The organism is Sphingomonas sp., assembly GCF_031361285.1.
Classification (GTDB): Bacteria; Pseudomonadota; Alphaproteobacteria; order Sphingomonadales; family Sphingomonadaceae; genus Sphingomicrobium.
Map to the genome: position 1 here is coordinate 1 of NZ_JANMCO010000036.1, position 56,132 is coordinate 56,132.

57 protein-coding genes, 1 tRNA gene and 1 pseudogene (1 of these 59 running past the window's edge) are annotated in these 56,132 nt (G+C 63.8%); 37 read left to right on the top strand and 22 right to left on the bottom strand.

The genetic code is table 11. The features are described from left to right. The 12 genes from RMO25_RS03390 to RMO25_RS03445 form a co-directional block, all read left to right on the top strand. A partial coding sequence (locus tag RMO25_RS03390) for an acyl-CoA dehydrogenase family protein (protein ID WP_309661200.1) occupies window positions 1-453 on the top strand: 453 nt, incomplete at its 5' end. Window positions 454-507: 54 nt separating this feature from the next. Then, a complete protein-coding gene (locus tag RMO25_RS03395) occupies window positions 508-1,335 on the top strand; it encodes a c-type cytochrome (protein ID WP_309661201.1) in 828 nt (275 codons plus the stop codon). Between the two features lie 62 nt (window positions 1,336-1,397). Beyond that, window positions 1,398-1,862 (top strand): DUF3237 domain-containing protein, encoded by a 465-nt coding sequence (locus RMO25_RS03400; RefSeq protein WP_309661202.1) that lies wholly within the window; start codon window positions 1,398-1,400, stop codon window positions 1,860-1,862. Next, on the top strand, window positions 1,859-3,460 hold the full coding sequence (locus RMO25_RS03405) for a carboxyl transferase domain-containing protein (protein ID WP_309661203.1): 1,602 nt from the start codon (window positions 1,859-1,861) through the stop codon (window positions 3,458-3,460). The genes RMO25_RS03400 and RMO25_RS03405 overlap by 4 nt, the downstream gene beginning before the upstream one ends. An 8-nt stretch (window positions 3,461-3,468) precedes the next feature. Beyond that, on the top strand, window positions 3,469-3,936 hold the full coding sequence (locus tag RMO25_RS03410) for a nuclear transport factor 2 family protein (RefSeq protein ID WP_309661204.1): 468 nt from the start codon (window positions 3,469-3,471) through the stop codon (window positions 3,934-3,936). Then, a complete protein-coding gene (gene bioB / locus RMO25_RS03415; RefSeq protein ID WP_309661205.1) occupies window positions 3,933-4,922 on the top strand; it encodes a biotin synthase BioB in 990 nt (329 codons plus the stop codon). Before RMO25_RS03410 ends, bioB begins: the two co-directional genes overlap by 4 nt. Window positions 4,923-4,941: 19 nt before the next feature. Next, window positions 4,942-5,679, top strand: a complete 738-nt coding sequence (locus tag RMO25_RS03420) for a TlyA family RNA methyltransferase (protein ID WP_309661206.1) — start codon at window positions 4,942-4,944, stop codon at window positions 5,677-5,679. Next, window positions 5,672-6,190 carry a TspO/MBR family protein gene (locus RMO25_RS03425; RefSeq protein WP_309661207.1) on the top strand — a complete coding sequence of 173 codons (519 nt, stop codon included), beginning with the start codon at window positions 5,672-5,674 and terminating at the stop codon, window positions 6,188-6,190. Before RMO25_RS03420 ends, RMO25_RS03425 begins: the two co-directional genes overlap by 8 nt. A 14-nt stretch (window positions 6,191-6,204) precedes the next feature. Beyond that, window positions 6,205-6,498 carry an accessory factor UbiK family protein gene (locus RMO25_RS03430; RefSeq protein ID WP_309661208.1) on the top strand — a complete coding sequence of 98 codons (294 nt, stop codon included), beginning with the start codon at window positions 6,205-6,207 and terminating at the stop codon, window positions 6,496-6,498. A 56-nt stretch (window positions 6,499-6,554) separates the two neighbouring features. Next, the gene (locus tag RMO25_RS03435; protein WP_309661209.1) at window positions 6,555-7,013 is read left to right on the top strand and encodes a YbjN domain-containing protein; all 459 of its coding nucleotides are present in this window, start codon (window positions 6,555-6,557) and stop codon (window positions 7,011-7,013) included. Beyond that, window positions 7,010-7,855: a pyrroline-5-carboxylate reductase dimerization domain-containing protein gene (locus tag RMO25_RS03440; RefSeq protein ID WP_309661210.1), complete on the top strand. Its 846-nt coding sequence runs from the start codon at window positions 7,010-7,012 to the stop codon at window positions 7,853-7,855. Before RMO25_RS03435 ends, RMO25_RS03440 begins: the two co-directional genes overlap by 4 nt. Window positions 7,856-7,881: 26 nt before the next feature. Beyond that, complete coding sequence (locus tag RMO25_RS03445) at window positions 7,882-8,772, top strand: branched-chain amino acid aminotransferase (protein ID WP_309661211.1); 891 nt, start codon at window positions 7,882-7,884, stop codon at window positions 8,770-8,772. 6 nt (window positions 8,773-8,778) lie between these two features. On the opposite strand, the gene RMO25_RS03450 is transcribed toward RMO25_RS03445, so the two are convergent. Together RMO25_RS03450 and RMO25_RS03455 are read right to left on the bottom strand one after the other, a co-directional pair. Next, window positions 8,779-9,114 carry a DOPA 4,5-dioxygenase family protein gene (locus tag RMO25_RS03450; protein WP_309661212.1) on the bottom strand — a complete coding sequence of 112 codons (336 nt, stop codon included), beginning with the start codon at window positions 9,112-9,114 and terminating at the stop codon, window positions 8,779-8,781. Between the two features lie 9 nt (window positions 9,115-9,123). Continuing rightward, a complete protein-coding gene (locus RMO25_RS03455) occupies window positions 9,124-11,205 on the bottom strand; it encodes a M13 family metallopeptidase (protein WP_309661213.1) in 2,082 nt (693 codons plus the stop codon). A 190-nt stretch (window positions 11,206-11,395) separates the two neighbouring features. Here RMO25_RS03455 and RMO25_RS03460 point away from each other — a divergent pair. Next, window positions 11,396-11,470 (top strand) — tRNA-Gln (locus RMO25_RS03460). A 264-nt stretch (window positions 11,471-11,734) separates the two neighbouring features. On the opposite strand, the gene RMO25_RS03465 is transcribed toward RMO25_RS03460, so the two are convergent. Next, entirely contained in the window at window positions 11,735-13,186 is a 1,452-nt protein-coding gene (locus RMO25_RS03465) for an AMP nucleosidase (RefSeq protein ID WP_309661214.1), read from the bottom strand. A gap of 132 nt (window positions 13,187-13,318) precedes the next feature. Here RMO25_RS03465 and RMO25_RS03470 point away from each other — a divergent pair, with 132 nt between their 5' ends. Further along, on the top strand, window positions 13,319-14,473 hold the full coding sequence (locus RMO25_RS03470) for an aminotransferase (protein ID WP_309661215.1): 1,155 nt from the start codon (window positions 13,319-13,321) through the stop codon (window positions 14,471-14,473). Further along, entirely contained in the window at window positions 14,470-15,936 is a 1,467-nt protein-coding gene (locus RMO25_RS03475; RefSeq protein ID WP_309661216.1) for an aldehyde dehydrogenase family protein, read from the top strand. The genes RMO25_RS03470 and RMO25_RS03475 overlap by 4 nt, the downstream gene beginning before the upstream one ends. On the opposite strand, the gene RMO25_RS03480 is transcribed toward RMO25_RS03475, so the two are convergent. Together RMO25_RS03480 and RMO25_RS03485 are read right to left on the bottom strand one after the other, a co-directional pair. Then, a complete protein-coding gene (locus tag RMO25_RS03480) occupies window positions 15,895-16,746 on the bottom strand; it encodes an EAL domain-containing protein (protein WP_309661217.1) in 852 nt (283 codons plus the stop codon). The genes RMO25_RS03475 and RMO25_RS03480 overlap by 42 nt on opposite strands. A 2-nt stretch (window positions 16,747-16,748) precedes the next feature. Further along, entirely contained in the window at window positions 16,749-17,141 is a 393-nt protein-coding gene (locus RMO25_RS03485) for a response regulator (RefSeq protein WP_309661218.1), read from the bottom strand. A gap of 133 nt (window positions 17,142-17,274) precedes the next feature. Between RMO25_RS03485 and RMO25_RS03490 the strand changes: the two genes are divergently transcribed. Both RMO25_RS03490 and msrA read left to right on the top strand, forming a co-directional pair. Beyond that, window positions 17,275-18,006: a PilZ domain-containing protein gene (locus RMO25_RS03490; protein ID WP_309661219.1), complete on the top strand. Its 732-nt coding sequence runs from the start codon at window positions 17,275-17,277 to the stop codon at window positions 18,004-18,006. Window positions 18,007-18,056: 50 nt separating this feature from the next. Continuing rightward, window positions 18,057-18,608 carry a peptide-methionine (S)-S-oxide reductase MsrA gene (gene msrA, locus RMO25_RS03495; RefSeq protein ID WP_309661220.1) on the top strand — a complete coding sequence of 184 codons (552 nt, stop codon included), beginning with the start codon at window positions 18,057-18,059 and terminating at the stop codon, window positions 18,606-18,608. A gap of 34 nt (window positions 18,609-18,642) precedes the next feature. On the opposite strand, the gene RMO25_RS03500 is transcribed toward msrA, so the two are convergent. The 3 genes from RMO25_RS03500 to RMO25_RS03510 are packed head-to-tail and all read right to left on the bottom strand — an operon-like array spanning window position 18,643 to window position 20,569. Further along, the gene (locus RMO25_RS03500; protein WP_309661221.1) at window positions 18,643-19,545 is read right to left on the bottom strand and encodes an L-threonylcarbamoyladenylate synthase; all 903 of its coding nucleotides are present in this window, start codon (window positions 19,543-19,545) and stop codon (window positions 18,643-18,645) included. Between the two features lie 37 nt (window positions 19,546-19,582). Beyond that, a complete protein-coding gene (locus RMO25_RS03505) occupies window positions 19,583-19,939 on the bottom strand; it encodes a GntR family transcriptional regulator (RefSeq protein ID WP_309661222.1) in 357 nt (118 codons plus the stop codon). 30 nt (window positions 19,940-19,969) lie between these two features. Then, window positions 19,970-20,569, bottom strand: a complete 600-nt coding sequence (locus tag RMO25_RS03510; protein ID WP_309661223.1) for a nitroreductase — start codon at window positions 20,567-20,569, stop codon at window positions 19,970-19,972. A 106-nt stretch (window positions 20,570-20,675) separates the two neighbouring features. Between RMO25_RS03510 and RMO25_RS03515 the strand changes: the two genes are divergently transcribed. The 9 genes from RMO25_RS03515 (at window position 20,676) to folP (ending at window position 31,511) form a co-directional block, all read left to right on the top strand. Beyond that, entirely contained in the window at window positions 20,676-22,490 is a 1,815-nt protein-coding gene (locus tag RMO25_RS03515) for a peptide MFS transporter (RefSeq protein WP_309661224.1), read from the top strand. Then, a complete protein-coding gene (locus RMO25_RS03520) occupies window positions 22,480-23,877 on the top strand; it encodes an amidohydrolase (RefSeq protein ID WP_405051831.1) in 1,398 nt (465 codons plus the stop codon). Before RMO25_RS03515 ends, RMO25_RS03520 begins: the two co-directional genes overlap by 11 nt. An 11-nt stretch (window positions 23,878-23,888) precedes the next feature. Beyond that, complete coding sequence (locus RMO25_RS03525) at window positions 23,889-25,169, top strand: amidohydrolase family protein (protein WP_309661360.1); 1,281 nt, start codon at window positions 23,889-23,891, stop codon at window positions 25,167-25,169. Continuing rightward, window positions 25,166-25,819, top strand: coding sequence for an NnrU family protein (locus tag RMO25_RS03530; protein ID WP_309661225.1), 654 nt, complete (start codon window positions 25,166-25,168; stop codon window positions 25,817-25,819). Before RMO25_RS03525 ends, RMO25_RS03530 begins: the two co-directional genes overlap by 4 nt. A 39-nt stretch (window positions 25,820-25,858) precedes the next feature. Then, window positions 25,859-27,193 (top strand): phosphoglucosamine mutase, encoded by a 1,335-nt coding sequence (gene glmM / locus RMO25_RS03535; RefSeq protein ID WP_309661226.1) that lies wholly within the window; start codon window positions 25,859-25,861, stop codon window positions 27,191-27,193. 33 nt (window positions 27,194-27,226) lie between these two features. After that, a complete protein-coding gene (gene thiD, locus RMO25_RS03540; RefSeq protein WP_309661361.1) occupies window positions 27,227-28,399 on the top strand; it encodes a bifunctional hydroxymethylpyrimidine kinase/phosphomethylpyrimidine kinase in 1,173 nt (390 codons plus the stop codon). A 77-nt stretch (window positions 28,400-28,476) separates the two neighbouring features. After that, entirely contained in the window at window positions 28,477-29,145 is a 669-nt protein-coding gene (locus tag RMO25_RS03545; protein WP_309661227.1) for a ribonuclease HII, read from the top strand. A gap of 150 nt (window positions 29,146-29,295) precedes the next feature. Beyond that, entirely contained in the window at window positions 29,296-30,429 is a 1,134-nt protein-coding gene (locus tag RMO25_RS03550) for a site-specific DNA-methyltransferase (RefSeq protein ID WP_309661228.1), read from the top strand. 11 nt (window positions 30,430-30,440) lie between these two features. Then, complete coding sequence (folP, locus tag RMO25_RS03555) at window positions 30,441-31,511, top strand: dihydropteroate synthase (protein WP_309661229.1); 1,071 nt, start codon at window positions 30,441-30,443, stop codon at window positions 31,509-31,511. On the opposite strand, the gene RMO25_RS03560 is transcribed toward folP, so the two are convergent. After that, the gene (locus tag RMO25_RS03560; RefSeq protein WP_405051837.1) at window positions 31,508-32,944 is read right to left on the bottom strand and encodes a sigma-54-dependent transcriptional regulator; all 1,437 of its coding nucleotides are present in this window, start codon (window positions 32,942-32,944) and stop codon (window positions 31,508-31,510) included. The genes folP and RMO25_RS03560 overlap by 4 nt on opposite strands. Before the next feature lie 141 nt (window positions 32,945-33,085). Between RMO25_RS03560 and RMO25_RS03565 the strand changes: the two genes are divergently transcribed. Together RMO25_RS03565 and RMO25_RS03570 are read left to right on the top strand one after the other, a co-directional pair. Further along, a complete protein-coding gene (locus RMO25_RS03565; protein WP_309661231.1) occupies window positions 33,086-33,226 on the top strand; it encodes a hypothetical protein in 141 nt (46 codons plus the stop codon). Window positions 33,227-33,246: 20 nt separating this feature from the next. After that, a complete protein-coding gene (locus tag RMO25_RS03570; protein WP_309661232.1) occupies window positions 33,247-34,371 on the top strand; it encodes a Re/Si-specific NAD(P)(+) transhydrogenase subunit alpha in 1,125 nt (374 codons plus the stop codon). Between the two features lie 417 nt (window positions 34,372-34,788). Here the strand turns inward: RMO25_RS03570 and RMO25_RS03575 are convergent, their stop codons facing one another. Beyond that, the gene (locus tag RMO25_RS03575) at window positions 34,789-37,092 is read right to left on the bottom strand and encodes an EAL domain-containing protein (RefSeq protein ID WP_309661233.1); all 2,304 of its coding nucleotides are present in this window, start codon (window positions 37,090-37,092) and stop codon (window positions 34,789-34,791) included. Window positions 37,093-37,263: 171 nt separating this feature from the next. Between RMO25_RS03575 and RMO25_RS03580 the strand changes: the two genes are divergently transcribed. From RMO25_RS03580 to RMO25_RS03590, 3 genes are all read left to right on the top strand, one after another. Further along, a complete protein-coding gene (locus RMO25_RS03580) occupies window positions 37,264-37,554 on the top strand; it encodes an NAD(P) transhydrogenase subunit alpha (protein ID WP_309661234.1) in 291 nt (96 codons plus the stop codon). Further along, window positions 37,547-39,106 carry an NAD(P)(+) transhydrogenase (Re/Si-specific) subunit beta gene (locus RMO25_RS03585; RefSeq protein WP_309661235.1) on the top strand — a complete coding sequence of 520 codons (1,560 nt, stop codon included), beginning with the start codon at window positions 37,547-37,549 and terminating at the stop codon, window positions 39,104-39,106. Before RMO25_RS03580 ends, RMO25_RS03585 begins: the two co-directional genes overlap by 8 nt. 82 nt (window positions 39,107-39,188) lie before the next feature. Continuing rightward, a complete protein-coding gene (locus RMO25_RS03590) occupies window positions 39,189-39,905 on the top strand; it encodes an amino acid racemase (protein WP_309661236.1) in 717 nt (238 codons plus the stop codon). Here RMO25_RS03590 and RMO25_RS03595 read toward each other — a convergent pair. Next, complete coding sequence (locus RMO25_RS03595) at window positions 39,902-40,369, bottom strand: GreA/GreB family elongation factor (RefSeq protein WP_309661237.1); 468 nt, start codon at window positions 40,367-40,369, stop codon at window positions 39,902-39,904. The two genes, RMO25_RS03590 and RMO25_RS03595, sit on opposite strands and share 4 nt — an antisense overlap. 150 nt (window positions 40,370-40,519) lie before the next feature. Here RMO25_RS03595 and uvrC point away from each other — a divergent pair, with 150 nt between their 5' ends. From uvrC to apaG, 3 genes are all read left to right on the top strand, one after another. Further along, window positions 40,520-42,460 (top strand): excinuclease ABC subunit UvrC, encoded by a 1,941-nt coding sequence (gene uvrC / locus RMO25_RS03600; RefSeq protein ID WP_309661238.1) that lies wholly within the window; start codon window positions 40,520-40,522, stop codon window positions 42,458-42,460. Then, on the top strand, window positions 42,457-43,194 hold the full coding sequence (recO, locus tag RMO25_RS03605; protein ID WP_309661239.1) for a DNA repair protein RecO: 738 nt from the start codon (window positions 42,457-42,459) through the stop codon (window positions 43,192-43,194). Before uvrC ends, recO begins: the two co-directional genes overlap by 4 nt. Window positions 43,195-43,255: 61 nt before the next feature. Next, complete coding sequence (gene apaG, locus RMO25_RS03610; protein ID WP_309661362.1) at window positions 43,256-43,648, top strand: Co2+/Mg2+ efflux protein ApaG; 393 nt, start codon at window positions 43,256-43,258, stop codon at window positions 43,646-43,648. Here apaG and nrdR read toward each other — a convergent pair. The 5 genes from nrdR to murI all read right to left on the bottom strand — a co-directional run bounded on the left by nrdR (window position 43,645) and on the right by murI (window position 48,132). Beyond that, entirely contained in the window at window positions 43,645-44,130 is a 486-nt protein-coding gene (gene nrdR, locus RMO25_RS03615; RefSeq protein ID WP_309661240.1) for a transcriptional regulator NrdR, read from the bottom strand. The two genes, apaG and nrdR, sit on opposite strands and share 4 nt — an antisense overlap. 121 nt (window positions 44,131-44,251) lie before the next feature. After that, window positions 44,252-45,559, bottom strand: a complete 1,308-nt coding sequence (locus RMO25_RS03620) for a serine hydroxymethyltransferase (protein ID WP_309661241.1) — start codon at window positions 45,557-45,559, stop codon at window positions 44,252-44,254. After that, the gene (rpiB, locus tag RMO25_RS03625) at window positions 45,559-46,005 is read right to left on the bottom strand and encodes a ribose 5-phosphate isomerase B (protein ID WP_309661363.1); all 447 of its coding nucleotides are present in this window, start codon (window positions 46,003-46,005) and stop codon (window positions 45,559-45,561) included. The genes RMO25_RS03620 and rpiB overlap by 1 nt, the downstream gene beginning before the upstream one ends. 38 nt (window positions 46,006-46,043) lie before the next feature. Beyond that, window positions 46,044-47,258, bottom strand: coding sequence for a 5-aminolevulinate synthase (gene hemA, locus RMO25_RS03630; protein ID WP_309661242.1), 1,215 nt, complete (start codon window positions 47,256-47,258; stop codon window positions 46,044-46,046). An 82-nt stretch (window positions 47,259-47,340) separates the two neighbouring features. Then, on the bottom strand, window positions 47,341-48,132 hold the full coding sequence (murI, locus tag RMO25_RS03635; protein WP_309661243.1) for a glutamate racemase: 792 nt from the start codon (window positions 48,130-48,132) through the stop codon (window positions 47,341-47,343). Window positions 48,133-48,214: 82 nt separating this feature from the next. On the opposite strand from murI, the gene plsY reads away from it, so the two are divergent. Both plsY and dprA read left to right on the top strand, forming a co-directional pair. Then, entirely contained in the window at window positions 48,215-48,805 is a 591-nt protein-coding gene (plsY, locus tag RMO25_RS03640) for a glycerol-3-phosphate 1-O-acyltransferase PlsY (RefSeq protein WP_309661244.1), read from the top strand. Beyond that, window positions 48,802-49,881, top strand: coding sequence for a DNA-processing protein DprA (dprA, locus tag RMO25_RS03645; RefSeq protein WP_309661245.1), 1,080 nt, complete (start codon window positions 48,802-48,804; stop codon window positions 49,879-49,881). The genes plsY and dprA overlap by 4 nt, the downstream gene beginning before the upstream one ends. On the opposite strand, the gene RMO25_RS03650 is transcribed toward dprA, so the two are convergent. Continuing rightward, on the bottom strand, window positions 49,868-50,383 hold the full coding sequence (locus RMO25_RS03650; protein WP_309661246.1) for a GNAT family N-acetyltransferase: 516 nt from the start codon (window positions 50,381-50,383) through the stop codon (window positions 49,868-49,870). The genes dprA and RMO25_RS03650 overlap by 14 nt on opposite strands. A gap of 98 nt (window positions 50,384-50,481) precedes the next feature. On the opposite strand from RMO25_RS03650, the gene topA reads away from it, so the two are divergent. Next, a complete protein-coding gene (topA, locus tag RMO25_RS03655; RefSeq protein ID WP_309661247.1) occupies window positions 50,482-52,962 on the top strand; it encodes a type I DNA topoisomerase in 2,481 nt (826 codons plus the stop codon). Window positions 52,963-52,966: 4 nt separating this feature from the next. On the opposite strand, the gene RMO25_RS03660 is transcribed toward topA, so the two are convergent. From RMO25_RS03660 to coaBC, 5 genes and pseudogenes are all read right to left on the bottom strand, one after another. Beyond that, complete coding sequence (locus tag RMO25_RS03660; RefSeq protein WP_309661248.1) at window positions 52,967-53,884, bottom strand: hypothetical protein; 918 nt, start codon at window positions 53,882-53,884, stop codon at window positions 52,967-52,969. Between the two features lie 124 nt (window positions 53,885-54,008). Continuing rightward, window positions 54,009-54,482 carry an Lrp/AsnC family transcriptional regulator gene (locus RMO25_RS03665; RefSeq protein WP_309661249.1) on the bottom strand — a complete coding sequence of 158 codons (474 nt, stop codon included), beginning with the start codon at window positions 54,480-54,482 and terminating at the stop codon, window positions 54,009-54,011. Then, the gene (locus tag RMO25_RS03670; protein ID WP_309661250.1) at window positions 54,466-55,239 is read right to left on the bottom strand and encodes a HesA/MoeB/ThiF family protein; all 774 of its coding nucleotides are present in this window, start codon (window positions 55,237-55,239) and stop codon (window positions 54,466-54,468) included. Before RMO25_RS03670 ends, RMO25_RS03665 begins: the two co-directional genes overlap by 17 nt. Continuing rightward, on the bottom strand, window positions 55,236-55,673 hold the full coding sequence (dut, locus tag RMO25_RS03675) for a dUTP diphosphatase (protein ID WP_309661251.1): 438 nt from the start codon (window positions 55,671-55,673) through the stop codon (window positions 55,236-55,238). The genes RMO25_RS03670 and dut overlap by 4 nt, the downstream gene beginning before the upstream one ends. Next, a pseudogene (coaBC, locus tag RMO25_RS03680) lies at window positions 55,670-56,132 on the bottom strand (bifunctional phosphopantothenoylcysteine decarboxylase/phosphopantothenate--cysteine ligase CoaBC); it runs 712 nt beyond the window's last position. The gene dut and the pseudogene coaBC overlap by 4 nt, the downstream one beginning before the upstream one ends.

Here is a 56,132-nt window from a genome sequence, read left to right on the forward strand (position 1 = left end):
GGCGCCGCGGTGCTGATGAGCGGGCTCGATTATGAGCGCACGGTGCTGGCTGGGATCCAGATCGGCATCATGCAGGCGTGCCTCGACGTCGTCCTGCCCTATGTTCGCGAGCGCAAGCAGTTCGGCAAACCGATCGGCAGCTTCCAGCTGATGCAGGCCAAGGTCGCCGACATGTACGTCGCGCTCAATTCATCGCGGGCGTACGTCTACCAGGTGGCCAAGGCGTGTGACGCGGGGCGGGCGACCCGGTTCGACGCCGCCGGGGCGATCCTGCTGGCGAGCGAGAATGCGGTCAAGGTCGCGGGCGAGGCGATCCAGGCGCTGGGCGGCGCCGGCTACACCAAGGACTGGCCGGTTGAACGCTATTTCCGCGACGCCAAATTGCTCGACATCGGCGCCGGTACCAACGAAATACGCCGGATGCTGATCGGGAGGGAGCTGATCGGGGTTTGAGAGTCGCCAATCCGGTGTGTTCGCACTAGGCTCTCTGGTCGAGGGGAACCGGGCATGCGATGCTGGCTGTTTGGTGTGCTGCTCGCAATGACCGCGTGCGGTTCACCGAAAACCGATCAGCCCGCAGGTGAGGAACCGACGCCGATCGCGTTCGATGGCACGGACGGAACGGATGCGGCGGCCCGCATCACTCATGGGGAGCGACTGACGCGAGTGCTCGGCTGCAGCGGCTGTCATGGCAAGGATCTGACCGGGCGCAACTTTACCGAGGATGATCCCCAATATGGGCCGGTCTACGCGTCCAATCTGACGCTGGTTGTGCCGCATTACAGCGACGCGGCCCTGGAGAAATTGCTGCGCGCTGGCGAGCATCCCGACCGCCATTCCCTGTGGATCATGCCGTCGGAGATTTTCCAGCACCTGAGCGCCCCGGACATGGCGGCACTGATCACTTACTTGCGGACGCTGCCGCCATCGGGAAAACCAACGCCGCCGCCCGCCTTTAGCGCGCAGGACAAAAAGGACATCGCCGCCGGTGTGTACAAGCCCGCCGCCCAATTGGTGCGCGAACTCAAAGTGGTGCTCCCATTCGATGCAGGTTTGCAGCTCGCGCTCGGCCGCTACATGACCTCGGTGACCTGCGCCGAATGCCATGGGCCTAAGCTCGAGGGGAAAAAAGGTGACACGCCGGACCTGGTCATCGCCGGTGCTTATTCGCGCGACGAGTTCGAACGCCTGATCACGCAGGGAATTGCCAAGGGCGGCCGTAAGATCAAACCCCTAATGGTCAAGGTCGCGCAAACCCGCTTCGCGCATTTGACGCCGCACGAGCGTGATGGGCTGTATGCGTATCTGAAGGCGCGCGCGGAGCGGCCGCAATAGCGGCGCTTGGTCCCACGGCCGCAATCTTTGCGGCGGCGTGGCGCCATGCTAGCGCGGCAGCGATGGACAGCCTGCCCAACCGCCATTTGACGACGCTCAGCCTCGACGTCGATTTCACCGGCATACTCGCTATCGGTGCGACGCCCGCAGGCCATCGCGCTATCGCGACGGTCACCGGCGGCCGGTTTGACGGCGAGCGGCTGTCAGGCGAGGTGCTGCCTGGCGGCAGCGACTGGCTGACCACGCGGGCCGGTGGCTTCGACATAGACGTTCGCCTCCCGCTGCGCAGCGACGACGGCGCCAATCTCGCCCTTGCTTATCAGGGCCGATTTCTCGCCGATGAAGCGACGATGCGGCGCTTTCGCACGGGCGAGCAGCTCGAACGGCAGGATTATTCGGTGCAGATCGTGGCGAAATTTGAATGCGGCGACCAACGCTATGCGTGGCTCAACGACGCGATCGTGGTCGGCATCGGCGAGCAGACGCCGAGCGGGCCGAGCTATGCGATGTTTGAGATCGGTCGATGAGCGGCCCTCGGATCGACACCAAGGTTTCCACCGACAATTCGGAGTTCAAGGCCCGCGCGAAACATAATCGCGCGCTGGCCGAGCAGCTGCGCAAGGACGTCGCGCAGGCGGCGCTTGGCGGGACCGAGAAATCGCGTGAACGGCACATGTCGCGCGGCAAATTGCTGCCCCGGGAGCGCGTCGAGCGGCTGCTCGATCCGAGCTCGCCGTTTCTCGAGATCGGCCAGTTGGCGGCGTTCGATTTGTACGACGGCGAGGTCCCCGGCGCCGGGATGATCGCCGGCATCGGCCGTGTTTCCGGTCGGCAAGTGATGATCGTCGCCAACGATGCGACGGTAAAGGGCGGCACTTACTACCCGCTGACGGTAAAGAAGCATCTGCGCGCGCAGGAGATCGCCGAGGCCAACCGCCTGCCGTGCGTCTATCTGGTGGACTCGGGCGGGGCCAATTTGCCGCACCAGGCCGAGGTATTCCCCGACCGCGACCATTTCGGGCGGATTTTCTACAATCAGGCGCAGATGTCGTCGAAGGGCATCGCCCAGATCGCCTGCGTCATGGGCAGCTGCACCGCCGGTGGCGCCTATGTCCCAGCGATGAGCGACGAGAGCATCATCGTCCGCAATCAGGGGACGATCTTCCTTGCCGGACCGCCGCTGGTGAAGTCGGCGACCGGGGAAGAGATTTCGGCCGAAGACCTTGGCGGCGGCGACCTCCACGCGCGCAAATCGGGCGTGGTCGATCACCTCGCCGAGAATGACGAGCATGCGCTGACCATCGTACGGGATATTGTCTCGACGCTCGGGGCGGAAGACGGCGCGCGGGTCGAGCTGCGCGAGCCGCGGCCACCGCTGCACGATGCGGAGGAATTATACGGCCTGATCCCGGCGGATGTGCGCGAGCCCTATGACGTGCGCGAGCTGATCGCGCGGATCGTCGACGGGTCGGAGCTGCACGAGTTCAAGGCGCTCTACGGCAGCACATTGGTGTGTGGATTCGCGCACATCTGGGGGATGCCGGTGGCGATCCTCGCCAACAATGGCGTCCTGTTCTCCGAAAGCGCGGTCAAGGGCGCGCACTTCATCGAGCTCGCCTGCCAGCGTCGCATCCCCTTGCTGTTCCTGCAGAATATCTCGGGCTTCATGGTCGGCGGCAAATATGAGGCCGAAGGCATCGCCAAGCACGGCGCCAAGCTGGTCACCGCAGTGGCGACCGCGCAAGTGCCCAAGATTACCGTGCTGATCGGCGGCAGCTTCGGCGCTGGCAATTACGGCATGGCTGGCCGGGCTTATAGCCCACGCTTCCTGTTCAGCTGGCCCAACAGCCGGATCAGCGTGATGGGCGGCGAGCAGGCGGCGAGCGTCCTCGCCACCGTCCACCGCGACGCCGACAAATGGACGGCAAAGCAGGCCGAAGCGTTCAAGCAGCCGATCCGCGACGATTATGAGGCGCAGGGCAACCCGTGGCACGCGACCTCGCGCCTGTGGGATGACGGCATCATCGACCCCGCCCAGACAAGGGACGTGCTAGGCTTGGCCTTCGCCGCCTGCCTCAACGCCCCGATCCCCGAACGCGCCCAGTTCGGCGTGTTCAGGATGTAGGAAGCAAGATGATGATTTTGTCCTTGGCGCTCGCCGCGCAAGTCGCCTCAGGTCGACTCCCGCCGGCTCAACCAATTCTGGCGCCCGATTTCGAAACGGCCAATGTTTTGGTCCCCATACAGAAGCTGTTCGCTGCTTTTGAGATGGGGGATTCTACCGGCATGCTCCGCCTGGTCTTTGCGGACGGACGGGTTACCGCGACGGGCGAGCGGGCAAGCGGAAGCGGTTTGCGCCAGCAAAGCTGGTCGGAGTTCGCGCAGCGCGTGAAACCCGACAGCCGGTTTTCGGAAACCATCAGCGACCCGGCGATCGAAATTGACGGTGATGCAGCCATGGTTTGGGCGCCCTTCGTTGTCCGGGTTGATGGAAAGGTCAGCAATTGCGGATTCGACCACTTTGACCTGGTTCGCGACAATGGGACGTGGAAGATCATGAATTTGACGTTTTCGTCCCGCTTGACGGGTTGCCCGCAATGAGTCGCACCAACTGGATCCGCGCCGAGATCGCGGAGCTTTTCGACCTGCCGTTTACTGAGCTCGTTTTGCGCGCGGCGGAGGTGCATCGGGCAAATCATGCGCCCGGCGAAGTGCAGCTGTGCACCTTGCTGTCGATCAAGACCGGGGGCTGCCCCGAGGATTGCGGTTACTGCTCGCAATCAGTGCACGCCAACACCGGCCTGAAGGCCGAAAAATTGATGGACGTCGACGCGGTGCTGGCGTCCGCGGCCGAGGCCAAAGCGGCGGGCTCGCAGCGGTTCTGCATGGGCGCGGCGTGGCGCGAGGCCAAGGACCGCGACATGGACGCGGTCTGCGCGATGGTCGCCGGCGTCAAGGCGATGGGGCTGGAGACGTGCATGACCTTGGGCATGCTGACCGGCAACCAGGCGCGGGCGCTGAAAGACGCCGGCCTCGATTATTACAACCACAACATTGACACTTCGCCCGAACATTATGGCGATATCATCACTACGCGGACGTTCCAGGAGCGGCTCGACACCCTGGAGGAAGTGCGCGGCGCCGGGATGGCCGTGTGCTGCGGCGGGATCGTCGGGATGGGCGAGACCCGCGAGGATCGGGTCGGCTTCATTCACGCGCTGGCGACGCTGCCGCGCCATCCCGAAAGCGTGCCGATCAATGCGCTGGTGCCGATCAAGGGGACGGTGCTGGGCGACATGTGGAACGGCGAGAAAATGATCGACGACATCGAGTTCGTCCGTACGGTGGCGGTGGCGCGGATCACTATGCCGCAATCGATGGTGCGCCTGTCCGCAGGCCGCGAAAGCATGAGCGAGCCGACCCAGGCTTTGTGCTTCCTCGCCGGAGCGAATTCGATCTTCACCGGCGAGAAATTGCTGACCACGGCCAATGCCGGCGGCGGGGTCGACGCCGCGATGTTCGCCAAGCTTGGTCTCAAGCCCATGGAGGCCGAGGAGCCAATGCGCAGCCTCCAGGCGGTGACATAATCCTTAGATCGCATGCGGAATGACCAAAGTTCGGGCCGACCAATTGCTCGTGGCGCGGGACCTCGCGGAGAGCCGGACCAAGGCCCAGGCGCTGATCCTGGCGGGAGCGGTGTTTTCGGGTGACCGGCGGATCGCCAAAGCGGGCGATTTGCTAGCCGAGGATGCGCCGCTGGTGGTCAAGAGGCGCGAACATCCGTGGGTGTCGCGGGGCGGGGTCAAGCTCGATCATGGGCTGACCCATTTCGGCTTCGATGTGGCGGGGGCGGTGGCGCTGGATGTCGGATCGTCGACCGGGGGCTTTACCGACGTGCTGCTGTGCCGTGGGGCGACCAAGGTTTATGCTGTCGATGTCGGCACCAACCAGCTGGCGTGGAAACTGCGGCAGGACCCGCGGGTCGTTGTTCACGAGCAAACGAATGCGCGCTATCTGACCGCCGAAATCGTGCCCGAACCGGTCGATATCGTCGTGTGCGACGCGAGCTTCATCGGGCTGGCGAAGGTGCTGGGGCCGGCGTTGGGGCTGGCTAGGCCAGGCGCGAAACTGGTGGCGCTGGTCAAGCCGCAATTCGAGGCTGGTCGCGATGAGGTGGGCAAGGGCGGGGTGGTCCGTGACCCCGAAGTCCACAGCCGGGTGTGCGATGCGGCGTCCGAATGGGTCGCTTCGCAGGGCTGGCGCGTAATGGGGGTCACCCAAAGCCCGATCACCGGGCCCGAGGGCAATGTCGAATTTCTGTTGGGAGCAGTGAAGGATGGTTGAGGACATTACGAAGCGAAGCTGGGCTCAATTCGCGCTGGTCACCGTGCCGGCGATCGTCCTCGCCGGATCGGCCAGCGGATGGTTGTCGAACAGCGGCTTCGGCAATCCCTGGTTCGATGGGCTGGCGAAGCCATTTTACATGCCGCCTGGCTGGGTGTTCGGGGTGGCATGGACCTTCCTCTACATCTTGCTCGGGCTGGCGCTGGCGATGATCCTCGCCGAGCCGCCGTCGGACCGGCGCCGGACCGCGCTGGTGCTGTTCTATGTCCAGCTGGCGCTCAATTTCGCCTGGTCGCCGATCTTTTTTGCTGCCCACGACATCCGGTTGGCGGCGGTCGTGATTTTCGTCATGTTGGCACTCGCCGCGTCGGCCGGCGGGCAATTCTTCCGGATTCGTCCACTGGCGGGCGGGCTGATGACCCCCTATCTGGCGTGGCTGTGCTTCGCGGCGACGCTGAACACCGCGTTTTACACGTTGAACCCGGGAGCTGGCGCGTCGCTTATCGGGTGAAGGGAGAGACGAAGATGCAATCCGAGAACAAGATGTTCGACGACTTGGTCAAGATGGTCAACGGCGTCGCCGGAACCATGGCCGGCGTCGGCCGCGAGGCCGAATCCTCGATGCGCGAGAAAATGCGCGAGTGGGTCGGCGGGGTCGATTTCGTCGGCCGCGATGAATTCGAAGCGGTCAAGGCCATGGCCGCGGCGGCGCGCGACGAGAATGACGCCTTGAAGGCGCGGATCGTGGCGCTGGAAGCGAAGGCAGGCGGGCCTGCCAAAGCTCGCGTGACAAAGCCCAAGCCGGAGGCGAAACTCTGAGCGAGCCCGAAGACCAGGAAGAGCGCGACGAGCGCGACGATGGGGCTCCGATCGAGGTGCTCGAGCAGTATTTCGACGCCCGCGGCTGGGCCTGCGAGCGCTCGGCGGAGGGCGAGATCGTCGCCTCCGCGACCGGCAGCTGGGCGCAATATGAATTGCGTGGCGTGTGGCGACCCGAAGACCAGGTGCTGCAATTCCTCGCTTTCCCCGACATCAAGGTCGCGGTCGAGAAACGCGCCGCGATCTACGAGGTGCTGGGCCTGATCAACGAGCAATTGTGGCTCGGCCATTTCGAGATGTGGTCGGGCTCTGGCCTGATCGTGTTCCGCCACGCGACGATCCTCGATGCGCGCGAGAGCGAAGGACTGAGCCTCGAGCAGGCGGAGGCCATCGCCGAAGCCGCGATGGAGGAGTGCGAGCGCTTCTACCCGGTGTTCCAGTTCGTGCTGTGGGGCGGCAAATCCCCGGGCGAGGCGATCGCCGCCGCGCTCATCGATACGCATGGTGAAGCGTGAGCGTTGACCTTCTGCCAGGATCAACCTGGTTTGTTGGCTGCGGCAACATGGCCGGGGCGATGGTCGAGGGCTGGCGATCGGCGGGAGTCGAGCTGTCGCAGGCAGTCGCGATCCGGCCGAGCGGCAAGCTGGTCGAAGGCGTTCGGACGGTCCAGTCGGTCGGCGAGGCGGGGCGGCCACCAAAGGTCGTCATTCTGGGTTTCAAGCCGCAGAAATTGGACGAGATCGCTCCGCAACTCGCTTCGCGGTTATCGGCGCAAACGGTGATTGTCTCAATCCTCGCCGGCGTTGAAGTGGCGAGCCTGCGCAGCCGGTTCCCGGGAGCAGCGGCAATCGTGCGGGCGATGCCCAATCTGCCGGTCGCGGTCCGCCGCGGCGTGATCGGTCTGTACAGCGCCGATGCCGACGACGCGCTTCGGCAGCAGCTGAAGCAATTGTTCACCGTCCTCGGGATGGTTGCATGGACCGCGAGCGAGGCCGAATTGGCCGCGATTGGCGCGGTCGCTGGCGCCGGCCCCGCCTATGTCGCACGGTTTATTGCCGCGCTGGCCAAGGCCGGGGTGCAGCGCGGACTCGACCCCGACATCGCCGCGACGGTGGCGCTCGAAACGGTGTTCGGAACCGGCTGGCTGGCGGCGGCGAACGGTGAAGGCATGGCCGCCATCGCTCGCCGGGTTGCCAGCCCCAATGGCACCACCGAAGCTGGCCTTGCGGTGCTCGACCAGGACGATGTTTTCGATGCCCTGATTGGCGCCGCGATCACGGCCGCCGCGCGGCGCGGTGGGGAGCTCGCCGAAGCGGCGCGGAGTGACAAGGTTGCCGTCGCGACGTCACTGCCTTAGGCGCCGATCGTAACAGGGACGAATTGATGGCCGAGCAGCGCACTTTTGACGACCGCGACGGATGGATCTGGTTCGACGGCAAGTTGGTTCCGTGGCGCGAAGCCAACATCCACATCCTCACGCATGCGATGCATTATGCGTCATCGGTGTTCGAGGGCCAGCGCGCCTATAATGGCGAGATCTTCAAACTCCACGAGCACAGCCAACGGCTGCACAAGAGCGCGAACATTTTGGGCTTTGAGATTCCGTGGAGCGTCGTCGAAATCAATGCCGCCTGCCGGGAAGTCTTGAAGGCCAACAAATTGGTCGATGCCTACATGCGGCCGGTCGCCTGGCGTGGGTCCGAACAGATGGGCGTTTCGGCGCAAGGGACCAAGCCGCACATGGCGATCGCGGCGTGGGAATGGGGCAAATATTTCGATCCCAAGCTTGCCGAGAAAGGCATCCGGCTCGACATCGCGCGCTACCGCCGTCCGGCGCCTTACACCGCGCCGGTGCATTCGAAGGCGGCCGGCCTGTACATGATCGCGACCTTGTCGCGGCAGCAGGCGGAAAGCCGTGGTTATGAAGATGCGTTGATGTTCGATTGGCGCGGACAAGTAGCTGAAGCGACCGGCGCCAACGCCTTTTTCGTCCGCGATGGCGAATTGCACACCGCGATCCCGGATTGCTTCCTGGACGGCATCACCCGGCGAACGGTGATGGATCTCGCGCGCAATCGGGGAGTGACCGTCGTCGAGCGCGACATCTGGCCCGACGAGCTCGAAAGCTTCGAGCAGATGTTCCTCACCGGCAGCGCAGCCGAAGTGACTTTTGTTGGCTCGGCGGGCCCGTGGAATTTTGAAGTCGGCGACCTGTCGCGTCAGCTGGCCAAGGATTATGACGACACCGTCAACGGGCGCATTGCGAACCGTTGAGCGGCGTTAGTCGAAGATCGACAGATTGAGCGGCTCGCTCGGGCCGAACCAGATGACGTGTTCGGTGTGGTCGGCGCGATCGTCGCCGGTGGTGGCGTGGGCGAAAATCGTCAGGGCTTTGCGATTGAGCGTCATCCATTGCGCGAAATCGCCGAATTGCCCTGGCGCGATGGTTATCTGGCAGCTGCCGCGCGGATGCGGTCCGACCGGCTCGAGATGAAAATGGCCGACCGGCACGCCAAACCGCTCGCGCGCCGCTTCGCCCAAGGCGCGAGCGCGATCGACCTCGGTTGCATCAAAATAGATGTGGGCGTGAAAATCGCGGATCGACGGTTCGGTCATCGCCGCCCCTTACCAAATCCGCGCTCGTTTGTCCGGCGGGATGTAGAGCGCGTCGCCGGGCTTGACGCCGAAGGCCGCGTACCAGGCGTCGAGGTTGTGGACGACGCCATTGACCCGATACTTGCGATAGCTGTGCGGATCGCTGGTGGTGAGGTTGCGAATGGCTTCCGGAGTCATCTTGCCTGCCCATGCCTGGGCCCAGCCAAGAAACACCCGCTGGTCGCCAGTGAAGCCGTCGATGACCGGTGCTTTGTCGCCGTGCAGCGAGGCGTGATAGGCATCGAGGCCCATCGTTAGCCCGCCGAGGTCGGCGATATTTTCGCCCATTGTCAGGTCGGGCTTGATGTGCACTCCCGGCACCGGCTCGAACTTCGAATATTGCGCGCCGAGAACCGCAGCGCGGCGCTTGAACTCGGCGGCGTCGGCTGGAGTCCACCAGTCGCGCAAGGCGCCCGAGGCATCGATCGACCGGCCCTGGTCATCAAAACCATGGGTCAATTCATGGCCGATAACACCGCCGATCGCCCCATAATTATAGGCCGGATCGGCGTCGGCATCGAACATCGGCGCCTGCAGGATTCCGGCTGGGAAGACGATATCGCGAAGCGATCCGTTGTAAGCATCGTTGGTCTGCGGGGTCATGCCCCAGTCGCCCTTGTCGCCTGGCCCGGTGCTGCGGTCGACATAGAATTGCCAGTCGGCGGCGGCGGCGCGCCGGACGTTGCCGACCAGATCGTCGCTGCGGATGACGAGGTTTGAATAATCGCGCCATTTGTCGGGATAGCCGACCTTGATAGTGTAGGTATCGAGTTTCTTGAGCGCCTCCGCCTTGGTCGCAGCACCCATCCAGTCGAGCCGCTTGAGCCGTTCGTGAAAGGCGTTCTTGACGTCGCCGACGAGCGCTTCGATGTGCTGCTTGGTGGCCGGTGGGAAGTAGCGCTCGGCATAGATCTGGCCAACGCCCCAATTGAAGGTGCCAAAGCAGCTGGTCGGATCGGCCCCGCAATCGCCGCCGGCGACCGCCAGCATCGCCCGTTTCCAGCGCGCGCGGTCCTCGGCCTGGCCTAGCAGCACTTTGCCGCGGAACCCGAAATGAGCTTCGGCGAACGGCTTGGACAGATATGACGCGGCCTGGTCGGCGACCCGGAATGCCATCCACGCTTTCAAAGTGTCGAGCGGCGTTGCGCTAAAGGTCGCGGCGAGCTTGGTGAAAGCGTCGGGCTGGCCAACGATTAGCCGGTCGTGCCCGCCAAGCTTGGCCGCCGCCAAATAGGCGGTCCAGTCGAGGCCGGGCGCGCGGGCGGCAAGCTCGGCCGGCGACTGCGGGTTGTATTGGATGGTTGGGTCGCGCAGCTTGGCCTTGTCCCAACTATCCCGCGCTACCTCGGTTTCGAAGGCGATTAGCCGGTTTGCGGCCCCGGCCGGATCGTCCCAGCCAAGCAGCGACAAGAGTTGCGTGGCATAAGCGGCATAGGCCTGACGCTGCGGCGCAAACTCGGGCTGGAGATAATAATCGCGGTCGGGCAGGCCGAGTCCCGACTGGTTGAGATAGATGGCGTAGCGGTCGGGCGCCTTTTGATCGCTGTCGATGTAGGGGGCAACGAGCGCGGGATAGAAGCCGTACGCCGACTGGCCCATCAACGCCGCCAGTTCTGAGCGGCTGGGGGCCGCGCGGATGGCGGTAAGTTCGGGCGCGATGGCTGTTGAACCCAATTGCTCGATCCCGGCCTCGTCCATGAACGCGGTGTAAAAAGCGCCGGCCTTGCCGCGATTGTCGGTAGGCTCGATGGCTACGCCCCGGGCCACGTCCTGGAATAGCTCGTGGAGTTGGCCTTCCATCCGGTCGGTCATTTCGAAACGGCGCGAGACCGTCGGCCGGTCGGCGGGAATGGTCGATCGAGCGAGATAGCTGCCATTGACAAATTGGAAGAAGTCGTTGCCGGCCTTGGTTGAGTGGTCGATCGCGGAAAGGTCGAACCCTGACGGCGCATAATGCGGGCCGGCCGGAGCGCCTGCCTGGGTGGAGGCTTGTGCTTGCGCCGATGTCCCGACGGCAGCGCCCAACAGCAACAGATATGATAGCTTGCTCATGATTGTCCCCTCCAGGCCGGCCAGCGGGCCGCCTTGCATCACTCGAAGCTAGCGAGTTGCCAGTCGGCGGCAATCGTCAATCGACGAACGGCCAGGCAGGTCAACGGATGGTCGTCCGGCCCTCTTTCCATGCCAAGCCCGGAGGCTATAAGCGCGCCTCCTCCCCCCGCGCCGATCGCGGGGTTAGTGCTGGGGCGTCGCCAAGTGGTAAGGCACCGGTTTTTGGTATCGGCATTCGCAGGTTCGAATCCTGCCGCCCCAGCCAGCACTTAAAAATTCTATCGAAACAATAGGCTATGATCGGCCATCCAGCCGGCGGATAGCAGCACAAACACGCCCGGCCATCCGGCGATGTTACTGCCAACCGAAGGCCTCTTCTTCTCCAATGATGCCCGTAGCCGACCTGGGGACCGGATTATTGCAATCACCGACATGGCATCGATATCGATGCGACGTCGGCCTATCTTGAGATCGCGCCACGGACTGCGCCACTTGGCCGGATCAAAAATCTCGCGCCGCCGTACGTTGATTAGCGGAACGGAGGCTCGTCGAAGCTGCGCAATTTGCGGCTGTGGAGCGCATCGCCCTCGCGCTTCAACAAGAGTAGTGCTTCGATGCCGATGCGCAGATGCTGGCTGATTGCCCGGTCGTAAAAAGCGTTGGCCTGGCCCGGCAACTTGATCTCCCCGTGGAGCGGCTTGTCGGAGACGCATAGCAATGTCCCGTAAGGCACCCGGAAGCGATAGCCCTGGGCGGCAACGGTCGCCGATTCCATGTCGATTGCCACCGCTCGGCTCTGGTTGAAGCGGCGCGCCGACAAGGTGTAGCGCAGCTCCCAATTGCGGTCGTCGGTGGTAACCACGGTGCCGGTGCGGAGTCGTTTCTTGAGGCTGTCCTCATCTTCGCCGGTGACGCTGATGGCGGCGTCAAACAGGGCTTGCTGCACTTCGGCAATCGCCGGCAGCGGAATTTCGACCGGCAACACGTCGTCGAGCAAATGGTCATCGCGAAGATACGCATGTGCCAGCACATAGTCCCCGATCACCTGGCTAGGTCGCAGGCCGCCGCAATGGCCGATCATCAACCAGACTTCGGTGCGCAAGACCGCGATATGGTCGCAGATCGTCTTGGCGTTGGACGGGCCGACGCCGATGTTGACGAGAGTGATGCCGGTGTTGCCCTCGGCCATCAGATGATAGGCTGGCATCTGGCGGCGGCGCCAGTCGCCAGCGGCGATCGCCGCTTCGGCGCCGGCCAATTCGCCTGCTTCAAAAAGTCCGCCGGGTACCGACAACGCCGTGTACGCGCTGCCCGGCCGCCGAAGCTCGGCGAGCGCAAAGGCGACGAATTCATCGACGTAGCGCGCATAGTTAGTGAACAGCACGAAGTGTTGAAAATGCTCGGGGGCGGTGCCGGTGTAGTGCCGCAACCGTGCCAGGCTGAAATCGGTGCGGGGCCCATCGAACAGCGCCAGCGGCCGCGCCGCGCTTCGCGCCATGTCCCAGGCGCCGTCGGCGATTTCGTCGCCGATGTGGACCAGCTCGCTCGATGGAAACCAACGCGAGAGCTCGGACGCGCCGATTTCGCCAAGCTCGATCTCGGCGCCGTCGAGGACATAAGGGTAGGGAATTTCGCTCGCTGAATGGCCGACCGAGATGTTGACGCCATAATCGTGCACCAGATGCTGGAGCTGGATCCGAAGATATTCCCTCATCAATGCGGGGCGGGCAATGCTGGTGGTATAGGTGCCGGGCTGGTTCAATCGCGCAAACGCCCGCGCCGGTGCCGGTGGTTCGGCGCCGGGTTCATAGTCAACGATCAGTTCGGGGTAAGCGAAGCATCCTTGGGCGCGTGCGGCGGGATCGGGGCGGGTGCCCGTGCTGACATATGCCGCCAGTGCCTCACGCAGCGCCGCTCGCGAAGCATCGTAAATCTCACAAAGCTGGTCAAGCATCGCGGGAATGTCGTCGGTGCGCGTCATTCACCTCTCGCTAGGCCGTTGAGGCCCCGCACGACAAGTCCCTGCGTAAGAACTGCCCGATCCGGCAGTGCACTCGCAGGAGCTCGAGACGCGGGCTATGGCAGCCGATGAACGAGACAGAAAGGTGATCGCTTGAACCCGCTTTACGAGCATATGGCGACCAGTGTTTTCGAGCGCATGTCGGGGCTTGCGGCCCAACATCAGGCAATCAATCTTGGCCAGGGTTTTCCCGATTTCGGCTGGCCGGATGAAATTCTCGATTGCGCCGCCCGGGCTGTGAAGGAAGGGTCAAACCAATATGCACCGTCGCGCGGCCTGCCGCAGCTGCGCGACGCGGTGGCGGCCCATTACAACCGCCATCACGGGCTATCGCTCGACGCCGGCCACGTCTGCGTGACCAGCGGCGCGACCGAAGCGCTGGGCGCGGCGATCCTGGCCTCGGTCAGCCCGGGTGACGAAGTGATCATCTTCACTCCGGCCTACGACAGCTATGCGCCGATGATCCGGCGGGCCGGGGGCGTGGTGCGCGAAGTCGCCCTGAAGCCGCCGGAGTGGCGCATCGATCATGCGCAGCTGCACGCCATGGTCACGGCCAAAACCAGAATTATCATCCTCAACAATCCCCACAACCCGACCGGACGTTTGTGCGATGCAAGCGAGCTGGACACGGTCGCGGCGGTGGCGCGGGAGCACGACCTCACCGTCATCAGCGACGAAGTGTGGGAGCACATCCTGCTCGACGGCCAGACATTCACGCCGTTGGCGTCGCTACCGGGCATGGCGGAGCGCACGATCAAGATCGGCTCGGCCGGCAAGATATTTTCGCTGACCGGCTGGAAGGTCGGCTGGATGGTGGCACAGCCGGAAATGGCCAGCGTTGCCGCGCGCGCGCACCAATTCCTGACCTTCGCCACGGCGCCCAATCTGCAGGCTGCGGTCGCTTTCGGACTGAATGAAGGCGATGCATGGATCGAACCAATGCGCAAACGCTTTGCGCGGGCTCGCGATCGCATGGCGACAGGGTTGAAGGCTGCCGGTTTTGACGTGCTCGACAGCGCCTCGACCTATTTCCAGTGCGTCGATCTTGCGGCCTCCGGTGTGGCGCTGGATGACGAAGCTTTCGCCGCGGGCGCGGTGGAGCGGGCAGGGGTCGCGGTCGTGCCGCTGTCGCCGTTCGCGGAAACCGATCCGCCGCGCCATCTAGTTCGCTTGTGCTTCGCCAAGCGCGACGAAACTATCGACGCAGGTGTTGCCGCGATGACCCGGGCGAAGGAGATATTGGCATGACCCCGGCAGAGGAAACGGCGAACATCCTTGAGCAGCTTGGCGTCGACGGCAGTTCGGGCGAGTTGGTCGCTTTCTCGCCGATCGATGGGCAGCCGATCGGTCGGGTGGCGCCGGGCGATCCCGGTGCCGCTGTGGCGCGAGTAACCACCGCGTTTATCGAATGGCGCAATGTCCCGGCGCCGCGCCGCGGCGAACTGGTGCGCTTGCTCGGTGAGGAATTGCGCGCCGCCAAGGAGCCGCTCGCCCGGCTGGTGACGCTCGAAACAGGAAAAATCGTCCAGGAAGGCCTCGGCGAGGTCCAGGAGATGATCGACATCTGCGACTTTGCCGTTGGCCTGTCGCGCCAGCTGTATGGGCTGACGATCGCCAGCGAACGTGCCAACCACCGAATGATCGAGCAATGGCACCCGCTGGGACCCGTGCTGGTGATCAGCGCCTTCAATTTCCCGGTCGCGGTGTGGGCATGGAACGCGGCGTTGGCGCTAGTATGCGGCGATCCAGTAGTCTGGAAACCGAGCGAGAAGACGCCATTGACGGCGGCTGCGGTGATGGCGCTGGCGAAGCGCGCGATACTGCGGTTCGGCGACGCACCTGAAGGGTTACTAGAGCTGGTGCAAGGCGGCCGGGATGTCGGCGAAGCGTTGGTCGACGATCAGCGTATTGCCTTGGTCTCGGCAACGGGATCGACGGCGATGGGACGCAGCGTGGGCCGGCGCGTAGCACGACGCTTCGGACGCGTTCTTCTCGAGCTGGGCGGCAACAATGCGATGGTTGTCACGCCGAGCGCGGACCTCGATTTGGCCGAGCGGGCGATCCTGTTTTCGGCGGCGGGGACCGCGGGGCAGCGCTGCACGTCGCTGCGACGGCTGATCGTCCACGAAAGCATCGCCGACGAGCTGGTGGCGCGGTTGAGGAAGCTGTTCGCCCGGGCAGCGATTGGCGATCCGCGCGACGCGGAAACGCTCATCGGCCCATTGATCGACGAGGCGGCGTTCGACGGCATGGCCAAGGTGCTCGGCGACGCCATCGAGCAGGTCGAAGCGGTTCCCGGCGGATTCTATGTGCGCCCGGCAATCGTTGCAGTGACAGTGCAGGCAGGGACGGTAATGCAAGAGACGTTTGCGCCGATCCTCTACGTGTTGCGCTATGCCGATCTCGACGAGGCGATTGCGCTGAACAATGCGGTGACGCAGGGCTTGTCATCGTCGATTTTCGCCACCGATTTGCGCGAAGCCGAGCGGTTCATTTCGGCGGCGGGCTCAGACTGCGGCATCGCCAACGTCAATATCGGACCGTCGGGGGCAGAGATCGGCGGCGCGTTCGGCGGTGAAAAAGAAACTGGGGGCGGTCGCGAAAGCGGGTCGGACAGCTGGCGCGCCTACATGCGGCGATCGACCAACACGATTAACTATGGCGCCGACCTACCGCTGGCTCAAGGGATCCGATTCGACGTGGCTCCATAGCTCGAGATCCTCGTCGTCGATCAATGCCGGCCAGCGCGCCCTGAAATCCAGCTTCCAATCTTGCAGCGAGTTTGGTTCGAGCGGATGCGAGATCAAATAGCCCTGGGCGACGTCGCAGCCGAGTTCATGCAACAGGCGCAGTTGCTCCACCGTCTCGACGCCTTCGGCGGTCGCTGTCAGCCCCAAGCCCTGCGCCAGGTCGATGATCGCCTTAACGATCAGGCGCGAATCCGATGAAGTAACTGCGTCGCTGACGAAGAAGCGGTCGATCTTGACCTCGGTGAAGGGCAGCTGGCGAAGCTGCATCAGCGATGAATAGCCGGTGCCGAAGTCGTCGATGGCGAGACCAATGCCCTTGATCCGGAAGCGGGTCAGCGTGTCCATCAGCTTGATCAGCGGCAAGGTCGCGCCTTCGGTCAGCTCGATCACCAGCCGGTCGGTGGGTACGTCGAGCGCGCGGCACATGCGTTCGACGAGGTCGGGAAAATCAAGCTGTTCGAGGCTCAGCGCGGAGATGTTGAAGGCGAGGCAGGTGTCGATCCCCTGTTCGCGCCATTTGAGCCATTGCCGAAGCGTAGTGCGAAGGCCCCATTGGGTCAGTTCCTCGATCAGGCCGTATTTCTCCGCCAGGGGCACGAAGCGCGATGGTGGGACTGTTCCGAATTCCGCGTCTTCCCAGCGCACTAGGGCCTCGACGCGGATCAGCGCGCCGTCGCGCAACCGAACCTTGGGCTGGTATACCATATGCAACCGATGATTAATCAACGCCCGTTCGAACCCGTCGACCAGCGCCAGTTCGGGCCGTGGCATCTCTAAGCCAGCGTGGATCTGAGTTCGGTCAGGACCGCTTCGAGCTCTTCCAGCCGCACCGGCTTCTCAAGTGGCCCGACCATCGTCAGGCCGAGCGCCTCACCGAGGCGGAAGGCACTTTCCAGCACGCGGCGATCGAATCCGCTGATGATCAGCACCGGCGAGCGATAATCCTCTCCGGCGAGGAACCGCAGCAGCTCGACGCCATCCATGCCCGGCATGCCCAAGTCTAGTGCGACCATGTCCGGACGCTCGTCAAAAAAGCGGGTCCGGAACTGCTCGTCATTGGCGGTAAGAATAGGATCGAAGCCGCATTCACGGGCGGCGCTCGCGAGAAATTCGGCGAGGGCCGGCTCGTCGTCAATCAGTAGCAGCCGTGGCTGCTCAATTGTCACGATACCTCACCTCCGCACCCGTGCAGTGCGCTCTTTCACGCAAAGAGGTCAAACGAATGAAACGGCTTTTTAACTATGCCGCGCATAAAGTCCCGTTTTGGTGCGATTTCTCAAGACTTTGGAGATGCTTCGAATGTTCGGTTCGCTCATTCGGAAAAAGGCCGGAACGGTCTGGAACCATGAGGACGGCACCTTCGAGTCGACGACCTTCACGCTGAGCACCGCCGTGCCGCGGCCGTGCGAGCGTCGGACTGATGAGAGAATCCTGCCGACGCTTCGCGTGGCCAAGCTGGTCGGCGCGGACAGCGAACAGTTGCTCCGGGTGCGCAATATCTCGGCTGGCGGCCTGTCGGGAAATTCCTCGCAAACGCCGCCGCCGATCGGCGAGCAGGTCACGGTCGAGCTGTCGTCGCAGAAAATTCCTTCCACCGTGGTCTGGATCCGCGAGGGCACGGTTGGCTTGAAATTCGACCAGAATGTCGACCTTGGCGAGCTGCTTGCCGGGCGCAAGCCGCGACACGGCTTCCGTCCGCGCCCGCCGCGCCTGGTTGTTGGCTGCAAGGCGTCGATCCGCGTTGGCAAAGTCTATTACACGGTCGACGTGCACGACATTTCGCTGGGCGGCATGAAGGTTGAGCCAATCGAAGAATATTGCGTCGGCCAGAGCGTGATCGTCGTCGTCGAGAGCCTGCGACCGATTAAAGGCGAAGTGCGCTGGTTTTCAGACCGCCGCGCCGGCATCGTGTTCGAGCATGAGCTCGAATTCCAGGAGCTTTCCGAATGGGTCGGAAAACGGCTCGAAATGGCTAGCCTGAAGGCCAGTTGTCCGCCGCCGCCAAAACCCTTCGGCAACAAACCCCTTTAAGGACTACAGTCGCCGCCCTATTTTGGCTGCTCCAGCGAAGGAGCGGATCGATGGCGAATGAGGTCGCGGTACTTGCGGGCGGATGCTTCTGGTGCACGGAAGCGGTGTTTCTCGACCTTGTTGGGGTCAAATCAGTGGAAAGCGGCTACATTGGCGGCGACACGATCAACCCGACTTACAAGCAGGTCTGCGGCGGCGACACCGGCCACGCCGAGGCGATCCGCATCACGTTCGACCCCGAGCAGCTGAGCTTCGACGATCTGCTCGATATTTTTTTCGCCACCCACGATCCGACCCAGCTCAACCGCCAGGGCAATGACGTCGGCACCCAATACCGATCGGCGATCTTTCCGCAGTCGATTGACCAGGACGGGCGCGCGCGCGCGGCGATTGCGCGGGCTAATGAGCAGAATGGGGGCCGCATCGTGACGACCATAGAGCCAGCGGCCGAATGGTATCCGGCCGAGGGCTACCACCAGGATTATTGGAGCGGCGAGGGGCAGAACAATCCCTATTGCCTGGCGATCATCCCGCCCAAGCTCAACAAGTTGCGCAAGAGCTTCCAAGCGAAGGTCAAGGAGGCTGCGGGGCAGCCTTCTTGAATCGAGCTCGCGTGAAAAGCGCGGCCGCCAACGCCTAACGCGCCGCGCGGCGCAAGCGGTCGTTGATGGCGGCGCCAAGGCCATTAGCCGGGACCGGCGCGACGGCGATTCTCGCTTTTGACGATTCATCGGCAAAATGAAGCAGGTCGAATAGTCGCACCGCCGCTTCGACGAGGTCGCCCGACGCGCTCAGGCTGACATCGCCGGTAATCGGTCCGAAGCCGATCAGGAACTCATCACCTGCGGCGCGTTCGACGCCGGTTCGCAGGGGCTTCGACGGCGCATAATGGCTTTGCATCTGCCCCGGCGCCTCGAGGTGCCCGCGCTGTGACGTCACCGCGTCGACCTCGATCGGACCCGGGCGCAGCAGCCGTATCGGTCCGCCGGTCGCGGCGACGATCGTCGATTCAAGGCCGCGTTCGGTCGGGCCATCGTCAACGACCAGCGGAATCCTGCCCTCAAGGCTCTTGAGGACATGGTCGGCGCGCGTCGGGCTGATTGAGCCGCTCGCGTTAGCGGAAGGGGCGGCCAGCGGGCGACCGGTGGCGCGCAGGAGTGCCTGTATCGCTCGGTGTCCCGGGACGCGCAGGGCAATTGTCGGCAAGCCAGCGGTGACAAGGGAGGCGACGGCCGCGCCAGGCTGGAGCGGAACGACGAGGGTCAATGGGCCTGGCCAGTGCCGCTGGGCCAGGTCGAGGGCTTCGGAGCTGAACTCGCCGATCGCCGAAGCGGCGGCAAGGTCAGGGACGTGGACGATTAACGGATTGAAGCTCGGGCGGCCCTTGGCGGCGTAAATCCGCGCTACGGCTTGGGTGTTGGTAGCGTCGGCGGCGAGGCCGTAAACCGTCTCGGTGGCGATCGCGACCGGTTCGCCGTCGCGAATTAGTGCCGCCGCCTCGGCGATTGCCGCATCACTGAATGGCATTACACGCGTCATGCGGCGGCGCTACTGGAATTGGGCGGTCGCAGGAAGGTTAAGCGGTTTCCTGGTCGAGCAGCCGGACTGGGTCGATACCGAGGCGCTTCATGCGTTCGCGCACCGCCGGCCACTCTTCGGTGACGAAGCGGCTGCGCTCGGAATCGCGCAGGCGGGCGCTGGCGCCAGGGGCGACGAACATGCCGACCCCGCGCTTGACCGTGATCAGTCCTTCATCCTGAAAGCCCTGATAGGCCTTGGCGACGGTCAGCGGATTGGCTGACTGTTCGGCGGCGAAGGCCCGAACCGACGGCAATGGGTCACCATCGGTAAATTGGCCGGCGAGGATCGCGTCGGCGATCGTCTCACGCAGGCGGACATAAACCGGCTTTTCATGCTGGGAACCAAGCGTCATGCTGTTTTAATACAGCAGCGCGGGAAAAGGTCAAGGTTTAAGAAGCGCTTGCGGCGGCGGCCATGGGCGAGAAACCTCTGCGAGCGACGGGCGCGGGCGATCAACCATTTCCAGCCCGGGATGGCCGATGAAGATGAAACCGGCGATGCGTTCGCCGGGGCCGCAAAATGCCGCGGATACCGATTCCGAATAGGCCTGCCAGCCAGTCACCCAACCGGCGACAAAACCGAGCGCGTGGGCACCCAGCAGCAGGTTCATGCCCGCCGCGCCACACGACAATATCTGTTCCCACACCGGAATTTTGTGGTTTTCGACCGGTGCCGACACGAGCACGATCAGCGCGCCCTGGTTGTGCGCGAACTGCTCCGCTTTCTCACGATGCGCGGCCGTTGCGTCGCGGTCTTCTTCATCGAGCGCGCGATGCAGCAGTGCCGCCAAAGCTTCGCGCTGGTCATCGGCGATGGCGATGAAGCGCCACGGGGAAAGCTTGCCATGGTCGGGAACGCGCGCCGCGATGGCGAAAATGCGCGCTATGTCCTCGGGCGTCGGCGCCGGACCGACCAGGTCGCGTGGCTTGGCCGAGCGGCGCGATTCAAGGAGCGAAAGCGGCGAGGAGCGATCGTTGAGCATGGGTGGCCCATCTAACGACCGCGCGAGTTTGCAACAATGCGCTTCACAGCAGAGATTTGGCCGTTAGGTTCGGCCCCCTGTAATTTTGCCTGCTCCGGAGTGCTAAATGGTCGACACCCCCGCCCTCGAAGATCCCGCATCGCCTGACATCAGCCACGAGAACCCGGCGGCCCGTAGCGGTTGGTTTGGCCACCCCAGGCCGCTCGCGCGATTGTTCACAACCGAAATGTGGGAGCGGTTCGGCTATTACGGCATGCGAGCGCTGCTGACGCTCTATTTGACCAAGCATTTCGTACTCGGCGATCATGCAGCGACCGGACTGTATGGCGGATATACCGCCCTGGTTTACCTCACCCCGCTGATTGGTGGCTTCATCGCCGACCAATATCTCGGATCCAAGCGTTCGGTGAAGTTCGGCGCCATCCTGATGGCCATCGGCTATCTGACGCTCGCTTTTGGCGGTCAGCCTTCAAAGCCTTTTGCTGTGATCGACGGCCAGCGATACGAGGTGCAGATCGACAATTTCCGGGACCGACCGACCAGCGCGGCCAACGAGCAGCGCTTCATCGTTCAGCCGGGCGGCGAGCGACTCAAGGTTCAGGGCAATAACGACGGCAGCCTCAGCCTGCTTGCGGCCGACGGCCACGTCGCCCGCAATGTACCCAAAGGCGGCATGCAGGATGAAAGCGAGAAAAGCCCGCTGTTGATCGCGATCCTGCTGATTGCACTGTCGACCATTTCGGTTGGTAATGGCTTTTTCAAGCCCAACATCTCGACCATGGTCGGGGCGCTCTACGACCAAGGCGACCGTCGCCGCGACGCGGGCTTCACCATCTTTTATATGGGAATCAACCTGGGCTCGATCCTCGGCCAGTTCTTCTGCCCGATCCTGGCCGAATGGCTCGGCTGGTGGGCCGGCTTCTCGCTCGCCGGCGTCGGTATGCTGACCAGCTATATGCTGATGCAGTTCGATGGGGGTCGCCTCGACGGATTTGGTGAAACCCCGGCGCGAGAGGGCGGTGACAAGGCGCTGGTCATCTATGGCCTCGCAATCCTCGCGATTCCCGTCTTCGTCTTCTTGTTCATGAACCTGATGAACTCGCCTGAACCGGAACCCGGCTCGGGCATCGTCGGCTACGTCATGTCGCTGTCGCTCATGGGCAAATTGCTGTTTGGTACTTTTCTGCTCGGCGTTCCCGGGATCCTGGGCTGGTCATATGCCAAGGGCAGCCGGCAGGAATTTCAGATGATGGTCGCGGCGATGGTCCTCATTGTCTTCAACGTCGTGTTCTGGACCTTGTTCGAGCAAGCCGGATCGTCGCTGACGCTGTTCGCTGACCGCAACACCGACCGGTCGGTGTTTGGCCTGTTTGAAATCTCCGCGCCGCAGACGCAAAACTTCAACCCAATTGCGATCGTGATTCTCGCTCCGTTGATGAGCATCCTGTGGGGCGTGCTTGCCCGGCGCAATCTTGAGCCGTCGATCCCGGTCAAATTCTCTTTGGCACTGATCGGTGTCGGCGCGGGCTTCCTGTTTCTGGTGCTTGGTGCCCAATTCGCGGGGCCGGACTTCAAGATCGGCTTGTGGTGGCTGGCCGGCCTCTACGTCATTCATTCGATCGCCGAATTGTGCATTTCGCCAGTCGGTCTCAGCATGATCACCAAATTATCGATCGCGCGCGTCGTCGGCCTGATGATGGGGGTCTGGTTCCTGTCAATTTCGGTCGCGCAATATGTCGCGGGCGTGGTCGCCCAGTTCGCCAGTGTTGAAACGGTTGGCGGCCAAGTAACAAATCTCAAGGTCAGTCTCGACACCTACCTTGCAACCTTCACGACAATCGCCTGGATTGCGATTGGCGCTGGGGTATTGCTGTTCATCCTCTCATTCCCGCTGAAGAGGTGGATGCACGGTGTTAAATAAGCACTGGGGCCTGCTCGCGCTGGCGGCGGCGTTGCTGTCGGGCTGTGCCGGGCTTGCACCTAAGCCCAAGCCGGCGCCGCCGATCCGGATTAACGAGGACCCCTATCCGTCGACCTATGCGCGTTATCCGGGCGCGTTGACGGTGATCCGCAATGCGACCGTATTCGATGGCGAGGGCGGGCGCATCAACGGTGGGACGGTGATCCTCGCCGACGGGCTGATCCAGGCGATCGGCGGCCCCGAGCTGGCAGCTCCGGCAGGGGCGGTCGAAATCGACGGCACCGGCAAGTTCGTTACACCAGGTGTAATCGACATTCACAGTCACCTTGGCGACTATCCGTCGCCGGGCGTGGAATCGCTGTCCGACGGCAATGAAGCGACGTCTCCGGCGCGGCCCGAAGTTTGGGCCGAGCACAGCGTCTGGCCGCAGGACCCGGGTTTCGGCCGGGCGCTGGCCAATGGCGGCGTAACGACGCTGCAAGTGCTACCGGGCTCGGCCAATTTGTTCGGCGGTCGCTCGGTGGTGCTCAAGAATGTCCCGGCGCGGACCGAACAGGGAATGAAGTTCCCGGGCGCCCCATATGGGCTGAAGATGGCCTGCGGCGAGAACCCCAAGCGGGTTTACGGATCGAAGGGCGGCATGCCGCAGACGCGCATGGGTAATATCGCCTACACCCGCGGGGTGTGGCTGAAGGCCCAGGCGTACAAGCGCAAATGGGACAAGTACGAGAAAAATGGCGGCGACATGCCCGAGCGCGACCTGGCGATGGACACGCTGCGCGGCGTGCTGGCCGGCAAGATCCTGGTCCACAACCACTGCTACCGCGCCGATGAAATGGCCATCATGATCGATATGGCGCACGAATTCGGCTATAAGATCAGTGCCTTCCACCACGCCGTCGAAGCCTACAAGATCGCCGACCTGTTGAAGAAGGAAGGCATTTGCGCGGCGATGTGGGCCGACTGGTACGGCTTCAAGATGGAAAGCTATGACGGGATTCAGGAAAACATCCCGTTCGTCCATAACGCCGGTGCCTGCGCCATCGTCCATTCGGACGATGCCAACGGCATCCAGCGGCTCAATCAGGAAGCGTCCAAGGCACTCGCCGATGGCCGCCGCGCCGGCATCAACATCAGCGAAGAGGTCGCCTGGACCTGGCTCAGCTCCAACCCGGCCAAGTCGATCGGCATCTTTGACAAGACCGGTAGCCTGAAGCCCGGGAAAATGGGCGATGTCGTGTTGTGGAACGCCGATCCGTTCAGCGTCTACGCGCGTCCTGAACGGGTGTGGATCGATGGCGCATTGATGTACAATGCCAATGATCCGAAACGCCGTCCGGTCAGCGATTTCGAGCTCGGACAGCCCGGCGAAGGAGACACCAAGTGATCCGCGCCGCAATGCTTGCGCTGTTGCTTGGCGCGACTGCACCGGCAGCGGCGCAAACTTTTGCAATCACCGGTGGCATGGTCGCCAAGGGCGACGGCAGCGAGGCCGCTCCCGGGACCGTGGTCATTCGCAACGGGCGGATCGTCGCGGCGGGGCCGACAGTTCGAATCCCGGCTGGTGCATCGGTCATCGATGCGCGCGGCAAATGGGTCACGCCGGGTATCGTGGCGGGTTTTTCCCGGCTCGGCTTGGTCGAAGTCGACTTGTCAGCTGAAGGATCGGACGACACCAGCGCGACCGGCCCGTTCAACGCCGCAATCGACGTGGTACCGGCGATCAATCCTTTGGCTTCGACCATCGCCGTCAATCGCGCCGACGGTGTCACGCGGGCCCTCGTCGCGCCCGGGACTGGCAAGAACATTTTCGCCGGGCAAGGCGCCGTCATCGACACTGCCACCGACATGGACCCAATTACCGCCGCGCGGCGGTTCCAGTTCGTCGAACTGGGCGAGACCGGCGCGGCGAACGCCGGCGGATCGCGGGCGTCGGCGCATCTGCTGTTCCGCAATGCGTTGCGCGAAGCTGCAGCATTGAGCCGTCACGGCGTTGTCGCTTCTCGCCAAGACGATGTGCTGCTGACTCGGCTCGACGCGGCTGCCCTGGTGCCGGTGTTGCAGGGGCAGCAATATCTGCTGGTTCATGTCGAACGCGCCAGCGATATCCTGCAAGTAATCGGTTTGAGGCGCGAGTTTCCGTCGCTCAAATTGGTGCTGGTTGGAGCAAGCGAAGGCTGGACGGTGGCCGACCGGATTGCTGCCTCCGGAATTCCGGTAATTGCGTCGGCGGTTAACGATTTGCCGGCGTCGTTCGAGCAGTTGGCCGCGACTCAGTCCAACGTCGGTCGGATGAGCGCCGCCGGGGTCAAAGTGTCGATCGGGATGATCGACGATAGCGACACGCGCAACCTGTTCGAGGAGCGGCAATATGCCGGCAATCTGGTTGCGTTGCGCAATGTTCCGGGCGCGGCCGGGGTCGGCTGGGGCGAGGCACTGGCAATGATCACCTCGCGCCCTGCTGAGGCGGTCGGAATGGGGGGCGATATCGGCAGCCTGCTGCCCGGGCGTCGCGGCGACGTGGTGATCTGGTCGGGCGATCCGCTCGAAGGGTCGAGTGCGGCGGAGGTGGTGTTCATCGATGGAGTGCAGCAGCAGCTCGATAACCACCAGAGCAAACTGCGCGACCGCTACCGCAACTTGGCGCGGCGCAACCTGCCCGAAGCGTATCGCCATTGAACGGGACCGGCTGCCTGGCGCTGGCCGCGGCCGCGTTCGTCGGCTTGCATTTCCTGCTGTCGCACCCGTTCCGCCGGGGGTTGGTCGCCCAATTCGGTGAGCGCCAGTTCCAAAGTTTTTATTCGGTCATCGCGCTAGTCACATTCGGGGTGATGATCTGGTGTTACCACGCGCTTGGGCGCCAGCCGATGCTGTGGTCGATTGGCGAAGCCGGGTGGATCGCGGCGACCATATTAATGTGGTGTGCCAGCATCCTGCTGGTCGGCAGCTTCGTCGGTAATCCGGCGTTGCCGGGCGCGCGGCGGGTCAGCGCCCCGAGTTGCGTGCTGGCGATCACGCGTCACCCGATGATGTGGAGCTTCGCGATCTGGGCGGTGGTGCATTTGGCGCTGGTCGCGACGCCCAAGGCGATGTTGTTCGATGGCGCGATCCTGTTGCTGGCGCTTGGCGGAGCGGCGGGGCAGGATTCCAAGAAACGTCGACTGATGGGTTCGCGGTGGCACGAATGGTCCGCACAAACCGCCTACATGCCGTTCGGACGGGGCCTGAAATCGCCGGGGACGTTCGCGGTCGTCGGCGGAACATTGCTGTTTGCCGCAGCAACCCGGCTTCACCCGCTGCCGGTTGGCATCTGGCGCTGGATTGGCTGAACCTCGCGCCCTTATCGCTGGCAGGCTAAAGCCCACGGCATGACTCGCAAATTCTTCGGCACCGACGGCATGCGCGGACTTACCAACAGTGAGCCGATGACGGCCGAAACCGCGCTTCGTGTCGGCCAGGCTGCGGGCGCCCATTTCCTGCGTGGCGACCACCGCCATCGGGTGGTGATCGGCAAGGACACGCGCCTGTCCGGCTATATGATGGAATCGGCGATGGTGGCGGGTTTCACCAGCGTCGGCATGGACGTCGTGCTGTTGGGGCCGATGCCGACCCCGGCGGTGGCGATGCTGACCCGATCGATGCGCGCCGATTTGGGCGTCATGATCTCGGCGTCGCACAATCCATTTCACGACAATGGCATCAAGCTGTTCGGTCCGGACGGGTATAAATTGAGCGATGACACCGAGCGCGCGATCGAGCGGCGGCTGGAGAAGGCGCCGAAGCTGGCGAAGGCAGAGATGATCGGCCGCGCCAAGCGGATCGATGACGCGCGTGGCCGCTATATCCACTTTGCCAAGTCGACCTTTCCCGAACAGTTGCGGCTCGATGGGCTGAAGATCGTTATCGATTGCGCCAACGGCGCCGCTTATCACGTTGCGCCCGAAGCTTTGTGGGAACTGGGCGCGGACGTGGTCGCGTTAGGAGTCACGCCCAACGGCACCAACATCAATGATGGGTGCGGCTCGACCCATCCGCAGTCGCTGCAAGCCAAAGTCATTGAAGAGAAGGCCGACATCGGCCTGGCGCTTGACGGCGACGCCGATCGGTTACTGGTTTCCGACCAGAATGGGCGGCTGGTCGATGGCGATCAATTGATGGCGCTGATTGCTTCCCAGCAAAAACGCAGCGGTCTGCTCAAAGGCGGATCGGTGGTGGCGACGGTGATGTCCAACCTCGGGCTCGAGCGCCGCCTGGCCACAGACAAGATTGGGCTGATCCGCACCCAGGTTGGTGACCGTTACGTCCTCGAGGCGATGCGCGAGAAGGGCTGCAACATCGGTGGCGAACAATCGGGGCACATCATCCTCTCCGACCATTCGACGACCGGGGACGGCCTGGTGGCGGGGCTGCAGGTGCTCGCCGTACTGGTCCGGGAGGGCAAGCCAGCGAGCGAGATTCTCGACCAGTTCGAACCGGTGCCGCAGCTGCTGAGGAATGTGCGGTTCGATGGCGGTGCACCGCTCGACACCACCAAGGTCAAAGCGCGGATCGCCGCGGCCGAGGCTGAGCTCAAAGGGCATGGCCGGCTGGTGATCCGCAAATCAGGCACCGAGCCCCTGATCCGCGTGATGGCCGAGGGCGACGACCTGGCCCAGGTCGAACGGCTGGTCGACGATATCTGTGAAGCGGTCGCTTCTGCTTAAGATATCGGCTCTAAACTCCGCTCAATGTCTGGCATTATCCCTCGTATCCTGATCATCGCCGGCTCGGACTCCGGGGGCGGGGCCGGCATTCAGGCGGACATCAAGACTGTCACGGTCTTGGGCGGTCACGCAATGACGGCGGTCACGGCCATAACCGCGCAGAACACGATTGGGGTCACCGCGGTGCATCCAGTGCCGGCGGAAGTTATCTTGGCGCAGATTGACGCGGTAGTCAGCGACATCGGCGTCGATGCGGTCAAAATCGGCATGATCGGCAGCGCCTTCGCCGCCGAACAGGTCGCGCAGCGGCTCGAGCAGCTCAAGCAGGCGCTTCCGGAGCTGCCGATTGTGTTTGACCCGGTGATGGTCGCGACCAGCGGCGCGCCGCTCGCCGACGACGCGACCATTGCGGCGTTCGGCCGGCTGATGGATGTCGCGACCATCGCCACGCCGAATCTACCCGAATTGAAGCGGCTGACCGCCGAAGAGGACCCGGTCGCGGCGGCGCTCAGCCTGGTTTCCGAACATGGCTGCGCGGTGCTGATCAAGGGCGGGCACGAGGAAGGCGACGCACTTGCCGACGCGCTCATTGAGACCGACAATATGACCAGCTGGCAAGGTCAGCGGATCGACACCACCAGCACCCACGGCACCGGCTGCACACTGGCGAGCGCGATCGCGTTGTTCCTGGCCGAGGGCGCGTCGCTGTCCGACGCCGTCGGCCGGGCCCGGGAGTTTGTCCGGGTGGCGTTGCGCGAAGCGCCTGGCCTGGGCGGCGGCGCGGGACCGATCGGGCAGGGCCGGGTGCGGCTCGACGTTGGGAGCGGCCCGCGGCTCAACCAGGTGACGGTCACCGGTACAGACTATGAACGGTCGGTGGCATTCTACGTCGGACTTGGCCTCAAACAGATCGTCGCCAATCCGCCCGACTATGCGCGGTTTGAGACCGCCGGTGGCGCCACGCTCTCGGTCCAGATCGATCCCGAAGAAACGGTCTCGGCGACGACCGCAATCTATCTCGAATGCGACGATCTGGATGACCAGGTCGACCGCCTGGCGCGCGAGGGGGTGCCGTTCGAACATGGCCCGCGCAACCAGCCGTGGATGTGGCGCGAGGCAAGGCTGCGCGATCCCGACGGCAACATCATTTTCCTCTACAAAGCGGGCGAGGCGCGCCGTTTCCCGCCGTGGCGGATTGAAAGCTGACTGTTCCCCCGGTGAAGGCCGGGGCCCAGGAGTAATTGTTCGCTGGACCCCGGCCTTCGCCGGGGTACATTGGGCCAATGACTCGCCCATGCTTCAAGCTGGAAATCGGATATCCGGAGCCGTTGGCCGGCGTTGACGAGGCAGGATGCGCGCCGCTGGCGGGGCCGGTCGTTGCCGCGGCCGTGATACTCGACCGCAAGCATTTCCCGCGCGGGATCGATGATTCGAAGAATTTGCCGCTGGAGAAGCGCGAGGCGCTGTACGCCAAGCTGGTCAAATGCGCCGCCTGGGGGGTCGGCGTTGCCAGCGTCGAGGAAATCGACGAACTCAACATCTATTGGGCGCGGATGCTGGCAATGACGCGCGCGGTTGAGGCGCTGGGGTTGGAGCCGGCGTGGGTGCTGGTCGACGGCAATGCCTGCCCGCGCTGGCAGCGGCCGTCGAAAGCGATCGTCGCCGGCGACGCCAAATGCCGCTCGATCGCCGCCGCCTCGATCGTCGCCAAGGTCACCCGCGACCGGATCATGGCGGATCATGCGCGGACCTATCCGGGCTACGGTTGGGCGACCAACCGCGGCTATCCGACGCCCGAGCATTTTCGCGGGCTGGAGGCGCTGGGCGTGACGCCGCTGCACCGCCGAAGCTTCGCTCCGGTGCGCGAAATCATCGCTCGTCGTGCCCAGCCGGAGCGGGGATTTCAGGAAAGCGCGGTAGCGAGTCCTTTGAGTCACACCACCAGCAGTTGAGTCCAATGCGCCTGTCCAAACGCTAGATGTTGTGCCGGAGCCGCAACGGACTCGTTCCGGTCCGGAACAGTTTGCAGCCGCGTTAACTTCTGATTGCTTGACCCGGAGTCCTGCCTGACTCACCCTTGCCGGTAAGGGGGCAGAATTAGCATGAACCTTATTGCCCGCATCGCGGAGGACCAGGGGCGTTCGCGCCCGCGCTCAAGTCGCCCGGCCAAGGAATTGCCGATCGACAGCATCATCGAGGGCGACTGTATCGCCGCGATGGCGCGGCTCCCCGACAAATCGGTCGACATGATTTTTGCCGACCCACCGTACAATCTGCAATTGGGCGGCGACCTGTTCCGACCCGAGGGCGGCCGCGTCGATGCGGTCGACGACGCATGGGATAAGTTCGATTCTCTCGCCGTTTATGACGACTTCACCCGCGACTGGCTCGCCGAAGCGCGGCGGATATTGAAGGACGACGGTTCGATCTGGGTGATCGGCAGCTATCACAATATCTTCCGCGTCGGCACGTTGCTCCAGGACGCCGGCTATTGGATACTCAACGACATCGTCTGGCGCAAATCGAACCCGATGCCAAACTTTCGCGGTACGCGTTTCACCAACGCCCACGAGACGCTGATCTGGTGCGCCAAGGACGAGAAAGCGCGCTACACCTTCAATTATCGCGCGATGAAAGCGTTGAACGACGATTTGCAGATGCGGTCGGACTGGGTGCTGCCGATCTGCAACGGCGCCGAGCGGGTCAAGGACGACGACGGCCACAAGGCGCACCCGACCCAGAAACCCGAAGCCTTGCTGTATCGGATCCTGCTCGCCTGCACCAAGCCCGGCGACGTCGTGCTCGACCCGTTCTTTGGCACCGGGACGACCGGCGCGGTGGCGCGGCGGCTGGGGCGGCGCTGGATCGGGATCGAGCGCGAAAAAGCCTATGTCGCTGTGGCGCGGACCAGGATCGCATCGACGCTGCCGCTCGACGAAAGCGCGATGACCGGCATGGCCGACAAGCGATCGGCGCCGCGGGTCGCGTTCGGCCAGCTGGTCGAAACCCGGCTGGTCGAAGCGGGGACGATGCTGACCGACGCCAAGCGGCGCTGGACGGCCAAGGTACGTTCCGACGGGTCGGTCGAATCAGGCAATCACTCGGGTTCCATCCACCAGGTCGGCGCGGCGTTGATGAACGCGCCATCGTGCAACGGCTGGACGTTCTGGCACGTCGAAGGCAGCGGCAAGCTCGAACCGCTTGATGCATTGCGCCAGCGGCATCTCTCCGCTTGATAGGGGGAGCCATGCGCACGCTCCTTCGCCCCACCGCCTTCGTCGATTCGCCATTCGGCCATGACGGCAAGGTCGCGCAGCTGGCTGGCGGTCTGAACTGGTTTAGCGCGGTCGAAGTGCTGAAGGTCGAAGGCAACAAGCGAGTTTCCGCCGAACTGGTCGCGGTGTGCGAGGTCGAGCAGCGCCTCGATGAACAGACCAAGCCGTTATGGCAGGCGCTGACCGCCAAACGGGCACCGCTGCAGTTGGGTGAACGCACGGTCCGACTCGACCAGCCGCAAGTGATGGCGGTGCTCAACATCACGCCAGACAGCTTTTCCGATGGTGGGCGCTTTGCTGATGCATCTGCGGCCGCCGTGGCTGGCACCGACATGGCGGCACAAGGGGCGGCGATCATCGATGTCGGCGGCGAATCGACCCGGCCGGGCGCAAAACCGGTGTGGCAGGGGGATGAGATCGAGCGCGTCGAGCCGGTCATTCGCCAGCTCGTGGGTGGCGGCGCGGCGGTGTCGATCGACACACGCCAGACCGAAGTGATGACCGCGGCGCTGGGGGCGGGGGCGCGACTGGTCAATGATGTGTCGGCGCTGACCTATGATCCGCGCTCGGCCGAAGTGGTCGCCGCGGCGAGCGTGCCAGTGGTGCTGATGCATCATCAGGGCGACCCGGCGACGATGCAGGATGCGCCGCGCTATGACGATGTGCTGATCGAAGTCTATCAGTGGCTCGAGGAACGGATTGCGGTGGCCGAAGCGGCTGGGATCGAGCGCTCGAAAATCCTTGTCGATCCAGGCTTCGGCTTTGGCAAGACAGTCGCCCACAATCTTGAAATCATGAACGGGCTGGCACTGTTCCATTCGCTCGGCTGCCCCATCGTCGTCGGCGCTAGCCGCAAGCGGACGATCGGCGCGCTGTCGGGCGAGGCGCCGGCCGACAAGCGGCTTGGCGGCAGCCTCGCCTTAGCGTTGAAAGCCGTCGATCAAGGCGCGCAAATCCTCCGCGTCCATGACGTGTTTGAAACGGTCCAGGCCCTCAAGATCTGGCGGGGCATGCGCGACCAGGCGCTGACGCCGCGGGTTTAGGCGGCGGTGTCGATGCCGAGCTCGCCGAGCTTGCGGTAGAGAGTCGAACGGCCAATCCCGAGTCGCCGGGCGACTTCGGTCATGCGGCCGCGATAATGGCCGATGGCGAGGCGAATGATGTCGGCCTCAATCTCTTCCAACGGGCGCAAATGACCGTCGTTGCGATAAAGCGTGACCGAGGGCGCGCCAGTGATTGCCTCGTCGCTTTTGGACTGGGTGATTTCGGGGGCGAAATCGTTGCGCCGCCCGCTGAAGCGCGACTGGATCGCGATGTGTGGGAAATCCTCGGCGGTGAGCGAACTTTCCTGGGACTGGAGGCCGGCGCGAAACAGCACGCCGGCGAGTTGGCGGACGTTGCCTGGCCAGCCGTAGCGCATCAGCACCGCCAGCGCGTCATTGCCGATCGACAGCTGGCGCAGACCGGTCTGTTCCGAGAAGCGCGCTAGGAGATGGCGGGCGAGCGCCGGAATGTCCCCACTGCGGTCGCGGAGCGGCGACAAATTGACGACGGTGCTGCCAATTCGCTGCGTGAGGCCAGGGTCGAAATCTTCTGGCAACGGTCGGCTGGCGGTAGCGATGACCCGCACGTCGACCGAATTGCTGCCGTTGCAGCCTACCGGGCGCACCTCGCCGGTGGCGAGCACGCGGTCGAGCAATTGCTGGGTTTCGATCGGCAGCGCCGAAATCTCGTCGAGCAGCAGGGTGCCGCCGTCGGCTTCGAAGATTCGGCCGGTCTTGGCGGCGAAGGCGCCGGGAAATGCTCCCTTTTCGTGGCCGAACAACTCGCTGTCGATGATGTTGGCGGGAATCGCCTTGCAATCGACGGTGACGAGATGGCCGCGGGCGCGCAGGCTGGCCGCGTGAATGGCGCGGGCGAAAGTTTCCTTACCGGTGCCGGGCTCGCCGACGATCAAGATCGGCAGGCGATTGCGCGCGGCTTTCGCGGCGACTGCCAGCGTCGCGCGGAAATCGGGCGCGGCGCCGACCAATTGCTCAAGCGACAGTTCAGGCGCCAGTTTCTCGGTGACCGGCGCCAGCTCGCCAGCGGCGCGGCGGCGGTCGGAATTGGCGGCCAGTGCTTCCAGCAGTCGTTCCTGAACGACCGGGCGGCTGAGGAAATCGCTCGCCCCGGCGCGCATCGCCTCGACCGCAATTGGCACCGATTCGCCGTCGGCAATGACAATGATCGGCAGTTTTTCGCGGCACGAATGGAGCAAGGCGATAAGGTCGGGGCCGGTGTCGCCGTCCCAGCTGCCGAGCAGTGCCGCCTGGACTTCGCGTCCGTGTGGACCCTGGAGTAAGCCAATTGCAGTTTCGCCATCGGCGGCACCGACAACGCTCCAGCCGGCGCGGCCGGCGATTGCCGACACTAGCCGCCGCTCATCGGGGTCCGCATCCAGCAGTAATAGCGACCGGGTGCGGTTCTCGCTGATCCGTTCTGCTTTCATGGCAGTGGTCATAACCCAGAGGAGTAAAGGCGCGCTTAAGGACTTGGGCGTGAGCGAAGGGCTTGTTATGAAGCCCGCGTTGTTGATCGAAGTGGCGTCGGACACGCCGAAATTTAGGGGAGCAGCATGGCCGGAAAGTCCGTAACCAAGGAATCGCCCAAGGATTTCAAGGCGCATGAACACGACTATCTCGAATTTACCCGGCTCATGAAGTTTGGCGCGATCGGGGCGTTCGCGGTCGGACTTATCGTTCTCATGATCCTTTAGCGGCGCAGCCGAACGCAAAAATGAAAATCGCAGTGATTAAGGAGTCGGCGCCGGGCGAGACGCGTTGCGCCGCGATTCCGGAGACCGTGAAAAAATTCTCGGCTCTGGGCGCGACTGTCGCGGTTGAGCGAGGAACGGGCGAGCAGGCGATGATCGCCGATGCGGATTTCGAGGCGGCGGGGGCGACGGTGGGGTCGCGAACGGAGGTGCTTCAGGGTGCCGATGCAATTCTATGCGTGCTGGGGCCCGATCCGAGCTCACTTGCGGGGGCCGCAAAGGGTGCATTGCTGATCGGAGCTTTAGACCCGCTGGGACGTCGCGATTCGATTGAAGCTTTCGCCAAAGCGGGGCTTGAAGCGATGGCGATGGAATGGATGCCGCGGATTTCCCGGGCCCAGTCGATGGACGTCCTGTCATCACAGTCAAACCTTGCGGGCTACAAAGCCGTGATCGAAGCCGCCGACGCATTTGGCCGGGCCTTTCCGATGATGATGACGGCGGCCGGCACAATCAGCCCGGCCAAGGTATTCGTCATGGGGGTCGGGGTCGCCGGTCTGCAGGCGATCGCCACCGCGCGGCGGATGGGCGCGCAGGTCAGCGCGACCGATGTCCGCTCTGCGACCAAGGAGCAAATCCTGTCGCTTGGCGCCAAGCCGATTTTCGTCGAGAATGTCGCCGGCATCGAGGGCGAGGGCGCGGGCGGCTACGCGACGGAAATGTCGCCCGAATATCAAAAAGCTCAGGCGGAGCTCGTGTCCAGCCATATCGCCAAGCAGGACATTGTCGTCACCACCGCGCTCATCCCCGGCAAGCCCGCGCCGCGGCTGATCAGCGACGCCCAATTGGCGACAATGCGGGTCGGCAGCATCATCGTCGACCTAGCCGCGGAAGCGGGCGGCAATGTCGAGGGCTGTGTTTCCGGGCAAAGCGTGCAGCGTCATGGTGTCACGATTATCGGCGCGAGCAATCTGGCGCGCAGCCTGCCAGCCGATGCGTCGGCGCTGTATGCACGCAATGTCTTCAATTTCCTCAGCGCCTTCTGGGACAAGGAAGCGGGCAAGCCGGTGCTTCCGGACGATGACGAGCTGGTGAAGGGCACGCGCCTGACCCGCGACGGCAAGGTCGTCCACGAACGGCTGAATTAGGCCAAAGCTGCCTTGGGTCGCCGGCAGACACCCCCGACTCGATCATAATTCAACAGGTGATTCGGGCCGATTCGGTCCCGGATAGCGCACCTCAGACAGGTGATTTCACCGCTCACAGACAGGTATCGCGATTGGCCTGGGGAAATAGAAATACAGCAGGCGCACAAAGGCACCCGCTGAATAGCAGGCGCTTGTTATGCTATTGAATCAAAAGTAAAAACAGCCCGCCAGAGCCGGGCCGTCTTTTCTCAGCCACCGCTGCCGGTGTTGCTCCATCCCGAGCCGAGGAGCCAGCTCCAGAAGCCGCGAGCGGCTTGGGTCTTCTTGATCATCGAACGTCCCCTGTAGTCCAAACTGCGAGTTTGCAGTTGGGGGGACGTTAACCCTAATCAATATGGTTAGCAAACAATTAACTATTCAGGCGACATCTCGCTTGCGGTCGGCAGTCAGTCTCTTAATTAGGCTCTCCAAACTCATCGGTCGGCCGATGATGTAACCTTGGGCGACGTCACACTTCATTTCTGTCAACGCTTCGAGGATGTCTTGTTGCTCCACTCCTTCCGCGACGACCTTGCGCCCAAGTGAGTGGGCCAGGGCAATGGTCGATTGCACCATCAAGCGGTCGCTGCGGTTGTCGCACATCGCTTTCACGAAGCTCTGGTCGATTTTGATCTCGCCGGCCGGGATCTTCTTGAGATATTCGAGGGTCGACAGACCGGTCCCATAATCGTCGATCGAAATGTTGACCCCAAGCTCGCGCAAACGCCCCAGCATCTCCACCGATTCACCGCTGCCAACGAGTGCTGCGGTTTCGGTCAGCTCCAATGTCAGGTGACGCGCATCCAGCCGATGGCGAGCCAGCAGCGCCGACAGTCGCAGCGTGAAGTTCCTGTCCGTAAGCAGGCGCGCGGACAGGTTGACGGCGATGTTGAACTCCCGGCCCTGCCGCACAATCGACGCGCCAGCGGCGACCGCCTTGTCGAGAACGAAGTCGGTCAGTTTGCCGATGCGGTCGTGCTGCTCGGCCGCGGCGACGAACTCGGTTGCGGCGATCGGCCCCTTTTCGGGATGGGTCCATCGGGCGAGCGCTTCGGCGCCGATGATCTGGTTCGATGCCAGATCCAGTTTCGGCTGGTAAGCGACCCATACTTCGCCCTTGTCGATGGCGGAGTCGAGCTGGCTGAGAATGGACAATTTCCACGAAGCATCCTGCAGACTTTCGGGGTCGTGGAATTTCCATTTTAGGCCGTCGTGGGCCGCTTCTTCGGCGGCCACCAGCGCGCTGCCAAGACGATTGCCCAGCGATCGCCCGCTGCCGATTTCGACGCCGAAGCTGATTGCCAGGTCAATCGCCAATCCGCCCACCCGGACCGGATTGCGAAATAGCGAATATAGCGCGTCGATGTGATTGCCGAATGGCAGCCTGGGTTCTTCAAACCAGACCAGAATACCGCCGTCGCCGTGATAGAATATCCGGTCGCGCGAACCGACAGAAAGACGGCCGACGATTTGTTCGATGAGCTGTCGTTCGCTTTCCGCCGGCAAAGTCGCGACGATTTCGGAATAATTGAGGATGCGGGCGACGATCAGCGCCTGGTTGCGGCCGACCTTGTTCAACCGCAAGGCGTTGAGGTTCGGCAGGCCCGAAACGGAATTGACCAAGCCGCGGACGCGGAACCCACGCCAGGCCAAGATCGCGCCGCAGGTGAGGAGGATAAACAAGCCCGGCGTAATATCGACCCGGATCAGATTGGCCTCCAGGAGCACTGGCACGAACAGAAACGCCGCAGCGGCGGCGCCAAAGATCAGATTCTGCCGCGTTGGATTCTTGTGGCGCGTGCCGAAAAAGGCAATGCCCAGGGCGAGCAGGAACGCCGGAATCCAACCCAGGCTGACCGGCGTGCCGGCTTTGAGTGTCTCCGCGCCGATAATCTGGACGTAGGCGCCGCCCATCTTGCCGACGCCAGGGATGAAATATTGATCGCCAACCGCTTCGGAATTGGTGCCGATGACAACGTCCTTTCCGCGCACCAACGCGGCCGGGAAGTTGCCGTGCAGGATGGTTGCGGCCGGGACGCTCGGGATAGTGCTCGGAATAATCGAATAGTCCGGGGTGAATTCTTTTTCTGTAAGCATTCGGCGATTGGCAAGACTGGCCGCGAATGAAGGCGTGAGCTGGTTGTTGACCTTGAGCGCGTAGGGCAAATGCCAGACCGCGTTTTGATAATTGTACCAGACGCTGATTGTGCCCACCTTGGCATAGCGGCTGAACATTTCGAGCGGGGTAGCCGCCGGCACGGCGACATGGGCGTCGGGCCCGGTGTCGGGCCCGGACCGCAGCCTGATCGGCAACGTTACCCGGCCGGAACGCTTCAACGATTCGACGAAGATCGCGTCATCGGTCGGGTTGCTGCGGTTTTCGAACATCACGTCGAAAAAGACCCGATTCGCCCCCGCGGCCATCAGCTTGTCGGTGATCTGGGCATGGTATTGCCGCGGCCACGGCCACCGGCCCACGTCGCGAAGCGAGGGGTCGTCGATGCTAACGAAGACGATGTCGCCGCTCGCTTTGTGCAGGTGGAGGCTATTGCGGCCTGAACGCAGCAGATCCTCGGGCAACTCACCGAGTCCGATGAGCCCGAAGATCAGTCCGGCGATCGCGACCCAAAGCAGCAGCCTGGATGGCGAAGGCTCGGACCCCTGATTCTTGCGCGAGGACACCGAGCGCCTCTTCCTTCTCACATAGTCGTGATTACCGGTGGCGAGAAAAGGTTAAGAAATCGGAAACCGCGATCAGTTAATGACGCTTCGCACCGTCTTGTGGATCAACCCTCGACAGCTTTCGCCAGAGCCGCCACAAAGCGCGGCGCACATTCCGCGAAGAGGGCCCCAATGGACTTCATCTCGATCCTGTCGATTTTCGTCCTCGCCTGCTTCGTCGGCTATTTTGTGGTGTGGTCGGTGACTCCGGCGCTGCACACGCCGCTGATGAGCGTCACCAACGCGATTTCCTCGGTAATCGTCGTTGGTGCGCTGATCGCGGCGGCGGCGGCGGGAAGCGCGACCTCGAAGTGGCTCGGCCTGCTTGCGGTCGCGCTGGCCTCGGTCAACATCTTCGGCGGCTTCGCCGTCACCGCCCGGATGCTGGCGATGTACAAGAAGAAAGAGCGCCGCGATGCATGAGGCGGTGGCGCAGCCCGCCTGGGTGCTGCTCGCTTATCTGGTCGCCGGTGTCTGCTTCATCCTGGCGCTGAGGGGGCTGTCGAGCCCGACCAGCAGCCGGCGCGGTAACCGTCTCGGCATGATCGGCATGGCCATCGCGGTGGTTACGACGCTGATCAATACCTACCGGCCGTCGACGATTTGCCAGACCCCAGCGAACGACGCGTCACACGGGGTAGTTGCGGCATGCATGAACTATCCGGTGGTCGGCAACGAGTTTGATCTTCTCCTGATCGCTATTGCGATAGCCGTTGGCGGTACGATCGGCCTCGTCACCGCGCGCAAGATTCAGATGACGGCGATGCCGCAGCTGGTCGCTGCGTTTCACTCTCTGGTCGGCATGGCGGCGGTGTTGGTCGGTGCGGCGGCCTTCTCGAATCCCAAGGCTTTCGGAATCACGACAATCATCGGGCAGGTCAAAACCCCGCTAGAATGCTTTGTGCCCCCTTGCGAGACCTATATGGCTCCAATTTTGGCCATCGCGCCCGTTTCCCGCGTCGAAATGGGGCTCGGCGTCGCGATCGGAGCGATCACCTTCTCCGGCTCCGTGATCGCGTTCCTCAAGCTCAACGGCAACATGTCCGGCAAGCCGATCCTGCTCCCGCTGCGGCACGTCATCAATCTCGCCACGCTCGCCGCGATTCTTGGCCTGATCGGTTACTTCACGATGGACCAGTCGCCGTGGGTGTTCTTCACCGTGATGGGGCTGAGCTTCGCCATCGGCTTCCTTTTGATCATCCCGATCGGTGGGGCCGACATGCCGGTCGTGATTTCGATGCTCAACAGCTACTCGGGCTGGGCGGCGGCGGCGATGGGCTTTACGCTCCACAACAGCGCGATGATCATCACCGGCGCTTTGGTCGGTAGCTCGGGCGCGATCCTGTCCTACATCATGTGCCGGGCGATGAACCGCAGCTTCATCAGCGTCATCGCTGGCGGGTTCGGCGCGGTGGCGTCCGCCGGCGGAGCCGAAGCGATCGACCGCCCCTATAAACGTGGCTCGGCCGAGGATGCGGCGTTCCTGCTGAAACAGGCCGAACAGGTAATCATCGTCCCTGGCTACGGCATGGCGGTGGCGCAGGCCCAGCACGCGTTGCGCGAAATGGCCGACCTCCTCAAGAAAGAGGGCGTGCGGATCAAATATGCCATCCACCCGGTCGCCGGGCGGATGCCGGGCCATATGAACGTGCTGCTGGCCGAGGCCAACGTGCCGTATGACGAGGTGTTCGAGCTCGAAGATATCAACAGCGAATTTGCGCAGACCGACGTCGCCTTCGTGATCGGCGCCAACGACGTCACCAACCCGGCGGCCAAGACCGACAAAAGCTCGCCGATTTACGGCATGCCGGTGCTCGACGTGGAAAAGGCGCGGACCGTCCTGTTCGTCAAACGATCGATGGGCGGCGTGGGTTACGCCGGCGTCGACAACGAGCTATTCTATCGCGACAATACGATGATGCTCCTCGCCGACGCGAAAAAGATGGTCGAGGAGATTGTGAAGCAGCTCGGCTAGGCCCGGGTTCTTCATCATTGCAACTGGGTTCAAGCCCCCAGCCGGTCGCCGGTTGGGTGCGGCCGAAAAAGGGGAGCGAACGTTGCGCAAACTGGGTATCGTCGGGGGCACCAGCTGGTCCTCCACCGCGCTATATTACGAACATATCAACCGCGGGATCGCCAAGCGCCTGGGCGCGCTGCACAGCGCCCGACTGGCGATTGAGAGCCTCGACCTAGCGCCGATTGCGGAGATGGAGCTGTCGGGTGATTGGGAAGGCGTCGCCGCCGCACTGATTGAAGCCGCTAGGAAACTCAAGTCGTCGGGCGCGCAGGGCGTGCTGCTGGCGTCCAACACCTCGCATAAAGTCTACGAAGAAGTCCGGGCCGCGGTGCGCTTGCCGATGCTGCACATCGCCGAGCCTACCGCCGATCGGCTGGTCGCCGATGGGCGTACGCGGGTTGCCCTGCTCGGCACCCGGTTCACCATGAACGAGGGCCATTTTCGTGACCGGATCGAAGCGCGCGGGATCAAAATCGCGGCAATCGATGCGGGCTGGGTGAAGGAGGTCGACCGGATCATCTTTGAAGAGCTGGCTGCCGGCCGCGTGGTGCGCGACAGCCAGCGCAAGTTGAAGACCCTGATCACCGAACTCGCCAAGCAGAAGGTGCAGGCGGTGGTCTTAGCCTGCACCGAGCTGGTGATGGCGGTCGATGTGCGCGCGAACGTGATCCCGGTCTACGATACGACCGCGCTCCACGCTCACGCCGCGGTCGACTGGATGCTTGACGACGCCGAGGAGGCGAAGGCGGCGGCCTAATCTGCCAGTCGCTTGATTGCGACCACGGTAAGCAGCGAAGCGGCGCCGGCCAGTTCGACTTCGTCGCCGACTTCGGCACCAATCAGCGCCCGCGCCAAAGGTGCGGTAAACGCCACGCGCTGGTGCGCCGGGTCGCTCTCGTCATGCCCGACGATAGCCAGCACGCTGCGTTCGCCATCGCGCTCGAACGTTACCTGCGTCCCGAACGCCACCGTCTGGCCGCTCGGCAGCGGTGCCACCTGCGCGCTCGCCAGCCGCTGCCGCCAGTACCGCAGATCGCGGAGCAAGGCCTTGCGCGATTCTTCGTTCTTCTCGGCTGCATAAGCCGCTTCCAATTCCGCATTACGCGCCTGAATCATCCCATACCCGCGCTCGGTGACGAGGTTGGGACCGGGCGGGACTGGCAGCTCGAATTTGGGCTCGAGATGCTCTTCATCGCATTCGCGGCGAAACGCGACGCTCACGGCTGGGGTCCGGTGGCAAACATGGCGTTCGTATTAGCACGAAAGCGCGACATGAGCAGGTGGCGACCCTGCTCACGCCACGGATGAGGGAGCAAAGACAACTGAGTCCACCCCTCGCATCTCCCTTGCGCATCCCCTAAATCCTCTTCCGTGAGCAAAGCCGATCGCCCCGATCATCCGCAAGCGGCGGATCGCTTCAACGAGGAGCAGGCTACTTACGCGGTGAAGGGGTCCGAGACGCCCGATCTCGAAGCGGGGGTGGCGGCGATCCGGAATGTGCTGAAGACGCTGCCGGCGCGACCGGGGGTCTATCGGATGCAAGATGCGCGCGGCGATGTGCTCTACGTCGGCAAGGCCAAGGGGCTGCGGTCGCGAGTGACCAATTACACGCAGGTCGCGCGGCTGCCCAAACGGCTGCAGCGCATGGTGGCGCAGACGCGGTCGCTGACCATCGTCACGACGCGCACCGAGGCCGAGGCGCTGCTTTTGGAAGCGCAGCTGATCAAGCGCTTTCGACCGCCGTACAACGTGCTGCTGCGCGACGACAAAAGCTTTCCATTCATCCTGTTGCGCGAGGATCATGCATTCGCGCGGGTGCAGAAGCATCGCGGCGCCCGGCGGGTCAAAAAGGGCCATTATTACGGGCCATTCGCCAGCGCCGGATCGGTCACGCGCACGCTGAATGCGCTGCAAAAGTTGTTCTTGTTGAGAAGCTGTTCGGACAGCTTTTTCGCCAATCGCTCGCGGCCGTGCCTGTTGTACCAAATCAAGCGCTGTTCGGCGCCATGCGTCGGCCGCATCGACGAGGCCGAATATGCCGAACTGGTCGAAGACGCCAAGGCGTTTCTGGCTGGCAAGTCGACCGGGGTCCAGGCGCGGCTGGGGAAGTCGATGGCCGAGGCTGCGGACGCTCAGGATTTCGAACTGGCCGCCGTTTACCGCGACCGGTTGCGGGCGCTGACCTACATCCAAGGTAGCCAGACGGTCCATGCCGAGGGGCTCGGCGACGTCGACATTTTCGCACTCGCCGGCAAGGGCGGGGCGATGTCGATCCAGGCGTTCTTCATCCGCGGCGGCCAGAATTGGGGCCACCGGGCGTTCTTCCCGGCGCACACCAACGACGTGCCGGAAGACGAGGTGCTGGCGAGCTTCCTCGTTCAGTTTTACGAGGACATGCCGCCGCCAAGGCGAATCCTCGTTGACCGCGAGCTACCCGAACGCGCGTTGATGGAAGAAGCGCTGTGCGAGCGATCCGGCCACAAGGTCTCGATCGATCAGCCAAAACGCGGGGCGCGGGCCAAGCTGATCGAGCAGGCCCGGCGCAACGCCGAAGAAGCGCTCGACCGGCGGATGGCCGAGAGCAGCAGCCAGGCCAAGGTCCTGCGCGAGCTCGCCGATACCTTTGAGCTGGCCGACGTGCCCAAGCGCATCGAAGTTTATGACAACAGCCACATCATGGGGACCAACGCGACCGGCGCGATGATCGTCGCCGGGCCCGAAGGCTTCCGCAAGAACAGTTACCGCAAGTTCAACATCAAGAGCGGAATCACCCCGGGCGACGACTTCGGGATGATGCGCGAAGTGCTCGATCGGCGGTTCGCGCGTCTGGAAAAGGAAGACCCCGACCGGGCGAGCGGCGAATGGCCCGATTTGCTCCTCATTGATGGCGGCAAGGGCCAGCTATCGGCGGTTTGCGAGATCCTCGAGAACGCCGGGGTCCACGACGTTCCGATTGTTGCCGTGTCCAAGGGGCCGGACCGCAACGCCGGGCGCGAGACGTTTCACATGCCCGGCGGGCGCGAGCTGACCCTGCCGCCCAATTCGGCCTTGCTATTCTACCTCCAGCGGCTGCGCGACGAGGCGCACCGCTTCGCCATCGGCACGCACCGCGCCAAGCGGGCGAAAAGCCTGACGACTTCGACGCTGGACGAAGTCCCCGGCATCGGCCCGAACCGAAAACGCGCGCTGCTGATGCACTTCGGCACGGCGAGGGCGGTCAAAGGTGCGGCGCTCGACGATCTCGAACGGGCGCCAGGGATCAGCAAGGCGATGGCGCGCCAGCTCTACGATTATTTTCACCCGCGCGGATGAGGATCGAGGCGCCCGCAATCGTCTGTGGGCTGCGGACCCACGGCGAGCACGGCGCGATCGTGCGGCTGATGACCGAGGAGCACGGCCTCCAGTCCGGCTATGTCCGTGGCGCGCGCGGGCGGCGGATGCGGCCGTTGCTGATCGCCGGCAATCTGGTCGCGGCGACGCTCAGCGCCCGGACCGACAACCAGCTGCCGCAAGCGACGGTCGAACTGACCCGCAGCCGCGCGCCGCTGCTGGCCGAGCCTTTGCCTGCCGCGGCAATTGAATGGGCTACCGCGCTGACCGCCACCGCGCTCTCCGAGGCGCAGCCATATCCGCGGCTGTATTCGGCACTCGACGCGCTGCTAGCGGCGATCGAGGCGGCGCCGTCGGCCAGCGGTTGGGGCACCGCGCTGGTCCGCTACGAGCTGCTGCTGCTCGCCGAATTGGGCTTCGGCCTCGATCTCAAGACTTGCGCGGTGACGGGCACTTCCGATGATTTAATCGCGGTCAGCCCGCGCTCCGGCCGGGCCGTGAGCGCCGCCGAAGCTGAGCCTTATGAGGGTAAGCTGCTGCCGCTGCCGCGCTTCGTGCGCGACGGCGGGCAGGCGGGCTGGACCGACATCGCGCAGGGGCTCGATCTCACCGGTCATTTCCTGATGCGTGATTTGCTGACTCAAAAATCGGCTGTACTGGGTGAGGCGAGGTCGCGTCTGGTCGATCGCCTGCGCCGCGCCGGAGGGCTCGATTAGTTCGGCGGTTGTTTGCGGCGGCGTGCTCGCCTAGCATCGGGATGTGACCGCGACCGATACCATGGCGATGTTGTTCCCGAATGTCGCGACGACCCGTGACATTTCGGTGCGGGTCGCGGTGAGCTATCTCGCCGAGCAATCGGATCCGTCATCTGAGCGATGGTTCTGGTCCTACCATGTGCGGATCGAGAATGGCTCCGACCGGGCGATCCAGCTGCTGTCGCGGAGCTGGCGGATCGTCGACGGCCGCGGCACTGTCCACGAAGTTCATGGCGAAGGCGTGGTTGGCGAAATGCCGTTGATCGGGCCCGACGGAAGCTTCGATTACGTCTCGGGCTGCCCGCTCGATACGCCGACCGGATCGATGAGCGGCGCCTTTCGCATGGTCGACGAGGACGGCAGCGCATTCGACGTTGCGATCCCGCGCTTCCAGCTCTCGAGCGCAGTCAACTAAAGCAGTTTGTCGTCTTTCGGGGCATCGGTTGCCGGTTGCTCGCCGACCTTTTCGGCAATGTCGGCGAAATCACCCGGCTCGCTGAAGTCTTTATAAACGCTCGCGAAACGGATGTAGGCAACGTGGTCGATGGCGTTGAGGCCGTCCATCACCGCCTGGCCAATCATGTCGGCGGTGACCTCGTCGCCGCGTGTCTCCAGCTGCCTCTGGATGCCCGAAATCAACCGCTCGATCCGCGCTGCATCCACGTCGCGCTTGCGGCAGGCGTGGCCGATGGCGCGCTCGAGCTTGGCGCGGTCGAACGGTTCGCGCTTGCCGTCCTTCTTGACCACCGTGAGATCGCGCAGCTGGACCCGCTCGAAGGTCGTGAAGCGCGCTCCGCAGCCCTCGCACTGGCGCCGCCGCCGGATCGCCGCGCCATCCTCGGACGGGCGGCTATCTTTGACCTGGCTGTCTTCATGCGCGCAGAACGGACAGCGCATCAGTCTTCGTCCGAAGACCGCACCGGCCCGCACCCCCACCCGGCCACCCATCGCGGATAGTCTGACGGGGTGGGCGGGTGGGGGCGCGGGCCGGCGCCGAGCGCGCGTGAGCGCATCAATATCAGTCCTGATAGATCGGGAAGCGGGCGCAGAGTTCGCGGACGCGGACGTTGACCGTCTTTTCCACTGCGCCATTCCCTTCGAGGCCGTTCGCAACCAGCCCGTCGAGCACGTCGGCAACCATGTCGGCGATGTCCCTGAACTCGGCCTCGCCGAAACCGCGGGTGGTGCCGGCCGGGGAGCCGACGCGGATGCCGCTGGTCTGCATCGGCGGCAGCGGGTCGAACGGTACGCCGTTCTTATTGCAAGTGATGCCGGCGCGCTCGAGGCTTTCATCGGCGTCGCGGCCGGTGAGCTTGAGTGGCCGCAGATCGACCAGCGCCAAATGCGTGTCGGTGCCGCCCGCGACCAAGTCGGCGCCGCGTTCTTTCAAACGCCCGGCGAGCATCTTGGCGTTGGCGATCACCGCTTTTGCATAGGTCTTGAACCCGGGCTCCAGCGCCTCGCCGAACGCGACTGCCTTGGCAGCGATGACGTGCATCAGCGGCCCGCCCTGCAAGCCCGGGAAGACCGCCGAATTGACTTTCTTGGCGATGGCTTCGTCATCAGTCAGGACCATGCCGCCGCGCGGACCGCGCAAGGTTTTGTGGGTGGTGGTGGTGACGACATGGGCGTGACCAAACGGGGTCGGATGCTCGCTCGCCGCGACCAGCCCGGCGAAATGCGCCATGTCGACGAACAGTATCGCACCAACCTCGTCGGCGATGGCCCGGAACCGGGCGAAGTCGAGAAAGCGCGGATAGGCCGAACCGCCGGCAAGGATCAGCTTGGGTTGGTGCTCGCGCGTCAGGCGTTCGACCTCGTCGAAATCGACCAGATGATCGTCGGGGCGGACGCCGTACTGAATGGCGTTGAACCATTTGCCCGACTGCGCCGGCGGAGCGCCGTGGGTCAGATGCCCGCCGGCCGCCAGGCTCATGCCCAGGATGGTGTCGCCTGGCTTCAACAGCGCCATCATCACCGCGCCATTGGCCTGCGCCCCCGAGTGCGGCTGGACGTTGGCGAAACCGCAGCCGAACAATTGCTTGGCGCGATCGATCGCCAGCGTCTCGACTGCGTCTGACGGTCCACACCCCTGGTAATAGCGGCGCCCCGGATAGCCCTCGGCATATTTGTTGGTCAGCACTGAGCCTTGGGCTTCGAGCACCGCGCGGCTGACGATATTTTCCGAGGCGATCAGCTCGATCTGGGTCTGCTCGCGCTCGAGCTCGGCACGGACCGCGTCAGCCACCGCCGGGTCAGCATCGCTCAATCGCCGGGTAAAAAAGCCTTCGGGCTGGACGTCGTTCAAGTTCGCCGCGGTGGCCATCAGTCGCTGTCCTGCAGGAGGGATGAAAGCTGGTCGACGCGCCGCTGATGGCGCCCGCCGGCGAAGGTCGTGTCGAGGAAGGCAGAGACGCACGCCCTGGCCATGTCGCTGCCGATCAGCCGCGCGCCGAGCGCGATGACGTTGGCGTCGTTGTGGGTCCGCGCCAGCTCGGCCGAGAGCGGCTCGTTGACCTGCGCGCAACGGCATTCAGTGAACCGGTTGACGGCGATCGATATGCCGATGCCTGAGCCGCACACCGCGATGCCGCGCTCCGCCTCGCCGGCAACGATGGCGCGGGCCAGCCGGGCGCCATATTCGGGGTAATCGACGCTTTCCGGGCCATTGGTGCCAAGGTCGAGGACATCGTGGCCCGCATCACGCAACCAGCCCGCAAGCTCGTCCTTCAGGACGTACCCGGCATGGTCGGCGGCGAGGGCGATGCGCATCGCCACGATCTAGGCGATGCCGCTAGGATTCGCCAGCCTCAGGCGGCGAGTTTGAGTTCCAACCGATCCCAGATTTCAACCAGTGCCTTGGTCAGCTCGTCCATCATTGCCGCCGTGTGACAGGGCCCCGGCGTAAAGCGCAAGCGCTCGGTACCGCGGGGAACGGTCGGGTAATTGATCGGCTGGACGTACAAACCGTATTCGGCGAGCAAGATGTCGCTTATCCGTTTGGCCTTGACCGGGCAGCCGACCAGCAGCGGCACGATGTGGGTGACGCTGGGCATCAGTGGCAGGGTCGCGGCGGCGAACTTGGACTTGAGTGTGGCGGCCATCGCCTGCTGCGTGTCGCGCTCGGCCGACGATTGCTTCAAATGGCGTACGCTTGCCAGCGCGCCGGCAACCAATACCGGCGAAAGCGAGGTGGTGAAGATGAATCCGGGCGCATAGCTGCGAATGCAATCGACGATGTTGCGGTCGGCCGCGATATAGCCGCCCATCACGCCGAACGCTTTGCCCAGCGTGCCTTCGATCAGGGTGATGCGGTGGGCGACGCCGTCGCGCTCGGAAATGCCGCCGCCATGTTCCCCGTACATGCCGACCGCGTGGACTTCGTCGAGATAGGTCAGCGCGCCGTAGCGGTCTGCCAGGTCGCAGATGCTGGCGATTGGGGCAATGTCGCCGTCCATCGAATAGACGCTCTCGAAGGCGATCAGTTTGGGCGCGTCGGGGTCCTCGGCGGCGAGCAATTGCTCAAGATGGTCGAGGTCATTGTGGCGGAAGAGGCGCTTCTCGCAGCCCGAATTCTTGATGCCAGCGATCATCGACGCATGGTTCAGTTCGTCGGAAAAAATCACGCAGCCAGGCAGCAATTTGCCGAGCGTCGACAGCGCCGCCTCGTTCGACACATAGCCCGACGTGAACAGCAACGCGCCTTCCTTGGCGTGCAGCGAGGCCAGCTCGGCCTCGAGGTCGACGTGGTAATGGGTGTTGCCGCCGATGTTGCGGGTGCCGCCCGAACCAGCGCCGACATCGTGCAGCGCGCCTTCCATCGCCTCGACCACGGACGGATGCTGACCCATGCCGAGATAGTCGTTGGAACACCACACAATGATCGGCTTGGGACCGTTGTGGCCGGCAAAGCAGCGGGCGTCGGGGAACGAGCCCTTGGTCCGCAAGATATCGATGAACACGCGATAGCGGCCCTCGTCGTGAAGGCGCTCGATCGCGGACCTGAAGATGCGGTCGTAATCCAACTGTTTCGAAGCTTCCCTGGCTCTTCTCGCGCCCCTTAGCTCTGCAGAGCTGGCAATTCCATTGCGAACGACTCGCAACAGGTCACGGCGTGCGGACGTCTTCAAGGCCAAATCTGGCGAGCGAATGGAGCAACGGTCCGCCGGGCGCGGCGCCGGTGAACAATGCGATGCCGGGAGATGGCTCAGACGGCCACGACTGATCGCGCGTCAAAAAAGCGATGCGGCGGGCGATGCCGGGTCCGCCGTCGGTTAGCGCTACACCGGGGAAAGCGGCGCGAAGCTCCTCGTCGAGCAATGGGAAATGCGTACAAGCGAGGACGACGACATCGATCTCGCGGGCGCGTTCCGCGTCGAACAACGGCTGCACGGCGGCGCGAACCGCCTCGACGCTGACCGCCACGCCGGCGAGCTTGGCCTCGGCCAGTTCGACCAGTTCGGGCGAGCCGTGGCGGATCACCGTGCAATCGGCGGCGAAACGGGCGGCGAGGTCGTCGACATAGGGCTGGCGAACGGTGGCCTGGGTCCCGAGCACGCCGATGACACGGCTCTTGGACATTTCGGACGCGGGCTTGATCGCCGGGACCGTGCCAACTACCGGCAAGTCGAGGGCAGCGCGGACCGTGGTGAGGGCGATGGTCGAGGCCGTGTTGCACGCGATCACCACCAGTCGAGGGTGGAAGCGCTCAACGACGGGTGCAAGCAGGGCCGGCACTCGCTTCGCAATGTCCGCTTCGCTGCGCGCGCCGTACGGAAAGCCGGCGCTGTCGGCGAAGTAGACGATCGGCGCGTTGGGCAGCAGCGCGCGCGTCGGCTGCAGCACCGTCAATCCGCCGACGCCGGAATCGAAAAATAATAGGGGAGCGGCGGGATCCATGGAGCGCGTTTGGCGTGGTGGTCGGTCCGCGGCAAGAGCGGGATTGTTGCGGAGCGGCTCGATTTGCTACGAAAGTCGCTTCATGGCTCCTGAACTCCTCTATGCATTGCTCCTCGGCTATCTGTTCGGGTCGATCCCGTTTGGGCTGTTGTTGACCCGTTTCGCGGGCAAAGGCGATGTGCGCGATGTCGGATCGGGCAGTATTGGCGCAACCAACGTTCTGCGTGCCGGAGGCAAGGGTCTTGCCGCCGCGACATTGGTCCTCGACTGCGTGAAAGCGACCGCCGTAATTCTGCTGGTGCGCAGATTGTGGCCGGGGGCCGAAAGCTTTGCCGCCGCCGGAGCGCTGATTGGCCACCTCTACCCGATTTGGCTGAAGTTCCGGGGCGGCAAGGGGGTTGCGACGCTGCTTGGTATTTTGATCCCGCTGCTGCCGATAGCAGCGCTGGTGTACGCGGTGGTCTGGCTTGGCGTGCTGGTCATCGTCCGCATCTCGTCGGTCGCCGGAATTACGGCTGCCGCCAGTGCACCCATCACCGCCGCCATTCTTGACCAAGAAACTTACTTCCCAATGCTGCTCGGTTTCGCCCTGCTCGTCTTCTGGAAACACCGGACGAACATCGTCCGCCTGCGGGCGGGAACCGAGCCTCGCATTGGGAAGGGAAAAGTTTGAGCGACGATCTGATCGATCGGTTGCGGCTGGTTCGCTCGCCGGGCATCGGCCCGATTACCTACCGGCAATTGCTGGCGCGCTTCGGCGATGCCGCGGCGGCGCTGGCAGCGGTGCCCGATTTGGCCCGGCGCGGCGGCGGACGTTCCCCCAACCTGTTCAACCGCGGCGATGCCGAGCGCGAGATCGCCAGGGTCGAGACGCTTGGCGCGCGCTATTTGATTCTCGGGCAGGGGCTTTATCCGCGCTTGTTAAGCGAGATGGACGATGCGCCGCCCTTGCTGATGGCCAAAGGTCAGCTCGGGCTGCTCGAGCGGTTTGCTGTAGCGATCGTCGGGGCGCGCAATGCGTCGGCGGCGGCGTGCCGCTTTGCTCGCGGGCTGGCGCATGGGCTCGGCCAGCAGGGCGCAGTTGTGGTTTCAGGCCTTGCCCGCGGTATCGACAGCGCCGCCCATGACGGTTCGCTCGACAGCGGCACGATCGGCATCGTCGCCGGCGGCATCGACATCTTCTACCCGCCCGAAAATCAGGAACGGCAAAAAGCAATTTTCGAGCACGGCCTGGTATTGGCTGAAATGCCGCCCGGCACCGAACCGAGAGCGAGGCACTTCCCGTACCGCAACCGGATCATTGCCGGGATCAGCGCGGGCACAGTTGTCATCGAAGCGGCGCCGCGTTCGGGCTCGTTGATCACAGCGCGTTTGGCGGCGGAGGCCGGGCGGGAGGTAATGGCGGTCCCGGGCTCGCCCCTCGATCCCCGGGCGCAGGGCTGCAACCAACTGATCCGGGACGGCGCGACGCTGGTTCAGTCGGCGGCCGACGTGATGGAGGCGATCCGGCCGTTCGAAGTCAAGGTCGAGTCCGCGCCGGTGCCGTACGAGGCACCCATTGCGCCCACCGAATGCGATGAATCGGCGACCCGCGCGATCGAGGAATTGCTTGGCCCAAGTCCGGTCCCTGTGGACGAGGTCATCCGCCTGTCGGGCGTTCCAAGCGGCGCGGTGCAAATGGTGCTGCTGGAGCTCGACCTCGCCGGCCGCCTCGACCGCCACGCTGGCGGCAAGGTCAGTTTGCGCTAAGCCAACTGTTGCGGTCGAGTTGCAGGTAGACACTGTCGCAGACGCCAATATGCGTGTTCCAAGTAGCGGAGGCGCGGCCGGTCTCGACGAACCCGTGATTGGATAGCAAGTGCAGCGCCGCCTCGTTGCGAGGGTCGACGTCGGCGGTCAGGAAATCAACGTTCCGGGACCGAAAAATGTGATTGAGGAAGGCCCGCATCGCTTCGGCTGCATAGCCCTGACCCCATTGGTCGGAGCGCAGGATGAACCCGATCTCGGGCAGCCGCCATGCGCCCAGTTTGCCGATCACCTCGTCGTTTACCGTAATCACGAAATCGTCGCTTTCTCCAGCAGGCGCGGAGATCATCGACTCCAGCCAACGCTCGGTCTCCGCCAAGTCCGCATGTGGCCCGGTCGACCAATAAAGCATCGCCTGCTCGTCGCAGAGCACGGCATGCATGGCGGCGAGGTCTCCGGGCAGGGCCCGGCGGAGAGTCAGGCGGTCGGCTCGAAGCTCGGTCATTCAGGCGCTTTAAGACCGAAGCTTGCCTTGCATCAACCGCCACTTGACGACCGGAATCCGAGTGTCTCACCCTATACGCGTATGCGTGAGGGCCAATTATGAAGCTTGTTGTCGTTGAATCGCCGGCCAAGGCGAAAACCATCGAGAAGTACCTGGGGCCAGGTCACCGCGTGCTGGCCAGTTACGGTCATGTCCGTGATCTGCCGCCCAAAGATGGATCGGTCGATCCAGACGATGGATTTGCGATGCTGTGGACGCCTTCGCCCGACCGCGCCAAGCAGTTGAAGGCGATCACCGACGAAGCGAAAAAGGCCGACACGCTGATCCTTGCCACCGATCCCGACCGCGAGGGCGAGGCGATCAGCTGGCACGTCCTGGAAGTGCTGCGGGCCAAGAAGGCGCTCCCGGCCAAGGTTGAGCGCGTCACCTTCAATGCCATTACCAAATCGGCGGTGACGACCGCCATGGCGCATCCTCGCGCGCTCGATGAGGATCTGATCGACGCCTACCGCGCCCGCCGCGCGCTCGATTATCTGGTCGGTTTCACGCTGTCGCCGATCCTGTGGCGCAAGCTGCCGGGCGCAAAATCGGCGGGCCGGGTGCAGTCGGTGGCGCTCAGACTGATCGTTGACCGCGAGCGCGAGATCGAGTTGTTCAAGTCGCAGGAATATTGGTCGGTCCATGCGACCTTCGAAGCCGACGGTCAGCATTTTATTGCCCGCCTTGCTCAACTCGACGGCAAGAAGCTCGACCGGCTGTCGATCGGCAACCAGGGCGACGCCGACGCGGCAAAAACGGTGGTCGAGGCGGGGCACTTCACGGTCGCGTCGGTCGAAACCAAGCCGTTCGGGCGCAACCCGCCGCCGCCGTTCACAACCTCGACTCTGCAGCAAGAGGCGGCGCGCAAGCTGGGCTTCGCGGCCAGCCACACGATGCGCGTCGCCCAGTCGCTCTACGAGGACGGGCTGATCACCTACATGCGGACCGACGGCGTCGACATGGCGCCCGAAGCGGTCAGCGATGCGCGCCGCGCGATCGCCAACCGCTATGACGCCGGCTACGTCCCCGACAAGCCACGCCACTACACCACCAAGGTCAAGAACGCGCAGGAAGCGCACGAGGCGATCCGCCCAACCGACTTCGGCAATGCTTCCGCCGCGAGCGGTGACCACGCGCGGCTCTACACCCTGGTCTACAACCGCGCGCTGGCGAGCCAGATGGCCTCGGCCAGGCTCGAGCGCACGACCATCGATTTGACCGACGGCGCCGGGCGCGCGGCGCTGCGGGCGAGCGGGCAGGTGGTGCTGTTCCCCGGTTTCCTCGCGCTCTACGAAGAAGGCCGCGACGAGCAGCCGGATGACGAGGACGCGGCACTGATGCCGGCGCTGCGCAGAGGCGACGCCCCGGCCAAGACCGGAGTCGAGGCAACCCAGCATTTCACCCAGCCGCCGCCGCGCTATTCCGAAGCGAGCCTGGTCAAGCGGCTCGAGGAACTCGGCATCGGCCGGCCGTCGACCTACGCGGCGACACTGCAGACCCTGAAGGACCGCGAATATGTGCGGGTCGACAAGGCCCGCTTCGTGCCCGAGGAGAGCGGTCGCCTGGTCACTGCATTCCTCGAGCGCTTCTTCGAACGCTATGTGAGCTACGATTACACCGCTGAGCTCGAAGAGGGGCTCGACGACGTCTCCGGCGGGCGAGCCGGCTGGCAGGATCTGCTCGCCGCCTTCTGGCGCGACTTCAAGCCGCTGGCCGGCGAAGTGATGGAGCAAAAGCCCTCCGAGATCACCGCCGCGCTCGACGAATTCCTTGCGCCGTGGCTCTACCCGGTGCGCGAGGATGGCTCCGACCCGCGCCTATGCCCGGCGTGCGGCAACGGGCGAGTGTCGCTGCGCGGAGGCACATTCGGTGCGTTCGTCGCCTGCTCCAATTATCCCGAATGCCGCTTCACGCAGAAGTTCGGGCAAGCGGCGGCCGGCGACGGGGCTAGCGAGGGACCAACCGAACTCGGCAATGGCATTACGCTGCGGACCGGCCGCTTCGGTCCCTATGTCCAGCAGGGCGAGGACAAGGACGCCAAGCGCGCGTCGCTGCCCAAGGACGTTTCAGCCGACGGGCTGACGCTCGAATGGGCGGAGAAACTGCTGTCGCTGCCGCGGACCATTGGCCCGCACCCCGAAACCGGGAACCCAATCAGCGCCTCGATCGGCCGTTATGGCCCGTATCTGCTCCACGACGGCAAATATGCGCGCTTGAGCACAACCGCGGAAGTATTCGAGACCGGCATGAACGCCGCGGTTGCCAAGCTCGCCGATGCCGCTTCGGGCGCCGGTAAGCGGGGCGGGCCGCGCGAGCCGATCGCCGTTCTTGGCCTGCACCCAACCAGCGGCAAGGAGATCAAGGTGTTGGAAGGGCGTTATGGTCCGTACGTCAGCGACGGAACCACCCATGCGACTTTGCCCAAGACCAGCGATCCGAAGTCGGTGACGATCGAACAGGCGGTCGAATGGATCGACGCCAAGGCAGAAAAGGGCCCCGCGAAAAGGGGTTCTCGCGGGGCCCGTCGCCGAAAAGCCTGAGACGCTATTCGGCGATGTAGCGCCAGGGCGCTTGGGGCGATACCCTGTGCCACACTGTGAAGAACGGAATTGTTGCTAATTGTTCGGGCGGAGGAGGCGTGAGCGGTCGAATAAACCCCCAGGTGACGCCCAGATCTCCGCTCGACGCGACCATCGTTCCTTGGTCTGGCGCCCAGATGACGGGACTTTTGGGGTCAGGCGGCATTCCACCTCCGATTGCCAAATTGCCGAACGTGAAGTCGGGACCCTGGCCCATGTTCATTGCATCTTGCGAGCCGAATTCGACGAATGCGGGGCCCAGTCCGATCAGCTGCGCCCGATCGGAAAACGCCGTCTCGGTTGCCGCCAGGCTGGCGCGATGGGCTTCAATCACCGCCGGATTATTTGTCGGCGGCAACATTTGCGACGGCAATGCCGCCGGTCGAAGCTCGGTCCGAACATCGCCGGTTGGACTGCCCGCGCGCTTGTAGGCCGCGACGCGCCAGCCATCGGCGCCACTGATCCAGTAAGCGAGGTATTTGGCGCGCCGATCCGGCTTGCCGTCCTCGCGGATGGTCATGAAGCCAATAGTGAAGCCTTGTGTGCCGTCGGCCGATACACCCGCTCGAACCGGGGCCCACTGCGCTTTCGCGGCGACGTTGGCCGGGTTCGCGGCAAGCGCCGCGGTAGCCGCCGCCTTGCCAGTGGCGAAGGTTCCGGTCGGCAAGGGCATGACGATTGCATCGTCGAACATGGCCGGCAGAGCTGTGGCGATTGGCTGATCCGCAGCCTGCGAGGAGAATGCGCGGTCTACCGCGAGCAACTTATCCGCAACCGCCTGCGGATCCTGAAGCTCGGCGATCGGCGCGGGAGGCTTGCCAGCGCAACCGGCAAGCGTTGGAACCGCAACCGCAAGTACAAGCGCCGCCAATTTCATGGACATCCCCAAGTCCAAAGTCCGAAGTTTGAATCTATCGAATTGGGGCGTTGAAACCATGCGTTCTTAAACAGTGCGGCCCGATTTTGGGGTCAGGATGAAAGTTTTCCGACACATTTCCATGACGATGCTAAGGTGCAGGTTGTATAGCCGCGTCGGCAAAGAAGTAGCGCTTGTCCAACTCGGTCGACAGGATGACGGCGGTCTTGGTATCGCCGTAGTGGGTGAATTCCGCCAGCAGCCTGGTCAACGCGGCATTGTCGGCCACGCGCACGATCAGCACCAGCAAAGTCGGTCCGGTAACCCGGTAGCAGCACTGCACCGCTGGGTGGCTGTTGATGGCCGTAACCGCCCGCTCGTCATCGTTGCTGCGCGGCTGGAATTCGATAATCGCCGAAATCGGCAGACCGACCCGGGCGGGGTCGATATCGACCGTAAATCCCTTGATCACCCCGATATCGCGCAACCTGGCGATCCGTTCCGCGACTGTCGGCGCGGACAGGCTGGTCAGGCGCGCAATCTCCGAATTAGCGCGTCGTCCATCGAGTTCCAGAAGGGCGAGGATCTCGCGGTCTTTGGCATCCAGGTCATGCAGTCGCCGCATTGATTCCCCCACACGTTCTGCATTTGCCGTCTTTGGGCAGCGCGATTGAACGCCAGCTTAGCGCGGTCGCGTCCAGCACAAACAGCTTGCCGGCCGCATCATCACCGATTTTCAGGAGCGACCGCAAGGCAATCAGTGCGGCAAGGTGGCCGACCGCACCGGTCAATGCACCAAGCACGCCCAATTCGGCGCAATTGTCGCAATCGTCGCGGTCGAAGGCATCGCCGACGAAACAGCGATAGCAAGGCTGGCCTGCTTCCCAGCCACGCAATAGCGCGATTTGTCCCTGAAATTGCGCGGCGGCCGCTGAAACCAGCGGAATCTCCAATGCGACGCAGGCCTGGTTGACCGTCAGGCGGGTGGCGAAATTGTCGCTTCCATCGAGCACTATGTCATGGTCTGCGAGTAACTCTCGCGCATTGTCGTCGATTATTCGACAATTGACCGGTTTGGCTTCGACGAATGAGTTGAGATTGCGCGAAAAGCCCGCAGCGGCTGTGGCTTTTCCTTCGCCAACCTGATCCTCGCGATAAATCAGCTGGCGGTGCAGGTTGGACAGCTCGATCAGATCGTCGTCGATGATCGTCAGCCGGCCGATGCCGGCGGCGGCCAGCGCCGGGATGGCCGCACTGCCGATCGCGCCCGCGCCGACCAGAGCGATGCGCGTCGTCTTTAATATGCGCTGGCCCGGCCCCCCGATCTGCGGCAGCACGATGTGCCGGGCATAGCGCTCGAGCTCGGAGTCGCTGAGGCTCATCTGCCAGTGGAACCGAAGCCGCCGCTCCCGCGGGCGGTCTCGGCAAGGCTCATCTCTTCCGTAAACTGCGCCCGAAGCACCGGCGCCGGAACCAACTGGGCGATCCGTTCGCCGCGAGCGACTGCAAATCGCTCGGCGCCCAAGTTGATCAGGATCACCTTTACTTCGCCGCGATAATCGCTGTCGATCGTGCCGGGGGTGTTGAGACAGGTAATGCCGTGCCGGATCGCCAGGCCGGATCGCGGCCGGACCTGGACCTCGTAGCCAGGCGGGATCTCGATCGCGAAGCCGGTGGTGAAGGCGTGCCGGGCGCCGGGCTCAAGCGTCAGTTCCTCGGCCGAAGCAATGTCGAGCCCGGCCGCGTCCTCGGTCGCATATTTGGGTAGCGGCAGGCCGTCGCCATGAGGCAGGCGGTTCAACTTGATCTCGATCATCCGATTTCCTTCGCGATCCGCTCAACCAAATGGCGCGCGACCTCGCCCTTGTCGGCTTCCGGCCAATCCTCGACTCCCTGCGCAGTGACGAGGTGAACCCGATTGTGCGTGCCGCCCATTACGCCCCCCGACACGTCATTGGCGACGATCCAGTCGGCGCGCTTGGCAATGCGCTTGGCGATCGCATTATTGACGACGTCATCGGTTTCCGCGGCAAAACCGATCAGCAATCGCGGGCGGTTGGGACTGACACCCAATTCGGCGAGGATGTCGCGGGTCGGGGTAAAATTCAGGCTCAATCGGCCCGCGGTTTTCTTAAGCTTCTGATCGGACGGCTCGACCCGCCAGTCGGCCACGGCGGCGACCATGATCGCCGCATCGCAGGGCAGGGCGCGCATCACCGCGTCGGCCATCTGCTCGGCGGTTTCGACGTCGATGCGGGTCACTCCAGCGGGCGTA

Bases quoted from the DNA above. Each gene is read 5' to 3' on its own strand.
- RMO25_RS03395 (WP_309661201.1), top strand. From the start codon at position 508: ATGCGATGCTGGCTGTTTGGTGTGCTGCTCGCAATGACCGCGTGCGGT.
- RMO25_RS03400 (WP_309661202.1), top strand. From the start codon at position 1,398: ATGGACAGCCTGCCCAACCGCCATTTGACGACGCTCAGCCTCGACGTC.
- RMO25_RS03405 (WP_309661203.1), top strand. From the start codon at position 1,859: ATGAGCGGCCCTCGGATCGACACCAAGGTTTCCACCGACAATTCGGAG.
- RMO25_RS03410 (WP_309661204.1), top strand. From the start codon at position 3,469: ATGATGATTTTGTCCTTGGCGCTCGCCGCGCAAGTCGCCTCAGGTCGA.
- bioB (WP_309661205.1), top strand. From the start codon at position 3,933: ATGAGTCGCACCAACTGGATCCGCGCCGAGATCGCGGAGCTTTTCGAC.
- RMO25_RS03420 (WP_309661206.1), top strand. From the start codon at position 4,942: ATGACCAAAGTTCGGGCCGACCAATTGCTCGTGGCGCGGGACCTCGCG.
- RMO25_RS03425 (WP_309661207.1), top strand. From the start codon at position 5,672: ATGGTTGAGGACATTACGAAGCGAAGCTGGGCTCAATTCGCGCTGGTC.
- RMO25_RS03430 (WP_309661208.1), top strand. From the start codon at position 6,205: ATGCAATCCGAGAACAAGATGTTCGACGACTTGGTCAAGATGGTCAAC.
- RMO25_RS03445 (WP_309661211.1), top strand. From the start codon at position 7,882: ATGGCCGAGCAGCGCACTTTTGACGACCGCGACGGATGGATCTGGTTC.
- RMO25_RS03450 (WP_309661212.1), bottom strand. From the start codon at position 9,114: ATGACCGAACCGTCGATCCGCGATTTTCACGCCCACATCTATTTTGAT.
- RMO25_RS03455 (WP_309661213.1), bottom strand. From the start codon at position 11,205: ATGAGCAAGCTATCATATCTGTTGCTGTTGGGCGCTGCCGTCGGGACA.
- RMO25_RS03465 (WP_309661214.1), bottom strand. From the start codon at position 13,186: ATGACGCGCACCGACGACATTCCCGCGATGCTTGACCAGCTTTGTGAG.
- RMO25_RS03475 (WP_309661216.1), top strand. From the start codon at position 14,470: ATGACCCCGGCAGAGGAAACGGCGAACATCCTTGAGCAGCTTGGCGTC.
- RMO25_RS03480 (WP_309661217.1), bottom strand. From the start codon at position 16,746: ATGCCACGGCCCGAACTGGCGCTGGTCGACGGGTTCGAACGGGCGTTG.
- RMO25_RS03490 (WP_309661219.1), top strand. From the start codon at position 17,275: ATGTTCGGTTCGCTCATTCGGAAAAAGGCCGGAACGGTCTGGAACCAT.
- msrA (WP_309661220.1), top strand. From the start codon at position 18,057: ATGGCGAATGAGGTCGCGGTACTTGCGGGCGGATGCTTCTGGTGCACG.
- RMO25_RS03500 (WP_309661221.1), bottom strand. From the start codon at position 19,545: ATGACGCGTGTAATGCCATTCAGTGATGCGGCAATCGCCGAGGCGGCG.
- RMO25_RS03505 (WP_309661222.1), bottom strand. From the start codon at position 19,939: ATGACGCTTGGTTCCCAGCATGAAAAGCCGGTTTATGTCCGCCTGCGT.
- RMO25_RS03510 (WP_309661223.1), bottom strand. From the start codon at position 20,569: ATGCTCAACGATCGCTCCTCGCCGCTTTCGCTCCTTGAATCGCGCCGC.
- RMO25_RS03515 (WP_309661224.1), top strand. From the start codon at position 20,676: ATGGTCGACACCCCCGCCCTCGAAGATCCCGCATCGCCTGACATCAGC.
- RMO25_RS03525 (WP_309661360.1), top strand. From the start codon at position 23,889: ATGCTTGCGCTGTTGCTTGGCGCGACTGCACCGGCAGCGGCGCAAACT.
- glmM (WP_309661226.1), top strand. From the start codon at position 25,859: ATGACTCGCAAATTCTTCGGCACCGACGGCATGCGCGGACTTACCAAC.
- RMO25_RS03545 (WP_309661227.1), top strand. From the start codon at position 28,477: ATGACTCGCCCATGCTTCAAGCTGGAAATCGGATATCCGGAGCCGTTG.
- RMO25_RS03550 (WP_309661228.1), top strand. From the start codon at position 29,296: ATGAACCTTATTGCCCGCATCGCGGAGGACCAGGGGCGTTCGCGCCCG.
- folP (WP_309661229.1), top strand. From the start codon at position 30,441: ATGCGCACGCTCCTTCGCCCCACCGCCTTCGTCGATTCGCCATTCGGC.
- RMO25_RS03565 (WP_309661231.1), top strand. From the start codon at position 33,086: ATGGCCGGAAAGTCCGTAACCAAGGAATCGCCCAAGGATTTCAAGGCG.
- RMO25_RS03570 (WP_309661232.1), top strand. From the start codon at position 33,247: ATGAAAATCGCAGTGATTAAGGAGTCGGCGCCGGGCGAGACGCGTTGC.
- RMO25_RS03580 (WP_309661234.1), top strand. From the start codon at position 37,264: ATGGACTTCATCTCGATCCTGTCGATTTTCGTCCTCGCCTGCTTCGTC.
- RMO25_RS03585 (WP_309661235.1), top strand. From the start codon at position 37,547: ATGCATGAGGCGGTGGCGCAGCCCGCCTGGGTGCTGCTCGCTTATCTG.
- recO (WP_309661239.1), top strand. From the start codon at position 42,457: ATGAGGATCGAGGCGCCCGCAATCGTCTGTGGGCTGCGGACCCACGGC.
- apaG (WP_309661362.1), top strand. From the start codon at position 43,256: ATGGCGATGTTGTTCCCGAATGTCGCGACGACCCGTGACATTTCGGTG.
- nrdR (WP_309661240.1), bottom strand. From the start codon at position 44,130: ATGCGCTGTCCGTTCTGCGCGCATGAAGACAGCCAGGTCAAAGATAGC.
- RMO25_RS03620 (WP_309661241.1), bottom strand. From the start codon at position 45,559: ATGGCCACCGCGGCGAACTTGAACGACGTCCAGCCCGAAGGCTTTTTT.
- rpiB (WP_309661363.1), bottom strand. From the start codon at position 46,005: ATGCGCATCGCCCTCGCCGCCGACCATGCCGGGTACGTCCTGAAGGAC.
- murI (WP_309661243.1), bottom strand. From the start codon at position 48,132: ATGGATCCCGCCGCTCCCCTATTATTTTTCGATTCCGGCGTCGGCGGA.
- plsY (WP_309661244.1), top strand. From the start codon at position 48,215: ATGGCTCCTGAACTCCTCTATGCATTGCTCCTCGGCTATCTGTTCGGG.
- RMO25_RS03650 (WP_309661246.1), bottom strand. From the start codon at position 50,383: ATGACCGAGCTTCGAGCCGACCGCCTGACTCTCCGCCGGGCCCTGCCC.
- topA (WP_309661247.1), top strand. From the start codon at position 50,482: ATGAAGCTTGTTGTCGTTGAATCGCCGGCCAAGGCGAAAACCATCGAG.
- RMO25_RS03660 (WP_309661248.1), bottom strand. From the start codon at position 53,884: ATGTCCATGAAATTGGCGGCGCTTGTACTTGCGGTTGCGGTTCCAACG.
- RMO25_RS03665 (WP_309661249.1), bottom strand. From the start codon at position 54,482: ATGCGGCGACTGCATGACCTGGATGCCAAAGACCGCGAGATCCTCGCC.
- RMO25_RS03670 (WP_309661250.1), bottom strand. From the start codon at position 55,239: ATGAGCCTCAGCGACTCCGAGCTCGAGCGCTATGCCCGGCACATCGTG.
- dut (WP_309661251.1), bottom strand. From the start codon at position 55,673: ATGATCGAGATCAAGTTGAACCGCCTGCCTCATGGCGACGGCCTGCCG.